Genomic DNA, 52,664 nt, shown 5'->3' with positions numbered 1-52,664 from the left:
AGAAGGATGGGAAGAAGTGTCTGCTTCGTCGGTTCACTTCATACTCAGTATCTCGATATTCCACCAAGATGTCAAAGCTCAGGGCTTCGTATAAGTAGGTCTCCGTACTCTCCCTGTTCCATTCCAGTTGTTTACTGAAACCATAGCTTTTGCTCAGGTAGGATGCCCGGGAGCTTCGCCGGCCCAGGGCGTCGTAGGTGTAGCGGACTCCGCTGTCGGCTTCCAGTTGTCCGGGCAGGAAGCCTTCGAAGTGTGTTTCGATTTGGGCTATGCGGTTTTCCGGCGTATAAGTATAGTCAGCGCTTAGGGGGCCGTCTTCTTCGCCCAGGTACTCTTTTATCAGGTTGCCGTTTTTGTCATGCAGGTAGTTTCTGTTTCCTGTCTGCTTTAGCCGGTGGGCTTCATCGTAGCTGTAGTCCACCCTCCCCCAGCCGTTGGCGCTTGTAGAAAGATTGTTTCGTGTATCGTAGCCGAAAGTCTCGGTCCATTGATACTGATGGTCGTTGAAACGGCGGCTGTAAGGGTTGATCTCCCGATAGGCGTCCTGGAGTTGGTTCTTTGTTTCAGGATCAAGGTTCAGTCTGGTCGCGAAGGGCGTCGCTCCCTCACCCGGGGTCACATGCCAGCGGGGATGTTCATGCGACGATAATCCCCGGTACTTTTTGTAGACCCCCATCCTGGGGACGGAACGTTCCTTAAGCCGTTCTTTAAGCTCGTGGTCATTGTCTACCTGCGGCAGCGCAAAGCTCATTCCTTCGTCACCATCCCCATGCCGCTTGTTTCCTCTGGACGTACTCGTTTTCTCCTCAGGATAGAGGCCGAAGTTCAGCCGCTGTTCAAAGTCGGTCTCGGGCTTCCCGCTTTCAAAGGGGTAGCGCACTTCGGCTATGCGTCCCGCTTCGTCGTAGGCAAAGCTCATGACCTCGCCCTTTTCGTCTATCCGGAATGTCTGCTCTCCCGCTTCGTTGTAGAGGTAAGCAAAGGAGTAGAGGACCGTGTTGTGTCCCCGCTTCTTTTCGTAGGACTTTATGGCGCTTATCCTTCCTGCAGGGTCGTAGACTGTTTCTGTTACCACGTCGTTCGGGGTCGTTCTATACGTTTCGCGTCCAAGGGCGTCGTAACGGTAGCCGGTGGTTTTGCCGTCCGGGTCGGTAACCGAGAGCAGCTCGTTCGCTTTTCCATAGGTGTAGGTTGTTATGCGATTGGCCTTCTTCCTTTCGGCGCGGATGCGGTTCCCGGCAGGGTCGTAGGCGTAGCGGGTTGTTTCGTTCAGCAGGCCGTCGCTTGCTTCTGTCAGACGATTTACCGGATCATAGGCGAAGCTCAAGGCTTTTTCGCCGTTTTCCGCGCCTACAAGGTTGCCTGCCGGGTCATATTCAAAACGTTTGGTCTCTCCGTTCGCAAAACGGGTTTCGATTCTGCGGTTCAGTTTGTCATAGAAGTATTCTGACTGATCACCGTTAAAATCTTTCTTACTCAGGATGTTCCCTTCCGCGTCGTAGGTGTAACTCTGGGTGTTTCCGAGCCGGTCTATCTCCTGTATAATGCGGTTCAGTTTGTCGTATTCATAGCTGTGGGCTTTCGCTTCGCCGTCGATTTCCGCCCTCAGGTTGCCGTTCTCGTCGTAGGTGTAGCTGTAGTTTTCTCCCAGGGCATTGGTAGTACTTTTCAGTCGATTGAGTTGATCGTAGGTATAGCCGGTTTCCCGCTCCATTTCATCCTGGTACGAAATAAGGTTGCCGGCAGGGTCGTACGTATACTGTTTCGTTCCACCTAAGGGGTCAGTTACTTTTACCAGGCGGCCTGCAGGGTCATGGTCGAAAGTTCGGGTGTTGCCCAGGGGGTCGGTTATGGCGGCGACAAGGCCGAGGTAATTGTAGCTGCGCCTGGTTTCGTGGCCGTAGGGGTCGCGGGTTATAATCAGACGGTTTAAGGGGTCGTACTCGAAGGTTGTAGTGTTACCGTTCCGGTCTTTCCGGGTACAGGGCTGAGATGTCTCATTGTAGGTGGTTTCGATTGTCTTGCCTGCAGGGTCGGTGGCGGTTACGATTGTGCCGAGGGAGTTGTAGGTAAACAGAACGGTTCCGCCGTTCCGGTCGGTCCGCTTGCCCACCAGGCCTCTGGGCTCATACTCATACCTGATTGTTGTGTTCAGGGGATCGGTCTGTTTGATAAGCCGGTTCAGGGCGTCGTATTCGAAAACCGTAGTGTTGCCGTTCTTGTCGATGACCGCGGTACGGTTGCCGGTTAGGTCGATACCGCGGATTCGCACGGATTTTTTTTCGGATTTGCGCGGTTCTGTCTGGCGGCATCCCTGCACCTACTTTTCAACATTGAAAAGTAGGTGCAGGACCGGGCTTTCCGGGGCTCCGCTATCGCTCCGGCCTCCTCGGACCTTTCAGTCCCTGCGGGGTCCGCCTTCGGCGCCCCTCCAATCCCTTGCCGGCAATCTCCAACGCGGTGGGTTCTGTCTTCATGTACTTTCAACTTCCATACCATTATTTGCATCCACATTCTTTATCCGCGCCAATCGCGTTGTATGCGAATACGCGGAAATAAGGAAGAAAGAAACGTCAGAAGTAAACGTATTCTTTTCGCCTACCCCGACGGTTCTTTCTCCAGATTTTCTTCCTTTCTCTTACCTGTCAATGATCACAAGTTTTTAGCAACTTTTTCACCTTTATGCCGGTGCTTGTTGAACAGCATTAAAATTATTCCTCGCACACTAAATAAAGTCGTTATAAAACTGACTATTCCGTGTCTATTACTAAAATAGTCAGTAAGAATATTTTCATCGTTTCGGTTACCGCGAAGTGACATGAGGATTTAATATATCCCTCAAATAAATAATTGTTCCAAATTTATCAAGAAGTGCATCACGACCTTTGTACTCTATGACTGCATAGCCATCATGAAAAACATCAGCGTCATCAAATATCGGATTGATTAATGTTTCCCCATTTTTTTTTAAATATCCGTATAGCATTTTTTCTCGCGTGTTGTCAAAAACGCCAATTATTGCATAATTTTCAATAAAATCAGAAAACACTACAACATCTTCAGATAAATCCTTTACTATATCACCACTTTTATTAATAAGTCGCCAGAATGGATAGAACGGTTGTTTTCTTTCGAACGTACGATATTGAACTGCAGCAATTCCTTGATTAAAAGCGAAACCATAATTATATTTAGGTGGAATAACGAATCTTCCACTTAAATCGATGTACCCCACTTTGTCATTAAATGACGCTTCACACAACCCATCTGAAAACTCACCCAGAATAGTAAACTTTGGTGGAAGTATAATCTCTCCACTATTATTTATTAACCCCTTTTGTATGCCCTCATTTGTTTTGACCCAAAAAACAGCATACCCATTAGAAAAATTTCCTCCTCCTGATATAACCAAATCTGGAAAAACATCTTCGCCATGTTTGTTTATATAATATGCTTTTTGTGTTGTTCTTACTATTGCATAATCCTCACTAAACGATTTTGCATGCAAATATCCCTCTAGTTTTACTTTACCAGTGTAGTCATAAAAACCATATACTCCATCCATTTTAAATAGGATCATTCCATTATTTGGTTTTTCAACGTAATCCGCCTCTGTACGAAAAACAATTTCACCTTTTTCATTTATTACATGATAGCCTTTCTCATCTTTTACTACTGCTATACCATCGACGAAATCTGTCCCGGAATCAAACTGTGCTGGTATAACAACCCCTAAATCTGAATTCAAATATCCAGTTGAGCTTTCAAATTCAAATCTTATTCTTCTCAGATCATTTTGAGGGAAAACACTACAGCTACAGGATAATATAACTAAAATTATGTATGCACTCTTCCATATTTTCATAAGTCTACTCCAAAGGAAGATAATGAAAATCTTCATATACAAAAGCGTCTTCAAAATCATTTTGATTGTCATATTCGAATTGTTCGACTTCTCCACCACTATAATGAGCTCCCGAAATAGAACCATCCTCTTCAACATCTACAATACCCATATGCTCTGCTGGGTGACCGGTTTCCATCATCACTGCGTTTGCACCAGTATTTGGTACATCTTGTGTCTGACTACTATAATGATCAATATAATTAGGTATATCTTCAGGGTTTTCACCAACTTTATAATCATCAGGATCAGGCCAATCATTGGGAGTCAAGCCTGCATCATCCATAACTTCGGTACAAAATTCATCACACTTGCTACCAGGTTCATCGAAGTCTAAATTATCAATAATTGCTCGTTCCAACGGATCATCAACCTGACCAGTCCCTCCCACCTCCGGCAGCAACCCCCACAAATCAACCCAATTCACCGGATCATTCTCCACATAGGCGTACCAGTTCTTCCCCGCGCGTATTGGGTCTATGGTGGTCCACCTGTTAATGGCAGGCTTATAATCCCTGAAACCATAATCATACAGTCCGACCTTCGGATCAAACTTCTTCCCGTTGAAGCCGAATAACGTGGCCGGCAACGCATTCCAGCCAGCATCGGTATGAGTGCTGTTTGTCTGGTTGGGTCGATCATAGTGGTTGCCCCATACATCAAAGCTGTAGGCCTCCGTCTGGTTCCCCCGTTCATCGGTAATCCCGACTACCGATCCCAACACATCCTGCAGATAATAGTCTGTGTCGGTATGACGGGGGTAGCGATTGCCGAAGCGTTCGTTTGTGGCAAAGGCGGTTTTACTGATCAGCCTGCTCCCATTGCCGTAGAGGTATTCACTAACAGGTTGCCACTGGTAACGTGAGGTGCGGCGATGAGTTCTTCCGTGAGTGTCCACCCTAAACTGGGTGTCTTTTAATTCTGCTAATACATTGAAAGACAGACCGTCATAGAGGTAACTCTGGTTCGATTCCTTGTTCCACTCAATCTCGTTGTGCCAGCCATGATTACTCTTGGTTGTATAGGCCGTCCGAGAGCTTCGCCGTCCCAGGGAATCATAGGTATAGCGTACCCCGGTTTCACCATCGCAGTGGTGACTCATGAAGGCTTCAATTTCGGTTTCTATCTGTTCGATACGGTTCTCCGGGGTGTAGCTGTAGTCGGCGCTTACCTCATTTAAGGCTTCCCGGGTAAGGTTGCCGTTGGCATCATGAGTGTAGGTTCTCTCTCCGGCTTGTGTTAACTCATTGGCAGCGTTGTAGCTGAAGGGTACGGCTCCCCAGCCGTTGGCTTTGCTGGTGAGGTTGTTTCTGCTGTCGTAGGTAAAGTTTTCAGTCCATACCCACGGGTCTGCGTCGAAGTGCCTGCGGCTGCCGGTCAGGTCCTGATAGGCTGTTCGGAGTTGTTCCCGCGAAGTTTGATCCAGAGACAGCCGCGCGGCAAACCGGGTTGCACCGTCACCGGGCTGAATGCGCCATCGCGGGTGGTAATCCTTTTTCTTTTTCCGGTAGTACCGGAAGACCTCTTCCTGGGGTTCGGCAATATCTTTGAGCTTGTTGATAAAGTCGTTGTCCGGGGTTCGGGGCAGGTTGAAGGTGTAACGCTCGTCGTTGTGGTGTCCATGTCCGTGGTTATGAGAGCTACTACTCCCCTCTTCAGGATAGAGGCCGAAACGCAGGCGCTGATCAAAGTCTTCGGCAGGTTTTCCGCTGTTGAACGGATACTGAGCTTCGGCAATGCGTCCCACTGCATCGTACTGGTAAGTTTCGATGTTCCCCTCTTCATCTATCTGATGCCTACGTTCCCCGGCAGCGTTGTAGAGGTAGGCAAACGAGCTTAAGAGGGTATCCCGCCAGTGTTTGTCTTCGAAGTTCTTTATGCTGGTTATCCTTCCTGCAGGGTCGTAGACTGTTTCTGTTACCACGTCGTTCGGACGTTTGCATTCGGTTTCCCGCAGCAGGGCATCGTAGGTAAAAGCGGTGGTGGTGCCGTCGGGATCGGTTACGGTTAACAGTTCGTTGGCTTTACCGTAGCTGCGGTTTATGGTGCGGTTGCCCTCGTTCCAGTGAGTGGAGAGGCGATTGCCTTCGGCATCATAGGTGTAGCGTACGGTGTCGTCGACGCTGGAGTCATAGACTTCACTCAGGCGGTTTACCGGGTCATAGCTGAAGGCCAGCTGCTTTTCTGGGTTCTCGGCTGAGGTAAGGTTGCCCTCAGCATCATAGCTGTAGATTTTGGTACTGCCGTCTGCAAAGCTTGTGTTTATTAGGCGGTCTACCGGGTCGTAGGTATAGGCGGTGAGATCTCCGTTGAAGTCTGTTTTGCTCAGCAGGTTCCCGACCGGGTCCCGGGTGTAGGTTTGTGCTGCGCCCAGGCGGTTTATCTCTTTTTTCAGACGGTTCAGTTTGTCATATTCATACTGGTAGGCGCTGCCTTCCGGGTCGGTTTCCCTTATGAGGTTGCCGTTAACATCGTAGGTGTAGCTGTAATTTTCTCCCAGGGCATTGGTGCTGCTTTTCAGTCGATTGAGTTGATCGTAGGTATAGCCGGTTTCCCGCTTCATTTCATCCTGGTACGAAATAAGGTTGCCGGCAGGGTCGTACGTATACTGTTTCGTTCCACCTAAGGGGTCAGTTGTCTTTACCAGGCGGCCTGCAGGGTCATGGTCGAAAGTACGGGTGTTGCCCAGGGGGTCGGTTATGGCGGCGACAAGGCCGAGGTAATTGTAGCTGCGCCTGGTTTCGTGGCCGTAGGGGTCGCGGGTTATAATCAGACGGTTTAAGGAGTCATATTCGAAAGCTGTAATGTTACCGTTCCGGTCTTTCCGGGTACGGGGCTGGGAGGTCTCGTTGTAGGTGGTTTCGATTGTGTTGCCTGCAGGGTCGGTGGCGGTTACGATTGTGCCGAGGGAGTTGTAGGCAAACAGAACGGTTCCGCCGTTCCGGTCGGTCCGCTTGCTCACCAAGCCTCTGGGCTCATACTCATACCTGATTGTGTTGTTCAAGGGATCGGTCTGTTTGATAAGCCGGTTCAGGGCGTCGTATTCGAAAACCGTAGTGTTGCCGTTCTTGTCGATTACCGCGGTGCGGTTGCCGGTTAGGTCATATGTATACTGTTCCCGTTTGTTGTCGGGGTCGATTAACTCGGTCAGGCGGTTACGGACATCATAGCGGTATTCTGTTGTGTTTCCGGCAAAGTCGGTCTGGTAGGTACGGTTTTGTTCAGCGTCGTAGGTAAAACTTCGGATGTTACCCAGGGCGTTTTCCTCTCTGGCGATATCGCCGAGCAGGGTGTAGTCGTACCAGGTTGCGTTTCCGTTAGGGTCGGTTACTTTGGTAAGGCGCTGGGCTGCGTCATATTCGTAACGGACGGTGCTGTTGGTTTCCAGCTGCGTTACGGAGGCCAGGTTGCCGCGGGAATCATAAGTGTAGCTGGTGGTGCTTTTTTTATCGATGAGTTTTTGTATCATCCTGCCGTCGGCCCGATAGCTGTACTCTGCGGTTTCCCCCAGGGGGTTGGTTGCCTTGATCAATAGATGCCGTCCATCGTAAGTAAACTCTGTACGATTGCCGCGTTTGTCGGTTTTGGCTACAAGGTCTTTACGCTTGTTGTACTCGTAGGTTTCAGTGTTGCCTTCCGGATCGGTCAGGCAAACCAGCTTTTTGTCTTTGCGGTAGGTATAGGTGGTTGTATATCCTGCCTGATCGGTGACTTCCAGGATATTCCCGGTTAGGTCGTTCTTAAAACGGCGAACTGTACCGTCGGGGCTTGTTTCCGATGCCGGGTAGCCATGGGAATCATACCTGAACAGGGTTGAATTGCCGCGGGGGTCGGTGGTTTTGGTACGTTGTCCTCGATCATTATATTCGTAATGTATTTCAGCGCCGTCGGGGAGTTCTTGCACGATAAGATTGCCTTTCGAATCGTAGGTATAGCCGGTAGTCCGTCCCAGGCGATCAGTATAGGAGCTTACCTTGTCTATGTCGTTATAGGTCCATTTTTGGGCATGACCCTGTGGGTCAATCGACTCAATCAGGTTACGTCGCCCGTCATAGGTAAAATGATAGGTTTCACCGACCTCGTTGGTACGCTTGATCAGGTTGTTGTTCTCATCATACTCCATGGAGATGGTCCCGCCGTCACCGTATTCGACCTTTGTTTCCAGCTTGCGCTCGTTGTAGTAGTGTCGTTCAACAATACCGGAAGCGTTTTCATATTCGCTGTAGCCGGAAGCAGGGTAATAGCGGAAATATTCGCTCATGCCCTCTTCATCGATTGCCTGGCTAACAACCATGGTCCCGGACAGGGATTCATAGATATATCGCCGTCGTTTGCCATCCGGTTTGACAATAGCGGTAAGAAGCGAACCGTCGTATTCGTAGGATATAGTATCGCCCTCAGGGTCGGTAACGGATGCAAGCATTCCGTCGAGGTTATAGCTAAAACTGATGGAATACCCTTCGGGTGATATTATTGCAGAGATCTTTTTTCCGCTCCGTGTTATCCTGATCGTTCTCCCAAAATCATCATTTATCACGGACAGCAAACCCTTGCTGTACGTACATGCAAGCTGATTATTGTTGGCGTCACTGATCGAGCTGAGCAACCCGAGAAACGAAAACTCAAAATGATGCAGGTCCTTGCGCACAAGGGTCCATGTTCCGTGTGAGTTCAGATGCAACACGTCATCGATAGGCAGCTGGGGGATGCCGAGGGCGCCCTGGGGAAAGTAATTTCTGCTGCCATCCGTATACTGTACATCACTACTGTAGTCCGGAGCCTTGTCAAGAGTGTAATAATGGGGAACTCCACTTTGATCCACCCAGGTGCAGGTACCGTTGCCGGTATTGAGAAAGGAAGGCGGTTCGTTTCCGTCGGTTACGTAGAGGTTTCGTTCCGCAGCTGCACTTGCATAGTCGTTTCTGTCGTTAGCATCCGATGCAAGATTCTCCAGCTCCACGCATAGCGTATCCAGCTCTTCCAGAGTCGCGTCTGAATCGGCAAGCTCGGTCAAAACAGCATCGACCCTGGTTTCAACCTCAGCCGCCTGGCCGGTCAAGCCACCGGAACCGGAAATCTGATTCACCAGCGCCTGGGCCTGTGCAATAAGCGATGAGCTGTGGGATGCTCGAGCCTTGGCCAGGGCGGTCTGGGCTGACTGCAGTGCAGCCGCAATCGTAGCCTGGGCGGCATCGACCTTTGTTTTGGCCGTGTTCATGGAGCTTGTTGCGCCAGCAAGACCGGTTTGCCTCTGATAGTAGTCGCTGCGCTGAGTTTCGGCGAATCCTGTCAGTAGTTCCGCAGTTTCAGCAGCATCAGGGTCCACACCAAGGATGATGCGGGTATCGTAAGAGAAGTTCCAGCCGGTACCGAAAGATTTACCGTAGGTTTTATCGCTTTCATACTGACGCTGCAAGGTAATGTTTGAACCGAGATACGGTATTGACAGGTCAGTTACTTCCGTATGGAACACCCCTGTGGCTATACGTACCGGATCGCCGGTAACGGTACTGTTAGCCTGGTTCTGGGTCTGAGCCAATTTTGCCCGAAACTGTGCGGCGGCTTCCTTGGCTTCCCGTTGCTTTGCCTCTGCTTCGCTTACCCGTTCAGCGGCTTCTTCCCGGGAAGCCTCAGCTGCCCGGATTTCATCCCGCGCTGCCTGCACAGCCCTTTCATCACCGGCGGCGATCGCCTCGTCATAAGCCGCCTGTGCGTCTTCAATTTTCTCTTCCGCAGCGGCTATGGCTTCTTGAGCTTCGGCTATTTCTTCTGAATAGTCGGAAGAACAATCATCACAACTGTCATTGCAACTGTCATCATCCCCATCACACGTACATCCTCCGCTCCCATAGGTAATACAATCTCCTCCGCAGTAGTCAGCGCAGCCTCTATCATCTGCATATAACGTATCTTTTGTTGAAATAAACGATGCAATGCCAACAGAGGAACCGAGTATCGTCTTTAGACTAATGGATAGAAACTCTCGTCTGTCAATATTCTGATCGATATCCTGACTTTTATCCGATGATTCCTTTTCATTTTTCATAAATACACTCCTTTAAATTTACTGGCATCGTATGAGATACCGTGCCAAATACCTTACGGCACTCTATGCACGAAAACCTTTTTTGCATCATCAAATACTGTTCCAGTCGTGCTACAATAAGCTTGCGTTTTAACGTGTCGACTTCAGATTTAGTGATGTGCACAAAACCTTCATCTGTTAGGCGTGGGCAAACAGCACGTTCACCATTGATAAACACTTCCAGGTCAGCCTGTTCCAGGAAGACACATTTTGCCGGAACCAGTTCGTTCAGATACCAGCATTGAAAATCGATAGTTGATAGCCAATCCTTTTTTTTCAAGATATTCTCTATACATTTCTGTTTATCGCTGTGGTCCCGGCAGACCTTCTCCGATTCAATTATCAGAGATTTGATGGGTTTGTGCTCGAAAGTATCAAGAACGGTGACGACCGCTTCAGCAGAAGAGATGTCTCCTTTATATACAATTGAAATAACATTATTCGAGAATAATAGATCATTCCTGGATATCTCTGCGACGTCATCCATGCCGAAGCAGTTGATCACACTTTCGTCGAATCCAGAAAGCTGTTCATTGGAAACAGCAGATAAATGTCCTGCCGGGATCTCTAAAATCTTTCTAAAAAAATGACCGGATATTGTTCCCAAGCCTGTTAAATCTGCCGGGTGCGCTACGGATATCATTAGAATATGTTTGCAAACAGGTTTTTTGTTATTCCCGATCCTGGTAACCATTGTCTTTATGTTTTCCCTATCCAAGGTCCGAAAGTCTATTTTCTGAATAACCATCAAATCACTCTTCCCTTAATTAACCATTCTTTTTTTATATTCTTCATCTTCCAGCAGAGAAGTCATATACTTCTCAACATGTACAGCAAAGGATTTCTGCATACGGTACATCACATAATCACACTCATACTCGATTTCAGCGCTGCTGGTGCTGTGTGCATTCTCGGCCGGACATACAGATGCACAATTCCATTGTATTTCACAGTCACTGCACTTCTCTATCCCTATTCGTTTGTTTGGTCGTATAAACTGGGCGTTGTTATATGCAGCATAGATTCCGTTGAATTTCGCGATATCGATTGTTCCATCAAGAAAATTGCCAAACTGTAAACGCGTGTTCTCATATACCCGATGACAGGCAAATGCATCGCCGTTGGGAGCTATTGAAAACAGATTATTGGAAAAGCCGCAGAAGGTACGCCGCGATGGTGTAGTTTTGTTTTTTTTCCGGTAAAGATTAGTAAATGCTCTTTTTGTATTTGTTTCGTGTAAGATCCTTTTTTTCTCTACATATTCATTAGTAATACAGGAAACAATTTTATCAACCTGTTCATCTAAACGAGAGAAATTATCTTCGCTCCACTTTCCAGTAAGAAAATCAGGTGAAAAAGTTATATTGGATGTAATTTTGTCGGATTCATCATAGACGGACACAAAATACCTGAAATTCTCCCATAAATCTTCAACTTGTTCCGGGGATAGGGTTGCTCGAATAGAAAACCTGATCGAGTTATCCAGCAGAAAATCAAATGTTTTTCTTAACGAGTCTTCATAGATTTGTCGTTTATCATCTCCGACCCTTAGCGTAAGATTTTCCGGAGCAGCATCAATCGAAAGCTGTATACTTAAAGCAGACTTCTGACTGTACTCAATCATGCAATCTCCGACTGCGGTTATATTTGTCCCGTTGGTTATTAAATGAAACTGAACCTTCCCTTCAAGCCGTCCATAGGCATAGTCCATCAATTCCTTCAACAATTCCGGATATAAGGTCGGTTCTCCGCCGAATAAAACAATCCGCAAGGGCATATCTTCAGAGATATCAGAATAGAACAGGATATTCTCAATAATTTGTTTGAAGTTCGATAATGTAATCGTGTTTGCACGACTCAATACTTTATTGGGATTAAAACAATATTTACATCTGAGATTACACGCTTCCGTAATGTATATCCAGGGATTGCGCAACATTCATCCATTCTCCGTTTTCGTATTGACTTCTTCCTGATTATCTTTTTTTCTCTTTTTTACGGTTTCTTCATCAATCTCCAGATTTTCCGCTATGGACACTACCTCGTTTCGCAAAGCGAACATCTCTTTACGGATTCTGTCTCCTGTAGCAATAAACTCTCCCGCTTTCTTCATGAATTTTGGAAAGTCCTTGGGGGATACCAGAAAAACCACCAGCAAGGCGAGTAATAATTCACCAAATCCAATACCAAACATTCTAATCATCCATTCGAAAGACCTTTCCAAGCACAATGCACACCCCGTACAATAGTGTCATTGGAAGGGCCAGTAAAATCTGGGATACTATATCCGGCGGAGTAACAGCTGCGGAGACCAAAAAGATTATGCCGATAAAGTATTTAAAATTCCTGAGCAGAAAAGAAGTATCAATAATTCTAAATTTAAGAAGCATAATTATTACAATGGGAAATTGAAAGAACAGACCAAAACCTATTATAAACTGAAAAAAGAACTGCAGATAAAGCGTATAAGAAAGCAGTCTGCTGACATCGCCTGGGTAAAACACCTCTGAACGCAAAAATCTAAGGCTTATCGGCAGAACAGCCTTAAGTGCAAAAAGGAGACCCGCAGACATCAGAATAAAAGACGAGACCAACACGGCGACAAGATAAAAACGTTCGGAGCCGGAAAGAGCAGGAGCTGCAAACAACGAGATCTGAATACCAAGGAGAGGAATGGAACAATAAATTCCAAAAAGCAGACTTGTTTTCAGCCGAGTCAGGAATCCTTCAGTTATTGAGGTAACGTATAATTCTTCCCGCAAAATAGACTGAATCAGAACAACGGCATCAGGGTAGAAAACGTAACTTACAACCGAGAAAAGAGCAGAGCATGTAATAACCAGAACAATTCGGTTACGTAGTTCATAAACATGGTCCCAAAAAGGCATGACCTTGCGAACAGGACGCACCGAAGAATAACACTGGGACATATATAAAACGATTGTTAATTATTCTTCGTCTTATCGCCCAGGGAAGGATCATCGAGATCGATATCCTTCGCTTCCCGGATAGATTTCTTTAACTCCGTAATGCCTTCTCCAACGGATCGAGCGACTTTCGGAATTTGGGAGGCCCCAAAGATAAGAATAAACACCCCGCCAAGAATGACGGCTTCACCGGCTCCGATCATATCAATCTCCTTAAATAAACTTTCTGGACATAATAGTAGCACTGGTTTTGTGATATCACAAGATTTTTTTACTTTTTATAATTACCCAAATCTTTCCTTTTTTCACATTTTACGATTTGACTTCCATCAATCTTTCTGGCACTATACCTGATAACGTCAATCCTTAAATTGTTGATATGAATTGGAAATACCGAATAGTAAGTATAATTATTGTTTTTTCTTTCATCCCTGGGTTCTCTCAGGATCTGGATACAACTGGCGCAGCCCCCCTCACGCTCGACCGCCTCTCCTTCCGCAACCAGCCGATCACCGATATCCTCATGGTGCTGGCAGACATCGGGGAGGTTTCCATTATCCCCGACGAGACGGTCTCCGGCAGCGCCAGCTACCATTTCAGCACCATGAATTTCGATACCGCCCTGCGGGTCTTCCTGGATACCTATAAGCTCTACGGCATCAGGCGGGACGGGCTTATCTACGTCTCCCGCATCGATGCCCGCTGGAACGAAGAGGCAGGAACAGTCAGCCTTCACGGAGAGGATGTTGAACTCCGGCTGCTGCTGCGGGCTCTCTCCCGGGCCATGGGCAAAACGGTGCTGTTTGACGCTCTGCCTAATGAACGGCTTACAATCCACATCGACGACCTGTCTCCGGCCGCCGCACTGGAGGTCCTTACTGCCCGGCTTTCGGAGCATGAACTGGAAACAGAAGATGACTATTTCTATATCCGGCGTACAGCTTCAGGAGAACCTGCCTCCCGCCGCGGTCAGCTCCTTTCCCGCAATAACGAGGGGCTGTACAGCCTTGATCTGGAACGGGTGCGTTTTCGGGACCTTTTAAAGGATCTTTTCAGCGCCGAAGGAGAGGAGTACAGCCTGCTGATGCGGGGAGACGCTGTGCTGGAGGAACTCCGTTTCGAGGACAAGGAGTTCAGCGAGCTGCTCCGTCTGGTACTGGAACAGGCCAACGGTGATTATCAGGTTTCCGGCGGCATCTATTATATCTTCGAGATTCAACGGCGGGACGTCCTGAAAAAACTCAAAACCACCATCTCCCTCCCCCTGGAACACCTTCCGGCCCAGTCGGTCTCCGCCCTCCTGCCCCCGGATCTGGCGGCGGCAAACCTTATGCGGGCGGACACCGAGTCCAATACCATAATTCTACGGGGCAGCCCGGAGGAGATCGGCCCCCTGGAGAGCTTTATCCGTTCCCTGGACAGGCCCCTGCAGCACGTAAGCTACCGCCGATTCGACCTGGGCTACGCGGATGTTACGGACGCCCTGAATCTGCTGCCTCCGCGACTTTCCGCCTTGGGACCTAAGGTTCTGCCCGGAACGAACTCGTTTATCGTGCCGGTGAGCGATGCCCAGGCGGAGGATTTCTCCGCCTACCTCGCCGCCCTGGATACACCCCCGGGGCACTTTCCGGTGCAGCTTAAGTATATTACCGCGGAGACTCTTATCAAGTCCCTTCCTCCGGCGGCGGCGAAGGAAGAGATCGTCGCCACCGTGGATCCGACCCTGGTCTTTTACACGGGCCCGGAGAGCAGAAAAGAGGAGTTCCTCCGGCAGCTGGCCCTTGTCGACCGTCCGGTTCCCCAGATCCGTTACGACCTGCTGGTGGTCCAGTACCAGGAGGGACAGGGCCTAAACTGGAACACCAATTACGAGAACAAGGTTGCCAATGACGGCGACGAGACCACCTTTCTCGGTTCCATCGGTTCCCTGCTGAATCTGAACTTCGATATCGTCTCCAACTTCGGCTATCTTTTCGCTGTGGACCTGAGCCTCTCCCTGAGCGAAACCAGGGCCAGCATTATGGCGGACACAACCCTGAACGGGATATCCGGAGAGACCTTGAAATTTCAGAATACCAATACATACCGCTACCGGGATTACGAAATCGATTCCGACACCGGGGAGCTCAAATCCACGGGGGTTACCCGGGAGCTGACCTCCGGTCTTATTATCAACCTGAACGGCTGGGTCTCCGGGGACGGAATGATCACCATGGAGATCTCCGCCACCGTCAGCCGCCAGGGTTCGGAGTCGTCAACCACCAATCCTCCGACAACCACGGAAAAGGTCGTCTCCACCCACGTGCGCAGTCCTTCCGGCAAGCCCGTGGTCATCGGAGGCCTGATTCAGCAAGACCAGGACATATCCATCAGTAAAACCCCTATCCTGGGGGACATTCCCCTTCTGGGGCGCCTGTTTCAGAGCCGCAGCGAAAGCACCGATACCACGGAGATGGTCATCTACGTGGTGCCCCATGTGGAATATCCGGAGAAAAAGAAGCTCAGCCGCATGGCCGAGGCCCGGCGCCTGTACGCGAAGTATTTCTCCTCCCCTGAAGAGGACTCTCAATGAATGGTACGGTCTCACTCCTTGCCTACGCCCCTCTTCCCCGGGGTAAAGAGCAGTACGGCCGGGAATTTATTCGCGCCAACAGGGTCCTTAAACTGCAGGAAGACGAGAGCCGCGTAACAGTCGGCGCCGTTGACGGGGACACCTGCGAACTGCAGCGTATCCTGCGCGATTTTCACCGGAAGCCGATTACAGTAAAAACGCTGGATTCCGCCGAGTTTTCCGCCTGGCTCGGGCGCCTTATGGGCTCCGGCGACGATGAGTCCGCCGGCCCGGTCAATTCAGGATACAAGGATAAACTCGACCTGGAGGCCCTGGCTTCCGACGCGCCGGTCATCAACCTGGTAAACAGCATCTGCATCGAAGCCATCCGGCGGCGGGCCTCGGACATACACCTTGAGGCCTTCGCCGATACAACCATTGTCCGCTACCGCATAGACGGCGTGCTCCGGGTGCATCAGACCCTGCCGGCGGAGCGTTTTTCCGGGCTCGCCTCCCGCATCAAGGTCATGGCGGGGCTCAACCTCATGGAACGCCGACGTCCCCAGGACGGTCGCCTTACGGTAAACATGGCGGGGAGCAATGTGGACATCCGGGTTTCCTGTGTTCCCACCGCCGCCGGAGCCGGGGCGGAATCCATTGTCCTGAGGATCTTCAATGCCGATGATTCGGCCTTCAGCCTGACGGATCTGGGATTGCCGGAGGATTGTCTTGCCGGCATCGCTGAGCTCTTAAAAAACCCCCACGGCATGGTTCTGGTGACAGGCCCCACGGGAAGCGGCAAAACCACAAGTCTGAACGCCATGCTGCGCAGTATCAACAGCGAAGGAATAAAGATCGTCACCATCGAGGACCCGGTGGAATATCTGATTGACGGGGTGGACCAGATCCAGACGGATGAGCGCATCGGCCTCGGTTTCAGTACCCTGCTGCGCCGGGTGCTCAGGCAGGACCCTGATGTAATCCTGGTGGGAGAAATCCGGGATTCCGAGACGGCGGAGCTCGCGGTCCGGGCGGCCCTTACCGGACACCTGGTCCTTTCGAGCCTGCATACCAACGACGCGGTTTCTGCGGTCAGCAGGCTCATCAACCTGGGAGTCGAAGCCTACCTGATCGCTGCGGTGTTGCGGGGGGTAATTGCCCAGCGTCTTACCCGCAGGCTCTGCCCCGCCTGCCGCAGCTCCCGTCCCATGGGCGATTTTTACACGGAGCTTTACCACAGGGCGGGACTCACCAGCCCTGAAGAGGAGTTTTACGCTTCCGGCTGCCCGGACTGCGACAATCAGGGATACCGCGGGCGGATCGCTGCGGCAGAGTTCTTTATGGTAGACCGGAAAGCCGCCGGAATAATAGCTTCCGCCGGCACATCCGCAGCCCTCGACCATCACCTGCGGGAACAGGGAATGATCGGCCTTAAGCAGCGGGGACTTACCCTGGCTGCGGAAGGGCTGTCATCCTTCGAAGAACTGCAGCGGGCGGGGGTACTCTGATTATGCCGGTCTATCGCCTGCGTTACGCAGAGGGCTCAGGAGCCCGGCGGGTCAAAATTGTCAATGCGGATTCCCGCTATGATGCCGCGGCCTTGATTCCCCGGAACGGCTGTGTGCTCCTTACGGTGGAAGAGCTCGATGCCGCAGCAGGCGAACACGGAACAGGCAGAATATCATCCCCTCCCGCGGGCTTTGTACTGGAACTTACCCAGACCCTGGCGCTGCTCTACCGCTCGGGCCTGGATATTAAAGAGGGGCTTGAGATTGCCCGTACCATCTATACAAAGGGAAAAGCGGGCAGGACTGTGGAAGAGCTTGCCGCCGGACTTGAACGGGGAGACTCCTTTTCCGGGACTGCGGAATCCTTGAGCTTCCCCCGGATCTATTCCGGTCTCATCAAGGTTGGAGAAAAGGTCGGTTCCCTGGCCCAGGTGCTCCCGGGCCTGGCGGATTATCTGCGAACCCGTAAAGAACTCAAGGACAAGTTCGTTAACGCCCTGCTCTATCCGTCGGTGGTGCTGGCGGCAGTAATAATCGGAAGCCTTTCGCTCCTGATTTTCGTCGCCCCGAAGATGGGAGAAATCCTGGCCGGTCTCGGCCAGAGTCCTGAGCAGATGCTTCTGATCACCGGGCGCATGAGCTTATTCTCAGTTCTGTCGGGGACAATCGTCGGCGGGGGGCTTTCAGCAGGACTGACCGTACTGCTCCTTCGGAGGTTTTCCGGATCCTTCCGCCTTGCCTCGGACCGCGCTCTGCTGCGTCTGCCCCTGGCCGGCCGGCTCGCGTCTCTGGGAGACACGGTCAACTTGGTCTTTGCCCTGGAGGTACTCAGCTCCTCCGGGGTCAGTCTGGAGGATGCCCTGTATCAGGCGGCGGATGTAACGGAGAATCGGGCATTTTCTGCCGGACTCCGTCAGGCACGGGAAAACATTCTCCGGGGAGAGCGTCCTTCAGCGGCCTTTGAATCCTCCGGGGTGTTCCCTCCGCGCCTGGTTCGCTGGCTCGCCCTGGGAGAACGCACGGGACGGGTGGAGGAGGTCTTTACCGGACTCAAAACCTGGTACCAGGGAGAGTACGAAACCTTTCTTACCCGGGTCAGCAGTCTCGCCGAACCGCTCCTTATTATCCTGACCGGCGCCCTGCTGTTTACCGGGGTTGTTGTTTTTGTGCTTCCCCTGCTTTCGGGCTTCGGGGAATTATTCTGATTTTACTTTCAGCAGATTTGAGGGACCAGAGATGATACGACGTTTACCGAAATCCGGCAAAGAAAATGCTGATGCAGGCAGAACGAACACAGCAGGGAGAAAAGGGGATGAGGGCTGGACCTTTATCGAGACCATCATCGTACTGGCAATTGTATTAACCCTCTCCACCACTGTAGGCTTTATGGGATTCAGGTACATCGCCACGGCGAAGAAGGCGGCCGCCGGAAACCAGATCGAAGCCCTTAACCTGGCCCTGAATGCCTACCTTTTTGACTGCGGCCGCTATCCTTCCCAGGACCAGGGGCTCAAGGCCCTTTTTACAAAACCTGCCTCCTCGCCGATACCGGACTCCTGGAACGGTCCCTACCTGGAAAAACCCCTTGAAAAAGACCCCTGGGGGAATCCCTACCAGTACAAGGTACCGGGACCTGATGGACTCCCCTACGGCATTGTCAGCTACGGGGCCGACGGCGCAGAGGGAGGAGAAGGAGAGGACGCGGATATCGCGAGCTGGAGCCATTGACAATGAAGCACAAGCACGAGGAAGGATACGCCCTGCTGGACGCTCTTCTCGCTCTGGCCCTGATTACCCTTCTCGCTCTTCCCCTGGGTACACTCCTTGCCGCAACCCTGCGGGATTCCGCCTCAAGTAAGGAGGGACTGTATACCCTTGTGTCCAGGCGTAACGAAATCTCCTGCCCTTCCTCCCGGGAGGCTTCCCGATGAGGAGTTCATCCCGGCGCGGAGACGAAGGCTTCAGCTACATGGAAACCATCGCCGCCCTTTTTATCGCTGCAATCAGCGCTTCAGCCCTGGCGGTGCTGGTTCTCGGCCTTTTCAGAGCTCCTTTTACTATCCGCTCAGGCAGCAGGGAGAGTGCCTCCGTGGCGCTGCTGGACCGTGAACTCAGGCTCATGGCTGCCCGGATTCAGGGGCCCTGGTGGACGGAAGGTCCGGATATGGCTCTGTTCCCTGAGTCCCTCACAGTTAACTGGCTCGACGGAGTCAGGGAAAATACCTTGCATCTTGAAATCGGATCGGGAGAACTTCGTGTCAATTGCGGCGGCGAGCTCTCCCGTCTCAGCTTTCCCGTAACCTGGACTCCCCGATTTGAGGGAGCAAACCAGGAAGCAGAAGGCGGCTTTCGCCTGCTGCTGGATACCGAAGGGAGACTCCCGGAAATCTGCGTTGTCTTCGGCACACACTCCCTTATGGAGGATTCCCGGTGAGAAGCAGGCAACACGCCGACGAGGGCAGCATTACAGCAGTCGCCCTCGTGCTACTGATTATCTCCACCGGACTCACCCTCTCCGCGGCTTCCATGGCCTGGACACAACGGCGGCAGCTTGCCTCTTTCAGAGATTCCACCAAAAAGTCCGCCGAGATGATAAAAATTGCCGACTCCGTCCAGGAATTCCTTGAGGAACTGGATCCGTCTGAACCGGACTGGTCCGGAAGTGCGGTCTTTACCGATATAGCTCTCCTGGAGAGCGAGGAGAGCTGCACTGTTACGCTGGAGGATATCTCCAGCCGCTTTTCCATAAACTCCATGAACACAAAGATGATAAGCGAAACAGAGGTCCGTTCCTTCCTGTTGCCGGGAATGGGAGCCGACGCCTTTCAGCAGGACCGGGAGGACGATGGTTTTGCCGTGGATATCCTGGCTCGCTTCGGTAACGTCTTCAAGGAGGAGTTCCTTGCAAACTACGCGACTTCCCGGGGATACTGGAACATCAACACCGCCGACGAGTTCAGCCTGAAAAAAGTCTTCGCCGAGATAACCGGGAACGAAGCTGCGGCGGAAGAGTTTCACCACAAACTGCGGGAACGCCGCAGGACAGTCACCCTGGTCAAGCCCGAAGAGCTTGAAGAGTTTGTCGGGGTACACTGGTTCGACCGGGTTTTTCCCTGCATCAATGCCTTTCCTTCCGTCAACATACATTTTACTCCGGACTGGGTATTGAAACAGATTATTTCCTACCCTGCCTTCCGGGTGACAGCCCCGGAAGCCGTTGCCCGGGAGATCAGCTCCCTGCGGGGTTCCCGGGCCATACTGCAGGAGGAACTCCCTGACATGATTCCGGTACAGGAGAAAGATGAGGGAGGAAACATCATCCTCCCGAAAGAGCAGAATCGGCTTTTCGCGTATATGGGGACTGTCACCTGGTTCTGGCAAATCAGCGTGGAAAAAGATGCGTCCCGCCTGATCCGGGTAGTCGCCCGTATTCCCGATAAGCGGGGTCCTGAGGGAGAGCTGCACAGGGAGTACCGTACTGTTTATGAGGTACTGCCATGGTAAGCTCACGTCTGCCGAAACGTGCAGTCCTGCTCCCCCGAGACAGCTATCGTCTGGTGCTGTCGGTTTTTCCCGGTCTCAAGAAATCAGAACGCCTCAGGGCCGTGGAGTTCCGGCTGCCCGAACTCTACCCCGGCTCCATGGAGGACATTCTCTGGGAAAGCAGGCTGCTGCCGGGAACCTCGGGAGCTGTTCTGAGTGTGCTTGTCTCCCGGCGGGAGATCGAAGAAATCCGCGGCGCTCAGCCGGAGGCAATCGTGTACGTCCCCCTGCTTCACTGTATCGACCGTGGGTACCCCCGCCGGGGGCAAAGCCTGGAGCTGGAATACAGCGGATCTCTGAAAGACAGCCTGATCCGGGATACGGACGACAACTACCGCCTCTCCTCCCTGCCGGCGGAGACTGCAGACAGTGTCTACCCCGAGGCTGACAGGAACAGCTGGAAGATCTGTTCTCCCCTCACCGCCGCTACAAGGATTCAAAAGAGTATAAAGGGGTATCGCGGCGCCTTCAGCGTAAAGCAGAATACCCGAATGTCCCTGGGTATCAGAGCCCTTCTTACCGGTGTTGCCATCCTCTCGGGGCTTGGGATCTACGGGGAGCGCCTCCTGATCGACCGGGAAGCCGAGTTCACCGTGCTGTCCCGCCTTACCCGGGACGAGAACGAGCGCATCGAGACGGCTGCCGCACTCAAAGCAGAGATCGAAGCGCTGGAAAACCGGCTGCAGGAGGCTGAAACAGCAGCGCATATTGACCCGTGGCTTTTTCTGAACCGCCTTGTCCCCCTGATGCCCCGAGGGACTCGAATCCGAAACCTGACTACCCGGGGAGACGCTTTTACCCTGGAACTCAGCAGCGACGATTCCCGGGAAAGCGCCCTGGGACTGGGAGATGCCCTTTCCCGGGAGTCCGGCTTCACCGATATCGTTTTCCAGGAGGTGCGCATCCTTCAGGAATCTCCTGAGGGTCCATATCGTTCCCGCTATCGGCTTAGCGGCTGTTTTACTCCGGCTGGTCGGTTCACAACGGAACGGGAGGACGAATGAATAAAAACGGTAAACCCTCCCTGACCAGACGGGAGAGGCTCTTCATAAAGATCCTTCTTTTCACCGCCCTGATCGCTCTTGCTGCCGCAGGCTTTATCCGTTTTTACCTGCGCTATACCGAAGTCAGCGGCAGCATCGCAGCGCAACGGGAGCTTATTCAAACGACGGCGCGCAGCACAGATACAGCCTCACCCGTAGTCCTGCGTCGGAAACGCGACGCCCTTGCCGCCCGCCTCAAATCTGTCAGCGCCGAGTCCTCCCCCGACGCGTACTCCCTGGGCGAGTCGGTACTGAAACTTTTGCAGGTGCATTCCGTAAGGGTCCGCCGTTACCGTCCCCTGACAGGACAGAGAGGAGAAAGTCGGAAGGATGTCCCGGGTTTCTCCTTTGCCGGGAACGCCGCCGCCGAAGATCTTCTCCGCTTTTTACAGGAACTTTCACAGGAGCATTCCTGCTGGAATGTTACGAGTCTCATGATCAGCGCCAGCAGCACCCCGGGACAGCTGGATATTGCCTTCGATATTGTGCAGGGCCCAAAATCTCCGGAGGCAAAAGAATGAAATTTCAACAAGCTGCTATCCGGCTGATTATCGCGGCAGGCTTTATTACAGCGGGCTTCCTGCTGCCCCTGCCGGATTCCAAGCCCCCTGTTATTCCGCCACAGATGCATGGAAAAAAAACACCGGTACAGGTTCCGTCATCACAAATCTGGCAGCACTCTACGCCGGATGATCTTTCACATCTCTTTGAAGTCCGGCCCATTCCGGCCCGTCCCAGGGATCCGAAGCCACCTGAAGAGCAGACCCGCGAAGCGTCATCACCGGAACCCGCTTCACCGCTTCCCCCTCTCCCTCCCCTTCGCTACGTGGGAGAAGCGGTAATCCAGGGCCGTCCTGTTTACTACCTTATGGCAGGCCGTCCTGAAAAACTCGTAGGTCTCACGGAGGAATCAGAGGGTGAATACAGGCTGATCAGCGCCACAAAAAATGAGCTGATACTGGAATACCGGGGAGCAAAGTACCGGCTTCGCCGGCCCTGAACAAAATTGTGCGGAGCCGGAGGCAGCATGCCGATGGCGACCGTAAATAAGGAGTCTTTATGTGCCGAAAAAATAGCTCACTTCTCCTGCTGCTGATCCTGCTGTTTACCGCTTCCTGTTCTACCGCACCGTCGTCCCCGGGTGACAGGGCGCCCCTCACAGGAATGGTTTACGATACCCACGGGCGGCCCGTTCAGGGTGCCCGGGTCCTTATCGACGGCACGCTGGAGACTTCCACCGACCTGAACGGACGATTTGTTACGCCTTCCCTGGCGAAGGGTGCCCATCTGCTGCTGATCGGCAGGGAGGGTTACGAGGAACAGCGAACCCGGGTGGATTTTTCCAGTACCCTGGAGGTTCTCTATGTCAGTATCGCCTCCTTCGAGAGCCTCATAAAAGAGGCGGAGGAACAGCTTGACCTGGGAAACCATGATGGGGCTCTCAGCCGTATTGAAAGAGCAGAGACAGTCTATCCCGACGATCCGTCCCTGATGGTCCTCCGCTGTGCAGTTTACCATCGTTCGGGACAGATAGATAAAGCCGCAGAGTGCTCCCTGGAGCTCAAAGGTATCGACCTGAACTGATAAAAATACCAAGGCAGCCTGTGTAATCCTACTGGTCAGACCAACCTGAAAGGAATATACTCCGTCCATGAAACACACTGAGTTTACTCCAAAACTCTTCCATGTCCTTAAAGAAGGTGTTCCCCGGCAGCAGTTGGTCCGGGACATAAGTGCGGGTCTTATCGTCGGAATTGTGGCCCTGCCCCTGGCAATCGCCTTCGCCATAGCATCCGGAGTGTCTCCTGATCGTGGGATACTGACGGCCATCCTGGCTGGTCTTCTGATTTCCATATTCGGCGGCAGCAGGGTCCAGATCGGGGGACCCACCGGAGCTTTCGTTGTAATTGTGTACGGGATAATCCGGCAGCACGGTTACGAGGGACTCCTCATTGCCACCCTGATGGCGGGAATTATCCTGGTTCTTATGGGCTTGCTGCGTCTCGGTTCCCTGATAAAATACATCCCCCAGACTCTTATAACCGGTTTCACCTCCGGGATCGCGGTGCTTATCTTCAGCAGCCAGATCAAGGACCTTCTGGGACTGAATCTTGAGGAAGTTCCCGCAGAGTTTATTCCCAGGTGGGGAACCTACCTCGGCGGACTGAGCACGCTTAATCCCTGGGCCCTCGTTATCGGACTATTCAGTATTGCCGCGGTAGTCCTGGTTCCCCGGCTCCTGCCGAAGGTCCCCGGAGCCTTCGTCGCGATCATAGTATCAACCGTCCTGGTGAGTCTTTTCGAGCTTCCCGTGGAAACCATCGCCGGACGCTTCGGCCCTTTGAGCCCGGTCTTTCCCCCTCCCGTATTCCCCGCCTTTGATCCTCAAATCTGGAGCGGACTTCTGCTGGCGGCCTTCTCCATAGCCCTGCTGGGAGCCCTGGAATCCCTGCTCTCGGCTGTTGTGGCCGACGGCGTCATCGGTGGCCGCCATCGTTCCAATATCGAACTGATCGCCCAGGGTCTTGCGAATATCGTTTCTCCCCTCTTCGGAGGAATACCAGCCACGGGGGCAATAGCCCGCACCATGACCAGCATAAAACTCGGGGCCCGCACTCCCATAGCGGGGATCGTCCACGCCCTGACGCTGCTTGTTATCTTCCTTGTCGCCATGCCCCTGGTTTCCGCCATTCCCATGGCCTGCCTGGCGGGCATCCTTGTCGTCGTTGCATGGAATATGAGCGAGTACCGCTACTTCATACTCTCCTGCAGAATAAACATCTATGAGACAGCAGTGCTGCTGACCACCTTCTTTCTGACGGTGTTTACGGATCTGACCATAGCCATACCCGCAGGCTTCGTGCTCGCCCTGGTTCTTTTCATGAAACGGATGTCCGAAGCGGTGGATATCAATCCCCTGGTGGCATCCAAGAGCGGGGAATCCCTCTTCAGTACCGACGGAGAGGAGATACCGGAGGAGGTCCAGGTCTTCGAGATTAACGGACCCCTCTTCTTCGGTTCCGCCGGCCAGTTTCTGAATGTCCATGCCTATGTACAAAGCCACCACAGCCTGGTGCTGTTCCGCATGCGTTATGTCCCGATTATGGACAGTTCCGGGCTTCGCCGTTTTACGGAGATAGTACATGCCCTGAAGAAACAAGGAATTCGCGTTCTGGTCTCCGGAGCAAACAGCAGAATCACAGAAAAACTGATAAAACACGGCGTTCTTGGACGGGACGCTATATTTGCAGATTTTTCCGCGGCTGTGAAAAAAGCGAAAACACTCATTGAATAAGGGCGCCTTAAAAAACGCGTTTTTCGAGATAGCAATTAGTAAGATACAACTTATACACATATATACAGAATTCAGTCTTATATGATATAGTTCTGTATACAACCTGTGGATACTCCCCAGGGATGATAACGAGCATGGATCATAAGGAGTTTGGAGATTATGTCGATCAATCTGGACCTGAAAAACCTGGAGGCGGCCTTTCCCGAGGACTTTACAGAAGACCAGAAAGCCCAGGCAAAGACCCTCTTTTTAAAAAACCTCTCGGAAAAAGCCCATCGCTTCTACGGCGGTAAGATGCAGACCGTTCCCAGGTGCGGGCTCTACGGTTTCAACTGGTTTAATGTCTGGTATACCCCGGGGGTATCCAAAATATCGACCAGCATCCGGGACGACAGCGACAGCTCCTTTGCCCTCTCCAGCAGGGGTAATACCGTTGCGGTGATCAGTGATTCGACCCGTGTCCTGGGAGACGGAGACTGCACTCCCCCCGGCGGACTGGGAGTTATGGAAGGCAAAGCCCTACTGATGAAGTACCTCGGGGGGGTGGACGGCGTCCCGCTCTGTGTCGATTCCAGGGGAAAGGACGGAAAAAACGATCCCGACAAGATCATCGAGTTTGTAAAGATGGCGCAGCACTCCTTCGGTGCGGTCAACCTCGAGGACATCAGCCAGCCCAACTGCTTCCGCGTTCTGGATGAACTCAGGGACAGCTGCGATATTCCCGTCTGGCACGATGACGCCCAGGGTACCGCCTGTGTGACCCTCGCCGGCCTCATCAACGCCCTCAAGCTGACGGACAGGAAGATCGGCGACGCAAAGATCGTTCTTCTCGGTGCCGGAGCATCCAACACGACCATTGCCCGTCTCATACTCGCTGACGGAGGAGATCCTGCTAAGATGTGCGTCTTCGACTCCCGGGGAGGACTCCACTCGGGACGGGAGGATATACAGAAAGATCCACGGCACTACCGCAAATGGGAGATCTGCGAAAGGACCAACCCCGGAAAAATCAACACCATCGAAGAAGCAATGAAAGGGGCCGATGTACTGATTGCTCTCTCCACCCCGGGTCCTGACACGGTAAAGCGGGAGTGGATACGCTCCATGGCGCCCAAATCCATCGTCTTTGCCTGCGCTAATCCCGTACCGGAGATCTGGCCCTATGCCGCGAAAGAGGAAGGGGCTTATATTGTAGCCACCGGACGGGGAGATTTCCCGAACCAGGTAAACAACTCAGTCTGCTTTCCGGGAATCCTGAAGGGAGCCCTGCTGGTCCGGGCAAAGAAGATTACCGACGGCATGGCCATCCGCTGTTCCCATTCCATCGCGGACTTCTCCGAGAAGCGGGGCATCACTCCCGACAATATCATAGCGACCATGGAAGAGACGGAGGTCTTCGCCCGGGAGGCAGCCGATGTGGCCATGCAGGCCATCGAGGAGGGGGTTGCCCGGCGGGAACTCAGCTGGGACGAGGTATATACCCGCACCAAAACAGACATAGAAGCGGCCCGCCGACTCTACCGGGACATGGAAGACCGCGGACATATCGCCGAACCGCCCCAGAAGCTTCTTGATGAGGCCATGGCGGCGGCTATTGCCGCGGTGCGCACGTAATCTACTTACACTTCCGGGCCGGGATTCACATCCCGGCCTTCCATATAGGCCCTGGTACCCCACCACATGTATCCCGCATAGATCAGGTAAAAGATCAGTCCCCGACCGGGAAAATAGACCGGAACAAACATCAGCAGCACCTCAAAGCTCATGGCAGGGACCATGGCATAGACCGCCACATTCAGAATTCCCTCGAAGGGAGCCCTTTGGCCCCGGAGCCTTAGAGTTATTCTGGTCAGGGCGATGTAGACCATCATCTGGGCCACCCGGAACAGATAGATTCCCCCCAGGGTGACGATGAACGCCAGAGGGTACAACAGAGGCAGAATACTGTCCGTCCAGTTCTTTATTGACAGGGGATCGATGAGGAGATAATCGGTATCGGAAAAATATAGACGGCGGATCCGGGTTCTCTGCTGGTCCTCGTATACCGCGAGTCCCTGGGGACCCATAAAGGCAAGGGCCCCCGATTCTTCCAGGCTGTTTATCTGACCAGTGGTATCAAGAACGAACATAAGCTGATCATCGAGACGGATTTCGTAGGGCTGTTTCACCGAGGAGGTGACCCTTCCGCTGATAACCTCCATGACCGGCAGCCGATATACCAGCGGATCCACCACCTCCCGCTTGATGGTATTGACCAGTATCAGAAGATTGATATAACCGGGAATAAAAAGAAGAGCCGTTACCGCCAGCAGCACCAGAAAAGGCCGTCCGGGCTTTTCCGGCCGCCGCCGGTATGGAGCAGGGGAATGAAAACTCTCTTTAAGGGAGAGAAAAAAATCTTTGGTTGCAAAGTCTGGTTTCATTACCCCTGAGTCTACTCCGACGGGCCGTTCAACGGCAACCAGGCTGGAGGTTTTCTGTTCAGGACTCCTTTAGCCAGTAACTTTTTCCCCCGGGACTCCTGTCGAGAAAACCGTATTCCACGAGATAACGCCGAAGGGTTACATAGTCGTCGAAGAATCCGGCTATATGCCGATTAATCTCTCCTTCGCTGTACTTCCGCTCCGCATTCAAGCCCTGTGCCAGCCTTTGCAGGATAACCAGCTTTTCCTTCTCTTTTCTGGGAAATCGGATTAGGCGGGCATCGGGCATGTACTTCCGCAGGATATCCGATTTCTCCTTTTCGGTTACAACCAGCCGCATATCATCGGCCCGGATATGCAGGGGATATTCCACAAGCTGTTCTTCCCCGGGCGGTTCCTGCAGAAGTTCGGTCATGGCCATCAGCACCTTGGCCTCCCGATAGCGTTCACGCAGCTGGTACCGGTGATTTCTTACGGTGGATTTCGCCTTGTTACCCAGGAGCTTCGCTATTTCCGCGTCCTTCTCCCCCCGGTACATTCCCATCATTACCTTCATCTGTACTTCAGACAATCCGCCGGATCCCCATCTTCCTGATGCCAGGGCCATAAAGGGGCCCCCATGGGCGGATACGATGTGATCTTCCATTGCCTTCCGGGCAGTCAGTAAGCGCTCTCCCTCGGAGTATACCATCCCGCGTTCAAGGATATGAGAACACTGCAGACACAACAGTCTTTCACCGGTCTTTCTGTACCCCCTTTTCAGCTCCGTTAGGGAGGGATTATCGGGGGGTTTTATATCATCCATACGTCCTCCTTCATCATTATTATCAACATACACCTTTTTTGTCTATATATTTTTAGACAATTTATGAATAAGTCTATCTTCATTTGATAAAAGCTGACCGCAGTTTTTTTCTGTCTAAGCCTGCCGATTTATGGTACATTTCTTAAGCAGAAACAATGAGGATAGACCTGTGAAAAATAAATTCCTGCCGGCTCTTTTTGTCATCCTTCTCCTTGCCCCCCTCGCCCTGACAGGGGAAGAACGGGATGACGGAACCTTCAATCTTCTGGTACCCATAGCCTTTTATACCAGCGATACCGGTTTTGCGGGGGGCGGACTCTTTCAGCGCCTCTATCCTTCGGGACTGAACTTCAGCATCGCCGGATTCTACACGCAGAAAAACCAGATAAATATCTTTTACAACCTGGATTACTTTACACCCGAGTTCCCCTGGTGGATCCAGTACGACGGCAGCGGCAGGTATTATCCCGAATCCTTTTACGGCCTGGGAGAGGCTACGGACCTTGACGACGAGGAGGGCTTTACTACCCTCGGACTCGATCAGAGCCTGAGTGCCTACCGCAGGGTTTTTGACGGTCTTTATATAGGGCCGGCTTTCCGCTACAAAATCAACGAGTTTGTGGATCCCGACGAAGGGGGACTCATCGACAGAAATCTCGTAGCCGGCAGCGAGGGCTACCAGATACTCTACTCAGGAATCGGTCTGGGAACTGGAAGAGAGCTTATTCCCCTGACTCCCGCCCTGGGAATCTTCTACGAGGCGATCGGAAGCTACGCCACAACAATCCGGGGAGATCGGGCTGAAGATTTTTACCTTAAAAGCGATTTCCGCCTCTTTTACGACCTTGCCGGTTCCCCCCTCGGGCTCAGGGGACACCAGTTCGCCCTTCAGCACCTGAGCCTCGTTTCCGGCGGGGAACTGCCATTCCTTGAGCTGCCTTCCGTCGGCGGGGGAAACCTGCTCAGGGGTTACGCTGCAGACCGTTTCCGGGACGCAGTTGCCATGGCGCTTCAGGCGGACTACCGGTTTCCCATCTACGGTAAACTGAAGGGGGCCCTTTTCGGCGCCCTCGGAAATGTTGCCCCGGATATCAGTTCCCTCGGAGAGGGGGGACTCAAGGCGGCCTGGGGAGGAGGCCTGCGATTCCAGACCGGTCCTACTCCTGATACATCCTTTCGACTCGACGTCGGGTGGACCGGTGAAGACTTCGGCGTCTATTTCCTCTTCGGAGAGGCATACTGAAAACTAGGCAAGGAGCCGGATATTACCGGGGAGATCCCTGGCATCGACGTCTTCGGTAATATCAAAAACCGGTCCCTCTGTATCCTGAAAACGGGCAGGAGCATTTTCCATTAACCCGCGAAGGTCCCGGGGGCTCATTCCCCCTTTCAGCAGGGCCTCTCCCAGTTCATGTTCCGCCGGATCCCGATCGAGCCATACCTGGAACTCCCGTAAACCCTCTATAGGACCGGCGGAGGCGTGTATTCCGTTAAAGGCCGTCCTCGGCTGTTCCTCCAGATCCAGGTTCTTGTATCTGTCACGAAGCAGCCTCCGAAGAGAGCCCGGGGCAGCCTTTTCGGGGTTGGTCGCCCCGATTACCAGACGGCGAAAATCCTTCCAGCTCAGGTCGTCGGGATCAAAACCGGCGTCATAGAGTCTGACCTTCAAACCGGGGGCGACAAAGAGCTCCTTCATGGAGGGGTAAAATCCGTTGATTACAAAGAGATCGCTCTTCTCCATGCGGCTTACATAGAGTCCCGGACCAAGCTTTACTTCGATGCCGTTCCGCCACAGGGTGTTCAGGGTCTGGGCCGACGGATTGCCCAGGATCTCAAAGGCTTCGGTACAGTTCAGGAGCTCCCCGGCGGCGAGGACCTGGTCAATACTGCGGTGGAAGATCCTGAAAAACTCTTCCCGGCCTTTCTCGGGTATGCGCAGATCCCGGGGAGACAGATCCATGGCAGCCCGGGAGATGGAAGCGTAGTGCCGATCAATTATTCTCTTCTCTTTTAAAACCGCCGCCTCTATCTCACCGGCTTCGGAAAAACTGACACCCGCCTTCCCCAGTTGCTCCTCCACAAAGGCTATCGCCCTGGCGGTGATCGCCTGGGGTTTGATGAACACAAGGGCATTATTGGTCATACTGTTCTCCGTTTTTATCGCCCAGTTTATCCCTCCTGACCATTCATGACAATGGGTAAAAAAAGTACAGAAACCGCCAGAAATAAAGATTGGCCTGTTGACAGTAAACGATTCAATCGATATATTTTTATCGTTACTAAAATAACGATTTGTAAGAACGGTATACTTACGATACTATATAAGAACGGAGGTATACCATGGAGGATGCATCGATTCAGTCCGTTCCGTACCCGACGATAAAACGCTACCCCGCGTATCTTCAGGTACTGAAGGAACTGAAATCTACGGGAATAACTACGGTATCAGCGAGGGATATAGCAGAACGCCTTGGGCTCAATCAGGTTCAGGTACGAAAGGATCTGGGATATTCAGCCATAATCGGCCGTCCGAAGGTAGGCTACGATATAGAGCAGCTTACATCAGCTCTTCATCAGCTGCTTGGCTGGCAGGACCCGAAGGAGGCATTCCTTATCGGAGCCGGCGCCCTTGGGTCAGCCCTGCTCGGATACCGGGGTTTCCAGGAATACGGGCTGGATATTGTTGCGGCCTTTGACCTGGACCCGTCGAAGCACAACACCGCCATTCACGGGAAGAAGGTCTTTCCCATGGAGCGGGTTCCGGAACTCGCAAAACGCATGGGCGTTTTGATTGCCGTTCTTACCGTTCCGGAATCTGCTGCACAGGAGTGCGCTGACCTGCTGATCCAAGCGGGCATACGGGGCATCTGGAGTTTTTCGCCCTGTAAGATCGAGGTACCCGATAACGTGGTTGTGCAAAGGGAAGAGCTCTCAGCCGGACTTGCAGTACTGTCGGTCCGTTTATCGGAGATGCTCAAACACGAAAACAACGGACCAAGCGCACCGGTATAGGCCGCCGTAATACGCCTGCCGGTGCCGAGACTCTCCATCCCGGGGATGGATTTGCACCGGAGGCTTTAATGAAAACAAAACCCGTCATAGAGATCTGTATGGGGAGCTCCTGCTTTTCCAGGGGCAATGCCCTTAGCCTGGAAAGGGTGGAAAGCTATCTGCAGAAAACAGGTCTTCTGGAAGAGGTGGAATTAAAAGGGCGCCTCTGCACCGGAAACTGCGCCTCCGGCCCCTGCATGAGCATCAACAATACCAGCTACAGCCAGGTTCACCCCGACGCCCTAGAAGATCTTCTGCGTTACCATCTTGATGCCCGGAATCCGGAGGCCTCATGATCCCCGCCATCTACACGGAAAAGACCCAGTGCCGGGACTGCTATAAATGCGTCCGCCACTGTCCGGTCAAGGCCATCAGGGTTGAGGAATCCAGCGCCACGGTGGACCATGATCTCTGTATCTTCTGCGGACGCTGTGTGGATGTCTGTCCCGCCGGGGCCAAAAAGGTCCGTAACGATATCCCCCGGGCAAAACAGCTTTTATCCATCAGAGAGAAGGTCTACGTTTCCCTGGCACCCTCCTACGCAGCTGTCTTTACCGATGGAGAGCAGGTTTTAATCGACAAGCTGAAGAGTCTGGGTTTCACCGGGGTTTCTGAAACCGCCATCGGTGCCGAGATCGTCAGCCTGGAACAGAAAAGACAGCTGCACAACGGCAGCGGGGCTTGTATCTCCTCCGCCTGCCCCTCCGTGCGTCTGCTGGCCCAAAGGTATTTTCCCGACGCCGCGAAAAAGATCAGCGGTATTACCTCCCCCATGATTGCCCACGGACGATACCTGCGACGTCTCTACGGCGAAGATATCGGAGTAGTCTTTATCGGTCCCTGTATCGCGAAGAAGACGGAGGCCGATCAGTACCCCGATACGGTGGATGTTGCCCTGACCTTCAAGGAGGCGGCTGCCTGGATCGGGGAATGCGACGGGACGATCAAAGCTGACAGAATCTCTGCGGAAAAAACAGGCTTTGTTCCTTTTAAGGCCGGCAAGGCTTCCCTCTACCCGGTGGACGGAGGCATGATCCGCTCCATGGGAAATTCCGCCCCGGAAAACTACCGGTACTTTCATCAGTCCGGAACCGCCCAGCTCATGGATACTCTCAGGCATTTTTCCGAGATCGATGAAGAGAACTACTTCCTGGAACTCATGACCTGCGAAGGAGGCTGCATCAACGGACCGGTCAGCCACACCGATGAGGCCTCCATTACACGCCGGGCCAGGCTCTTCGATACCTGGGAACAGCGTGAAAGCTGCAGCTCCCTGGACTTCCTTCCGGCGGACCTGATTGATTCCTGCTGGAACATCCCCGTAACACCGGGGGGCGCTTACACCCATGAAGAGATCGAAGACGCTTTGAATGCCCTGGGTAAAATCAGCCGGGAGGATCGAAAGAACTGCGGAGGCTGCGGTTACCCGACCTGCGAAGAGTTCGCCCGGGCCTTTCTGGACGGAAAAGCTGAAAAGGAGATGTGCGTCACCGAAATGCGCAAGATTGCCCAGAACAAGGTAACAGCTCTGCTCCATACCATTCCCATGGGGGTCGTGATCGCGGATGAAAAGATGCACATTGTGGAATGCAACCGTAATTTTCTGGATCTCTTTGCACAGATTCCTTTTGAACCTGATCTCGAGGTACTCAAGCGGGTGGAAGGTAAAAGCCTCTCCTCCTTTCTGCCGAAGACCGACGCCTTCCGGACTCTTCTGGAACGATCCGAGACAATGGAAAAGATTATCCAGATAGACGGCAAGGTCATGCGGGGCAACTTCTTTCAGATACAGAAGGGGCGCCTTGTGGGAGCGGTTTTTCAGGATATTACGGCCCCGGCGGTAAAACGGGAGATGGTGGTAAAAAAAGCGGAGGAGGTCATCCGCAAAAACCTCGAGAGCGTACAGCAGATCGCAGGACTTCTGGGAGAAAACGCCGCGGAGACGGAGATAATCCTCAACTCCCTTATAGACTCCTTTGAGCCCGGTGAATTCAGACGGAGCTGATGAGCGTGGAACACGGTTTTATTGAGGTCGATTACTGCCAGTTTTACAAACACCGCAACAAGATAGGCGGGGATGTCTTTCTCCTGTCCCGGCGAGAGGAGGACGGAAGGATTATCTGTGTCCTCTCCGACGGCCTCGGCAGCGGTGTAAAGGCAAATGTACTGGCAAACCTGACCGCGACCATGGCGGAGAAATACGTGGCGGAAAAACTCGATGTCCGAAGGGCCGCGGAGATAATCATGAGGACCCTTCCGGTCTGCCGGGAAAGAAAAATCAGTTACGCGACCTTTTCCATTATAGACGTCCAGGCGGACGGAAAAACGGAGATCGTGGAATACGACAATCCGCGCTTTCTCTTTTACCGGGGCACCGGAGAAATCAGACCGGACAGGCGGGTAATGGAACTGCCCAGGCGTTTTGAGCACAAAGAGGAGCACCTGTATTATACCAGTCTTGACCTCCAGGTACAGGACAGGCTGGTCTTCTTTTCCGACGGGGTAAGTCAGAGCGGCATGGGATCCCGGGCTTATCCCCTGGGTCTCAGACTCGATGGAGTCCGACAGTTTACCCGGGGGAGAATTACCGCAGACCCCTCGGTCTCAGCCAGGGACCTGGCCAGAAAGATCGCCGTAAACTCCCAGCTCCTTGACGGATACGCCCCCAAGGACGATATAACCTGCGGGGTTATCTATTTCAGGACTCCCAGGCAGGCGATGGTCGCCACGGGACCGCCCATGGACCCCGGACGGGATACCCTGTTGGCGAAGCGCCTTTCCCTTTTCCCCGGAAAAAAGATTATCTGCGGCGGTACAACAGCCAAGCTCGCAGCCCGGGAGCTGGGAAGAGAGGTCCTGGTTGATCTGAAGAGCCGGGACCGGAGGATTCCCCCCTCCGCAGAGATGGATGGGATCGACCTGGTGACCGAGGGAATGCTCACCCTTACCGAAACGGCCCGTCAGCTGGAAACCGGCGAGTTTGCGGATACCTGCACGGACAACGCTGCGGTACGCCTGTGCCGGCTTCTGGTGGACAGCGACAAGGTCTGTTTCCTGGTGGGGACAAAGATCAATGAAGCCCATCAGGATCCTGACATGCCGGTGGAGATCGGTATTCGCCGTACCCTGGTAAAGAGAATTTGCGAGATCCTGGAAAAAAACTACCTGAAAACAACAAGCCTTGAATTTATATAGGAGAGAACTATGAAGGATTCCGTGGTCGTGAAAATCTGTACCGGAACTGCCTGTTATGTACAGGGAGGCTCGTTTCTTCTCGATCTTGAGAACAAACTGAACAGCGAGGAACTCGCCGCCGTCCGGATCCAGGGTGTCGGGTGCCTCGGCTGCTGCGGGGATTCGTCGGGACCCAGACCTCCCTTTGCCATGGTTGACGACACCCTCTTCGGCGGTATCGACATTGATGAATTGACGGAGATCGTTCGCGGGAAACTGCAGGATAAAGGGAACACAAGGCAGAACCATGAATAACAATACTGTTTTTCTGCGCATACAACTGGCGAAGCGATTCCTTCAGGGAATTATCAACAGAAACCTGGCCGATATTATCGACAAAATACCTGTTGATCTGTTTCCTAAAAAAGGCGGCTCCTACAGGTGCTGTATTTACAAGGATCGGGCTATAACCAGGTACCGGCTAATGGCCCTCCTCGGTTTTTCCATTGAGGAGGAGACGGATGAAACACGGCCCCTGAAGGAATACGCCGAAAAAGCCGGGAGCAGACAGGGCGCTCCGGATGGACCGGTCCTTACACTCATCGACGCTGCCTGTCATTCCTGTCCCTCGGGCAGGCATACAGTATCAAACCTTTGCCGGGGGTGCCTGGCAAGAAACTGTGCCTCCGTATGTCCCCGGGACGCTGTAAGCTTTGTGAACGGCAAGGCTGTAATAGATCACGAGAAGTGCGTCAACTGCGGAAAATGCCGTGAAGCCTGTCCGTACAACGCGGTGGTTTACACCCCGGTCCCCTGCGAAGCAGCCTGTCCCGTCGGAGCAATACGGAAGAACGAGGACGGCTCCGCGCTTATCGACCACGAAAAATGCATCTCCTGCGGACAGTGCAGCATCAGCTGTCCTTTCGGTGCGGTAATGGAACGCAGCCACCTGTACAGCATCGCCCGGGACCTCCTGGGTCCCGAGTCGGAGCGTCCCGTCGCCCTGGTTGCCCCCGCTGCGGCGGGCCAGTTTCCTGGAGGTTTCGGTCAGCTCACAACGGCTCTCAGGCAGGCGGGCTTCGCAGCTGTCGTTGAAGTCGCCTGGGGTGCCGCCGAGACGGTCCGAAAGGAAGCAGAAGAGCTCGCGGAGCACCTCAAAAAAGGCAAGCCCCTGGCGAGCTCCTGCTGTCCCGCCTACACCGAGGCGGTTCGCCTTCACTGTCCGGACTTCGCCCCCCATGTCTCCACCGCACCTACGCCCATGGCCGCAAGCGCGGCTTGGGCCAAAGAAGGATGGCCGGATCGAAGGACCGTTTTTATCGGCCCCTGTATCGCCAAAAGGGTGGAGGCCAGACACGATAAATCCGCCGACCTGGTCATGACCTTCGAAGAACTGGCCTCCCTGTTTCTGGCCATGGATATCGACGTGGCGGAATGCTCCGAATCGGGTACGGACAACCCGCGGGTGGACAGGTTCGAACGCCTCTTTGCCCGGGCCGGCGGCGTCAGCCAGGCTGTATTGACCTATGCAGGGGAAACCCTGGGACGGGAGCCGGAGGTACTCCGGATTGACGGACTGGATAAAAAGGCCCTGGCGAAACTGCGACTTATCGCCTCCGGAAAACTGTCGGCGGACTTCACCGAGGTCATGAGCTGCCCCGGCGGCTGTATCTGCGGACCCGGCACCGTCGCTGATCCGCGGGTAAGCAGCAGACGCCTGGATGAATATGCGGAGGAGAAGAATCTTGCCTTGTCTGCAGCGGGGCAAAAGTCCGCCGGATAAGAAGAAGCGGCTGGAATCAGCCGGTTCCGATCTCCTTGGTGTGTCCCGGCCGGGCATTCTCTTCGATAAACTGAATGATATCTTTGGCAATGTTCCGGCGGGATACCTGTTCTATTCCTTCCAGCCCGGGCGACGAGTTCACCTCGATAACCGCGGGCCCTCTGCTGCTCCGCAGAAGGTCCACCCCGGCAACGTTGAGGCCTACAATTCTCACGGCTTTGACGGCGGCCTCCCGTTCCTCATCGCTGATCTCGATCTTGACTGCCGAACCTCCACGGTGCAGGTTGGAACGAAAATCCCCTTCGCTTCCCCGGCGCATCATGCTGGCCACCACACGGTCGCCGATAACCAGACAGCGGATATCGCTTCCTTCGGATTCTGCGATGTACTCCTGCACCAGGATATTCGCCTTGACCCCCCGGAAGGCCTCTACCACGCTCTTGGCGGCTTTTCTGGTCTCCGCCAGCACTACCCCGATTCCCTGGGTACCCTCCAGGATCTTCACCACCAGGGGTGCGCCTCCGACCATATCGATAAGATCATCCGTATAGCGGGTAGAATGCGCAAAGGCGGTTACCGGCATTCCGATACCCCCCTTTGAAAGGAGCTGCAGGCAGCGCAGTTTGTCCCTGGATCGCGAAATGGGTACCGACTCGTTCAGGCAGTAAACCCCCATCATCTCGAACTGACGTACCACCGCCGTACCGTAAAAGGTTATGGAAGCACCGATACGGGGGATGACCGCATCGAAACCGGTCAGGTTCTCACCACGATAATGGATTTCCGGTTTTCCGGAGGCGATATTCATGTAGCACTCCAGAGGATTGATTATTCTGACCTTGTGTCCCCTGGATGTCGCGGCCTCCACGAGACGCTTGGTTGTATACAGGTAGCTCCTTTGGGATAACAGGGCAAATTTCACTGGGTCTTTCCTTTTCGTCTTTTCATGAGATAGCTCCTGCCGGGATCAACCAGAAAACGGTCTCCCAGGGTTGCACGCCCCAGAAGCATGGGATACCGCATTCTCGTCCGGTCGGTCAAGCTTATTTCTGCAGTCCAGGCTTCACTGCCCAGTACCAGCAGGGTGGAAATGATGTACCGGACCTGTACGGCACCCCCGGAGTTGGTCACCTCCCGCCGGTCAACCAGGGGTGCGGTGCAGCGGGTGCCGCTCCCTGAAAGACCCCGGTGGGGAAAAACGGTGAAGGCGACCCGGGGTCCGCCGGGGGAATCGTATACCAGAATGTCCGACGCATGCAGTGCGGCTGAGCGAGCACCGGTATCCAGTTTGGCAACTATACGGTGAAGCCCAAGTTCCGGAAGAGAGACATACTCCTTCCAGCCCGCACGCTTCGCTTCGTTCATGCCTGTTCCTGAGGGAGGGTTATCATGAATTCCGATCCCATCCCCGGACTGCTCTCCACGGAAACACCTCCCCCGTGCACCAGGGCAATGTGCTTTACAATGGCAAGCCCGAGTCCTGTCCCGCCGGTCTCCCTGCTGCGGGCCTTGTCGACGCGATAGAAGCGTTCAAAAACCCGGGGAAGGTCTTCCGGAGGGATTCCCACACCCTGGTCCCTGACAAAAACCTCCGCCACGGCTCCTTTTCTCCGAACGCCCACAACGATCTCCCCTCCTGAGCCGCTGTATTTTACAGCATTATCCAGCAGGTTAAAAACCGCCTGTTCCAGGAGTCCCTGGTTGCCCCGGACCATACAAGCCTCGTCGGTTCTCAGCTCGAGCCTGATATCCCGGCTCCTGGCGATCTCCCTGACACGTTCCAGGGCATTCCTCAGCACCGTTTCCACATTCACCGGGGACTCTTCAAGGCCCAGAGATTGTTCATCAAGCCTGGAAAGCTGCAGCAGATCCTCGATAATGGCATGCATGTTGTCCGCCTGCCTGGCGATTATACCGAGAAAGCGCTCCAGGATCTCCCGGTCTTCGGCGGCACCGTCAATCAGGGTCTCCACAAAACCTTTTATGGAGGTTATCGGCGTCTTGAGTTCGTGGGATACATTGGAAACGAAGTCCTTCCGCACCTGTTCGCTGCGCTTGATGCCGGTTATATCGGTAAAAACCAGCACCGCCCTGGCGTGTCCGCTCTCTCCTCTGGGTATGAGGGCTCCGTGAACCTGAAGATAGAGGTCCCTCTCCCCTCCGGTCGTGAAGCTCAGGGGAAATTCCGCACTCATGGTACCTGGACCGGCAAGAAGCCCTTCGGCGAATTCCTGCAGGTGCAGATTACGCACAGCGTTCAGCAGGGGCCGGGAAAGCATCTCCTTTCTTGATCTGAGGAAAATTCTCTCCGCCGCGGGATTCGACTCCACGACCTGCAGTTTCTCATCAAGAACAATAACGGCCTCGCTCATACCCGAGAGTACCGACTGGTATTCATCCCGCTGACGCCGAACCGTTTCCATTCTCCCGGCGAGGCTCTTCGCCATGGCGTTCATGGTATGCCCCAGAACCCGGAACTCTTCGGGATACGCAACCTCGGACCGCGCATCCAGATCACCCGTTTCAAGACGGGAGGCAACATCCACGAGGCGTCTTAAGGGGCGGCGTATCCATTGTCCTGTTCTTACGGCAGCCACCAGGGCAAGAACCAGAAAGAGCAGACTGATGAACATTACAGTTCTGTTGGCTCCTGCAATTACCTGATCGACAGCGTTTACCGGACGGGAGATGCGGAGGACAAGATTCCCCGTGCCGACCTCGACCGGCAAAGCAAGGTACATAAGCCTGTAACCGACAGATGCGGAATGACGGACGGAGAATCCTTCCCCCCCACGAAGGGATTGAATAAACTCCGGTCTGTCCCCATGGTTATTCATGGATGATATTTCGGCATGGGAGTCTCCAAGAACCCTGCCGTCCTCATTAATTATGGTAATGCGGGTATGACCGTTTTTACCGGCTTCCTTGCAGAAGGCATCATAATCGGGGCTTCCCTGCTTTTCTGAATACACCAGGAGCCCTTTCAGCATAAGGGCTGAATCCCGCAGCTCATATTCCACCTGTCCGAATATGCTGGCCGAAAAGAAGCGGACGATCCCGAAAACGAACACTGCGACAATAAGGATAAGAATCAGCAGATAGAAGAGAAAACCACGGATCAGGTTGCTCCGCTGAAATATCATGGACCTCCCCCGTAACACATCGGGATAGGTGGGATACTACGTTTTTTACCCGGGAATTCCAAGGTCCCCGGGCACTCTTCCAGGCTGCGGGGATATTGTTTATTCCCGTGTTATTGGGTAAATTCCAGCATAGTAATTACGGGCACCTCTAAAAACGTGGTATTTTTACCATAGTCAAGGAGGAAAGATTTTGTAGCGCCCGCAAACTCTTGTGGTAGCAAGAGTTGAGGACCGCGGGAAATCTTGACGACGCAGGATATGGTGAAAAGAGTAGTTTTTAGAGGTGCCCTTATGTAGCTCAAGGGAGGCAAAGTATCAAAAAGATCAGACTTGCCCTGCTGGCAGTCGTCATACTGTTCTTAAGCGGGTGCTTCACCAACAACTGGCTGGTTACAGTCAACAGAGACGGGTCGGGAACGATTTCGGTCGATTTCTCGATGGACAAATCAATGATGGAGATGATGCAGAGTTTTTCCGAAGACGGGGACGATGCGCCGCCCTCGAGCAGCGAAGACCTGATTGATCCGGAAGGCATGCGCGAGCTCGCATCAGCCATGGGCGAAGGTGTACGCTTCGTATCCGCGACACCCGTATCCGACAGCTCCGGCAGCATGGGCTATACGGCGCTCTTTGAATACGACGATATATCCAGGGTGAGGATCAACCCGATGCTGGGTGCACCGACGGATGAAGAGGAGTCCGCAGACGGCGATGCTGTTACCTTCGGTTTTGACCGCGCCGGCCGGCCGCGTCTGACCATCAGTATTCAGCAGTCCGGGGAAGACGAAGATGAAAGCGATGAATACGATGAACAGAGTCCGGAGGAAGCGGCCATGATGGCCTCGATGATGAAGCCCTTTCTCGGAGGAATGGCCTTCAGCGTGGCAGTAAAGATTGACAGCGGAATCCACTCCACCGATGCCAGCTACGTCGACGGCGATACCGTCACCATAATGGACTTTCAGATGGATAAAATTCTGGACAACGAAAAGCTTTTTTCCAAGGTTGTAGCCAGCAGCTCCGTCAGCGAAAAGGATATCCAGAAAGATCTTGCCGCTGCAGGGGTATGCATCGAGGCAAAAGAGACTGTAACTGTCGATTTTCGCTAGACAGAAAGAGACAAAGGCTCCCCGGTGCCGCCTGCCCCGGGGTTGCTTACGTTTTTATGCCCGTGGCCGGCGAGCTCTCCCAGCTGGCCGCAGGCTGCTCTGATGGAGTCGCCCCTGGTATCCCGCACCCTGCAGTACTGCCCACCCGCAACCAGGGCTTTGAAGAATTTTTCCACCTGATCCCGGCCCGGTCGCGGAAAACCGCCGCTGGAAACGGGATTACAGGGAATAATATTAACACAGCTTGGAATGCCCTCAAGATAGTCAATTAATCCCCGTACCGCTTCCGGATGATCATTGAAACCGGGAATAAGGGTGTACTCGATGAAAATACGATCCCGCTTCCTGGACAGGGGAAATTCCAGCAGGGCCGAACGCAGCTCCTCCAGGGGCCAGACCCGGTTTATCGGCATTATTGCGCTCCTCTGTCGGTTATCGACGCTGTGAAGACTTACTGCAAGGGAGAGCCTGCGGATTCCCCGTTCCGGTTCCTCCCGAATCAGCCGGGCAAGGCGGCGGATTCCGGGAACATGACCGGCGGTGGAAATAGTCATACCCGAAGCCGTTATGTTACTGCCACGCTGATCCTTCAGAACATCTATCGATATGAGGAGCTGGTCATAATTATCGAAGGGCTCCCCCATTCCCATAAAAACAATATTGCTTACCCGTATCCCCAGGTAGAATTGAACAAGCATCTGCTGGGCGACGATCTCTCCCGCCGTCAGGTTCCGCTTGAAACCAAGGCGTCCTGTCTCGCAGAAGCTGCAGCCCCGGGCGCAGCCAACCTGGGTTGAAACACACAGGGAAGCATACGTGCTCATGAAGAGCACCACCGTTTCGATGCGGGCCCCGTCAGGATACTGCAGGAGAAGCTTGATGCTCGTCTCATCCCTGAGAACAGTCTTTATTTCCGGCAGACGCAGGGTAAAATCATTCCTGATCTGCCTGGCAAGCTCCGGCCTGGAGAAAAACTGAGGAAGCCCGCTTAGACCGGTAGAGCCTCTCTGATACAGAGAACGAAAAAAGGGATCCGCATAGTACTCCCCTTTTCCATAGCGCCTCCGGAACTCATCTGTGAGTCCGGAAAAGGAAAACGAAAGGGGGTCCAGGGTCATCTTTCGGAGGATTTCAAGGCTTCCGCCGCGGTCCACGCCTTCCTGGCCTCTTCGGGCATCGAGGCGGGACGGCCGCTTCCGTTGACGGTGGCAAAATCGACACGGGCCTCGGCAATCAGCTCATCCCCCCGCAGGATCATCTGTCGGACACTTCCCTTGACCCTTCCCATGCCGGTCAACTCTGAAACAATAACCAGCTGGTCTTCCAGAAAGGCGGGTTTGATATAGCGGATATCCACACGGGCTACATACAGGCCGAAGCCTTCCCTGCGCAGATTTTCATAGGGAAATCCCGTGTCGTTCAGAAACTGGTGCCGGGCATACTCAAGATAGTTCAGGTATACGGCATTATTCACATGTCCGTAGTTGTCAAGCTCGTAGGATCGCACGCTCAGGGTACATCTGTGTTCCATGCCGATATCCTACCAATATGGCGGGACAAGCTCAATACAAGCCCTCAGACCGGGACGCCTCTTCAGGATTCCCCCAGGTCTCATCCTCGGAGAGACTGAAGAGCTGTCGGATCTCTGTTCGCAGTTCCGACTTGAGTTTTTCAGAGAAGGGAACGGACTCCTCCATGCTGCGGATCATCCGGCGGTTCTCCCTGTTGATGGCCGGAATGTTCTCTCTGAAGATTTCTGAAAGCAGGGGGTCAAAAAATCGATGGCAGCTGACCACGGGATGGGGCATAAATCCCCGGTGAAGCTTATGAGGCGAACCTGCGCCGGGATCGAAGTAACGCATACCCCGCTCAATCATCCACTGCATGGGGGCATAATAGCAGGTATTGAAATGCAGGTTCTTGGTGCCCGGATCCCCGCCCCAGTAACGTCCGAAGAGCCAGTCCCCCTTGTACACACAGAGGGACATGCCAAGGGCCTCTTCCGGTTTGGCATTGCGGGGATGGGCTGAGAAGATTACCACCCGGTGGTCAACGAACTCGGGCAGGCGCAGAAAGAACTCCCGGTTCAGATACTTTGCAGCCCAGGGACCAAAGCGCGCGTTGGTCCGGAGATAGAAACGGTACATCCGTTCCATGATCCCTTCGCTTAAATCAGCGCCGCTTACAGCTGTGATTTCTAGTCCTTGATCTGAGAGACTGTTCCATTCACGGCGTATGTTCCTTCTGTGATTTTTTGACAGTTCCGACAGAAAGTCCTGGAAATCCGAGTAATCCCGATTTATCCACAGGTAACTCTGGTTCTCCCATTGATGAAATTCCTTCAATCCCCGGGCAAAAACCGGGTCACAGAAGAGAAAATTGAGTCCCCGTATCTGATTATCCCTGCTTATATCCTCCAGGGTGGAGAGCCCCCGGGACAGGAGCGTATCCAGCTCGCCGGGGTCGGAACAGAAAAGACGGTAATAGCCGGAAGGAGTCGCAGGGGCTGTTCCCACCAGTTTCGGATAATAGGGAATATTCAGCTGTCCGGCCAGATCCGCCCAGCCGTAGTCGAACACGAACTCACCGTGGCTGTGGGATTTCAGGTACAGGGGCATAATACCCACCGGAATCCCATTGCGGTTGAAACTTATATGCAGAGGCTGCCAGCCGGAGGAGCTGTCTATGGAGCCGGATTGTTCGAGCAGTGCCAGCCATTCCCACTCATAAAAAGGTGTCCGTGATCCCAGGGCAAGGCTGTTCCAGCTGTCCCGCTCAATTTCTCCGATTCCCACATATATTGTCAACTCCACAGGTTCCATGCATGTAAAGGTACGAAAAAAGGGGTCCCGTTTCCAGGACCCCGTATTTGAATCAAAGGAATCAATTCTACTTTTTCTTGCGTTTTCCGCCCCGTTTTTTACGTTCCACCGTGGGAATAGCGGTCTGGGGAGTTTGAGCCTTCTGCTCCGGTGAGGCTTCCTTGGGAAGGGCTTCTTTCCTGGTACTTCCATACTTTGCTTCGTCCCTGCTCTGACGACGTTTATTGGCCACGGAGGACCAGGTCAGAAGTACGGGAGAGGCGATAAAGATGGATGAATAGGTACCCACCAGGATTCCGATAATCAGGTTCAGTGCGAAGAGCTTGATTGAACCGGTAGCAAAGATGTAGATGGCCAGGACCGCCAGCAGGGTTGTAATGGAGGTAATCAGCGTCCGGCTGAGGGACTGGGTAATACTGGTATTGATAACCTCGGGCAGACGGGAGTCCTTCATCAGGTCCCGGTTTTCACGGATACGATCGAAGATAACGATGGTATCGTTCAGGGAGTATCCTATGATGGTAAGCACTGCCGCAATTGTCGCGGTGGAGACTTCCAGCTGAAAGGTACCGATAATACCCAGCATAAAGGCCACGTCATGGATCAGGGCCACAATTGCTGAAACCGCATAGGCCAGCTGGAACCTGAACCAGATGTACACAAGGATAAGGGTCAGGGCGATCAGAGTCAGGGTAAAGGACTGCCGGCCAAGGTCCTGGGAGAACCTGGGACCCACGTAGTCGGTCTGCTTGACTATGACCTGTTCCGCTCCGTATTCGGACGACAGACGGCTGCGGATTTCCGAGGCCATTGTTTCGCTGAAGTTATCTGTATTGCCGGGATCCTTGACCCGGATCAGGTACTCCTGGTCCTGAGGACTACCAACGATCTGAATCATGGTAGAACCGATTCCGTCCAGAAGGGACCGGATTTCCTCGATACTCGACTCATCCCCGGCGGGAAGCATGTTGACAACGGCGCTTTCCTGGGAAAGATCGATGGCGAAGTTGAGACTCAAGAGGTCGCTGGAAGATATCTGGCCGGAAACCATCAGCTCCGCCTGGACACCCTCTACGCCGTTCAGCGCCGCCGCGACCGCCCTCAGTACAGGATAATCACCATAGGAGATCTCCGTCCGATCGAGGCCATCGGCATCACGAATCTCAAGGATGAGTCCCGAGGAGGTAACATTGAACAGAACCGAATCCTCTCCACTGTAGCTGACCTTCATGGCCACGGGGGCAATCTGCACGCGCTGGTTCAAGCCGGCGTTGAAGTCGATACCCAGGTTGAATCCTCCCTGGACAACAGTACCTGCAATACCGGCGATAATGATCAGCAGAGAAAGGATCATAAGATATCGGAATTTTGTGAATTGTATTACGCGCTTCATTATTTCCTCCACCCGATGCTCAGCTTTTTCATACCCAGGGTCTCAAGTCCGAAATCGAAGACAAGACGGGAAACAAAGAGAGCTGTAAACATGGACGATACAATACCAACCGCAAGGGTGTAGGCAAAACCCTGAATAGGACCGGACCCGAGCTGGGACAGGAAGATTGCCGCGATAAAGGTTGTGATATTCGCATCCATTACCGTCCAGAAAGCTTTCCGGAAGCCGGCTTTCACCGCAGCATCGGCACTCTTACCAATGCGGTATTCCTCTTTTATTCTTTCAAAGATGATAACGTTCGCGTCCACCGCCATACCCACGGTAAGGATCAGACCGGCAATACTGGTCAGGGTAAGGGTAAGATTGAAAGCCGAAAGAATGGCTACGATGAAAATGAGGTTCAGAACAAGGGCGAGGTCAGAGACAAGTCCGGCACCCTTGTAATAGACCAGCATAAAGACGATAACCGCAATGAAACCGATGGTTATGGCCATCAGTCCCTCGGCGATGGAGTCTTCTCCCAGGGCGGCGCCGATGGCCTGCTGGTTCTCAACAATCAGATCCACCGGCATGGCAGCGGTCCGCAGTACCAGGGCGAGATCATTGGCTTCCTGCCGGTCGAAACCGGTCATCTGCACGCTCTCGCGGATGGGCTCGGAAATACGGGCCATGGCCTTTACCTTGTCGTCCAGAACGATAGCCAGGGTTTCTCCTTCGTTTTCAGAGGTAAGTTTGAAGAAGATGTCGCCCCCCTCGCGATCAAGGCGGAAGTTGATAACCGGCTTGCCGGTAATGGGGTGGGATCCGACGGTGGCTTCCTGTATACGGCCGCCGTCGAGCCCGGCATCCTGGCGGATGACAACGTAACGCTGCAGCTGGTCGATACCGTAGCTGTCCTTTACGTAATACCCCCGGATAATATAACCGGCGGGAACGATATCGGTACCCCGGATCTTTCCTTCACTGGTTACCATGGCCTGGGGATTATCGTTCAGGAAGTTCTGAACCTCCTGGCTGATTTCCTGATCGACAATATGGAAGTTCAGGCTTCCCTTGCCCATTAGAAAGGATCGCACCCTGTCGGGGTCGGCGGCTCCGGGAATCTCTATGATTATCTGGGAGTCTCCCTGCTTGCGGATCGATGGTTCGGTTACGCCGAACTTGTCGATACGGTTGGTAAGGATCTCCATGGCGCGGTCAACGGCCTCGTTCATGTCCGTGGTACTCGGTTCCCGCTCCAGCCGTTCGGCAAGGCTCTCCCGGTCCGCGCTGAGCTGAACCCGCATACCTCCGGACAGATCAAGTCCGAGCTGCATGATTGAATTGCCCTGTTCCTTTACAGCGAGAAGATCGCTGCGGTAATAGTCCTCAACAGCGGCAAAGAACTCACCTTCACCGGTAAAACCGGCAAAAACCGCCTCTACGGTCCAGACCTTGGGCAGTTCTTTTTTGGCAAGCTTATAGTTCTCCTTTGCCTTGGTGATCAAAAAGTCGTACTCCGCGGGGATTTCCTTGTCGGGGCTCTGGGCAACCATGGCCCTGAGCTCGGCGGAAACCTCCGCAGCTTTGGTTTTGGCGTACATCTGGACCTGCTCGCGGGAACCGGAGGCGAGGTCGATCTTCTGATCGGGTATCAGGAAGTACCACTCAAAGGTGGGGTACAGAAAGGCTCCCGATATCGCCAGCACCAGGAGCACGATGAAGAATCGGAATCGTTTACTCATGTTCTACTCCGGATGGAATAATTTATTTGCTTGGAAAAGAAAAATTAAAAGCGGGAATCCGCGTACGGATTGCTTCCCTAGTCCTCGACCTTTTCCTCCCTGGGGGCCAACACGGAAGCTATCGCGTTCTTGGAAAACTCAAGCTTGGTCGCGTCATCTACCTTAACAATCACGGTGTCCTCTTTAACGGACTGCACAACCCCGCGAACTCCGCCGATACTGGCGACACGATCACCCTTCTTCAGGGCATCGAGCATCTTTTTCGCCTCTTTCTGGCGTTTGTTCTGGGGCCGGATAATGAGAAAATAAAAGATCAGGATGACGAGACCGAAGGTTACGAAGGTCGTCATCAACTGACCGGAACCGCCCGCCTGGGCGATCGGTAATAATGCAGAAAGCGTAGTCATTATAATCACTTACCTCTATCCATGGGATTGCAAAAACGTAACACATATAGGTAAACGCGGTCAAGCTTAAAGATTCGGGGGCCTTCCGCGCAGGTCAGGCTCTCTCAGGAAAGAACTTTCACTTTTTCCAGGTTTTCCGGGGCGGGATCGAGACCGAAGACCCGCATAATCTGCTCATACCCCTCAAAATCAGTGCCTGCCGTGTTGTTGTAGGCGTCGCGCACCCTGTTCAGGGCCTCGGTATCTCCGGCGAAAAAGGCCGCCGCCAGAGCCGGTTTGAAAAGTCCCCGGTCGACAAGTTCATCAATCCCCATTTTTCCGTACTTCTTCATTGCCGCGCCGTCGACAATTGCGGTGTTACCGGAAAAACCGATGGTGAACATGTACTCCTGCTGTTTCATTGCAGAACCTCCGTCCCGCTCAGTGTAAATAAAAAAGGCGGTCCCCGCCAAGAGGACCGCCGAAGATAGACAGCAAAAGAGAGCCGGGGGCTTACATCATGCCGCCCATGCCTCCCATTCCACCCATACCGCCCATTCCGGGAGCGCCGGCGGGAGCCGCAGATTCGGGTTCGGGGATATCGGTAACAGTGGCTTCGGTGGTCAGCAGCAGGGACGCAATGGAAGCAGCGTTCTGCAGGGCCGAGCGGGTCACCTTGGCGGGATCGATGATTCCGGCCTTGATCATGTCTGTCCATTCCATGGAAGCGGCGTCAAAACCGATGCCCTTCTTCTCGTGTTTGGCCTTTTCGGCAATGATGGAACCGTCGAGCCCGCAGTTTTCTGCGATCTGGCGGATCGGTTCTTCCAGGGCCCGGGTAACGATCCTGAATCCCACCTTTTCTTCTTCGGGATAGACGGACAGGTCCGCCTTTTCCAGTACGGCTACAGCCTGAATAAGGGTAAGCCCGCCGCCGGGAATAACCCCTTCTTCGATGGCAGCCCTGGTCGCGGAAAGGGCGTCTTCCACGCGGTGCTTCTTCTCTTTCAGTTCGACCTCGGTGGCGGCCCCTACGTTGATGACAGCGACACCGCCGGCCAGCTTGGCCAGCCGTTCCTGCAGTTTCTCCCGGTCGTAATCGGAGGTGGTATCCTCGATCTGAGCCTTGATCTGGGCGATCCGGTCCTTGATGTCCGAGGCCTTGCCTTCGCCGTTGATGATGGTGGTGTTCTCTTTCTCGACCTTGATGCTCTTGGCCCGTCCGAGCTGCTCCAGCTCCACACCTTCGAGTTTGAGTCCCAGCTCCTCGGAGATAACCTGTCCGCCGGTAAGAATGGCGATATCCTCGAGCATGGCCTTGCGGCGGTCCCCGAAACCGGGAGCCTTGACGGCAACGGCGTTCAGGGTTCCCCGGATTGTGTTCACAACCAGGGTCGCAAGGGCCTCTCCTTCAACGTCTTCGGCAATAATAAGGATCGGCTTGCTTGCCTGGGCGACCTTCTCGAGAACAGGCAGCAGGTCCTTCATGCTGGAGATCTTCTTGTCGTGGATCAGAATATAGGGGTCATCGAGAATCGCGGTCATATTGTCGCGATTGGTGGCAAAATAGGGAGAAAGATATCCTCGGTCGAACTGCATACCCTCTACAAAATCGGTACTGGATTCAATGGTCTTGGATTCCTCAACGGTAATAACACCGTCCTTGCCGACCTTCTCCATGGCATTGGCGATCTCGTCACCGATTTCCCGGTCGTTGTTGGCGGAAATAGCCGCAACCTGGGAGATCTCTTCCTTGTCCTTGATGTCCTTCGCAGCCTTGCGGATCTCTTCTACGGCGACCTCGACGGCCTTGTCGATTCCCCGCTTGATGCCCATGGGATTGATACCGGCGGCGACGCTCTTTAAGCCCTCTTTACAGATGGAGTAGGCAAGCACCGTAGCGGTTGTAGTGCCGTCTCCTGCAACATCGTTGGTTTTGGTGGCAACTTCCTTCAACAGCTGGGCACCCATGTTTTCAAAGGGGTCCTCCAGCTCGATCTCTTTTGCAACGGAAACACCGTCTTTCGTTACCGTAGGAGCACCAAATTTCTTATCCAGAAGAACGTTTCGTCCCTTCGGGCCCAGGGTAACCTTGACAGCGGCGGCAAGCTTCTCGACGCCCTTCAGGAGGCCCCTGCGCGCCTCTTCGTTGAACTGCAATTGTTTAGCCATTTTTAATACACCTCTCCTAACAGTGGTAATTTTAATAGTGCAGTGGAATTGAATAGAAGATACAAATTCTAAGTGCTTTCATCAACCAATAGCTGGAGATTTTGAACCATTTTTTCCCCATCCCTTGACTTATTTTGCCCTTTCGGGCCGAATAAAGGGGTGAAAAATAGGTTTCCCTTTACCTGCGGGATCTGTATCCGTCCATCCCATTCCTGTCAGAACGCCGACAGGGAGGTAATTGAGTATCTGCAGAAAAGACTCGCCCGGGAGGGTTTTCTGTTTTTCTGGAGCCTTCCGCGAAACATTCATGTTCCCGGCTCAGAAGAGAGAAACCTGATTTCCCAGGGAAAATACGCCCTGCCCCATGCTCTGTTACGGAGGGATGAAATCGAAGAGGAGCTTCTGCTGCCCCGGAGCAGGCAGAACGATGCTCTTCTTGAGTACCTTTTTCCCCCCTGTCCCGCTCCTTTTCGCAAAGACCTGAGAAGCATTTACCTGAAACGGGGACGGCTTTTCCTTGAAGACCGGAACAGGCTGCTTTATTTCGATTCCCGGCGGACGATTCGGTTTCCCCTGCTGCATATGGTCGGCACTGAGGAGTATCCCTCTCTGAAACGGCGCATGAAACAGGTCAAACGCCTGGTACAGACGGAGAGGATCCCGGCCATCATAGTACTCGACGCCGGCTCAACGAAAGATGCGGAGGCGGCGGTCTCTCTGCTGGTACGGCTGCGCAGAAAATTCCGCTGTGATGTACTGGAGCTGGAGGATCTCCTTGACATGGCCGGCAGTACCCGGGAGTCAGCGGCAGCCCCTGAGGAAATCCTCCTTTCCAAATCGCCAAATCCGCCCCTGCCGGCTGATCCCCTCAGCCGCAGCCGTCGGGAGATAGCCTGGGACAAACCGAAGGAGACCCGGTTTCTCCTGCTGTCAAGAGCCTTTGAGACAGATAACGACGAAGAGAAGCGGGAGTGCGGATCCCTCCCGGTTCCCGAACGAGGACTGATTGCCCACATGCCGGGAGAGGTCGAGATGGATGAAGAGGATGTTGCCGCTTCTTTCAGTCAGGGAGAACTGGCGGGATTCTCCAGGGGTGGAACAGCCGGGCTTATTCATGCTCCTTCAGCCTCATGGATTGAGACCTCCGGAAATCTTGTACGCTCCCGAAGAATCGGCTCCTTCTCGTTTCAGAACAGCAGCATCCGGGGTCTTCGGGACAGCTCCGTTTTTGAATCCGAGGAATTCCTTGAACCGGGGCGGCTTGTGCGGGATTATTTCTTCGCCGCCGGAGATCCCCGGCTCTGTATCTCCTTTTTCCTGTTCTTTCCCCGATGCAGGCCGGGGGTAGAGATCCGCTCCTACGGAGTATGCGAAATACCCTTCCGGTCTGCCCGGGGATATCCCGTGGTGGAGGTCCGTTATCCCGACGAGGGAGCATCTCCGGTACCTCTGGATTCGGTATCGGCGGGACTGCTTCACGGTACGACCTTCTCCTTCAAAGATGAGACCACAGCCTTGAGTCTCGTATTCGCGGATCATCAGGCAAAGGTAAGGGAGCTTCCCTTCAAGGTCAGCGACGGGGAGCTCTGCATTAATCCCGGGGGAAGTTATCTGGGTTTTCCAGGTGAAAAGGTTGAAGGACTGGGGGAACGCTTCAGCATCGTACTGAGCCTCGACCCCCTCTCTCCGGAAAACCCGCCGTTACACTCCCTGGCTCCCCTGTTGCCCCACCTGGAGAGCCATCAGATCTGCAGGGAAACGCGGCAGGAGGAAGTGCACTCAGGATAGGTCCTGGAAATCGATCTCTCCGGTAATAAGGGTAACACGGCGGCCGTCACCGTCCAGAAGGATGAGACCGCCATCCGGGGCCGCACCCAGAATCCGGGCGCGATAGCTCTCTCCGCTCCCGGCAGCTCCGGGATAGACGGTAACCTGAGAACCAGCCCCGAAGAGCCTGCGGTTAATCTGTTCCTGCCAGTCCCGGGCAGACAGTGCCTCCTTCAGCGCAGGAAGAAGCGCGGAAAGCACAACAGAAGGCTCTTCTTCCCTGCCGGTCTCGTCCGTAACTGATGCCGCCCTGCGCCGCAGCTTTGAAGCAGACGTCGGGGAAACGAGGTTCAGACCTATCCCCGTGAAGAACCAGTCTCCCCGTCCCTGGCAGAGGATTCCCGCGATCTTTCCGCCCCTTATGAGCAGATCGTTGGGCCACTTGATCCACGGCTCCAGGCCCCAGCGTTTTTCCAGCAGGAGGGCCAATCCCAGCCCGCAGCGCAGGGACAAGGCCGTCGGACCAAAGGGGATATCATTGAGTCTCAGGGCCAGGGTAAAAAGCAGGTCCCTGCCCCGGGAGGATTCCCAGCGCCGGTCGGCGATTCGCCCGCGTCCTGAGATCTGATGATCCGCCGTTACAACGAAGCCCGAAGCCTTCCCCTCCGCGGCCAGGCGTGCCGCATCCTCCATGGTCGAACCGGTTTCCTCTAAATGGTAGACTGGGGCGGAAAAAAAGGGATTCTCCAGGTCCAGCTCAGTCAATAATACCCCCTCCAAGAACCAGCTCATCCAGGTAAAAGACCGCTGACTGTCCGGGGGTCACCGCTTCCGACCGGGACAGACTCACCCGTGCCCGGGAATCATCCTCCAGACGGACCCGGCAGGGAACGGCAGATGAATTGTAGCGAATTTTCACCCTGGCCTCGAAGCTTCCGGGGTTTCTTCGGAAAAACCAGTTACATCCGCTTATACTGAATTCCCGGGTCCCCAGCTCTTCCCTGCGGCCGACAACAACCCGGTTGGCCCGGGGATCGACTCTCACAACAAACCAGGGACCGTTTCCAAGCCCCAGCCCCTGTCGCTGACCGATGGTATAGTTGATATAGCCCCGGTGGGTCCCCAGGGCCGTTCCCGCGGTATCCACGATGTCCCCCGGCTCATTTCCTTTCATGCTTCCGGTAAACTCGGCAATGAAGTCTCCGTAACGGCCGTGGACAAAGCAGGCGTCCTGGCTCTCCCGGGCCGCCGCTGCCGGCAGTCCATGCTCCTTTGCCAGAGCCACGACCTCGGTCTTCTTCATCTCTCCCAGGGGGAACACGAAATTGGGGAGGAGGTCCCTGGGAATCTGGTAGAGCATGTAACTCTGGTCCTTCCTTCTGTCCAGTCCCCGGCGGAGAAAGAGCCCCTCGTCGGTCTCCTCCACACGAACATAGTGACCGGTGGCCATCTTCAGGCTCTCTCCCTCCGTCAGGAATCCCGTTTCATGAAGCTTCGTTTCCAGGCGTCGGTAGAAGGTGGAAAAACGGATGCGCTGGTTGCAGCGCACACAGGGGTTTGGAGTTTTGCCGTCGAGATAGGCATCCACAAAGTCCTGCACCACAGCCCCGGTGAACTCCTCCTGGAGATCCTCAACCATATAGGGTATTCCCAGATGTGTGCAGGCATCCCGGGCCCGGGCAAGCAGCTCCGCGGAGCAGCAGTCACCTTCCGGCCAGATATAGTGACTTACCCCCATGAGCCGGGAGCTCTGCTTCTGCAGGAGGAAAGCCGCGGCCGAGGAGTCTACGCCACCGGACATTCCTACGGCTACAGGGGTATTCGAATTAATGTTAATAGCTGACATGATTACTCATACTACACCAGAAATCAAAAAATGAGAATAGCATAGAAAATCCTCTGAAAGTGCATTTTGTTCGCCCTCGTCAGGGAAAAAGATTGTGCAGCCACAAAAAACACCTGCGGCAGCAGGGGCCGAGGCCGGCGCGGAACTCCTGACGGCGCAGGATATGGGAAAAAGAGTAGACAATATGAAGTGACCCCCAGTTTGCGAATC

46 protein-coding genes are annotated in these 52,664 nt (G+C 53.7%); 22 read left to right on the top strand and 24 right to left on the bottom strand.

Features of this window, described 5'->3' with window-relative positions:
- From B4O97_RS17145 to B4O97_RS17110, 8 genes are all read right to left on the bottom strand, one after another.
- On the bottom strand, window positions 1-2,272 hold a 2,272-nt coding region (locus B4O97_RS17145), incomplete at its 3' end, for an RHS repeat domain-containing protein (RefSeq protein WP_158084374.1).
- Between the two features lie 531 nt (window positions 2,273-2,803).
- Window positions 2,804-3,865: a WG repeat-containing protein gene (locus B4O97_RS17140; RefSeq protein ID WP_158084373.1), complete on the bottom strand. Its 1,062-nt coding sequence runs from the start codon at window positions 3,863-3,865 to the stop codon at window positions 2,804-2,806.
- A 4-nt stretch (window positions 3,866-3,869) separates the two neighbouring features.
- Entirely contained in the window at window positions 3,870-9,950 is a 6,081-nt protein-coding gene (locus B4O97_RS17135) for an RHS repeat-associated core domain-containing protein (protein ID WP_083052735.1), read from the bottom strand.
- A complete protein-coding gene (locus B4O97_RS17130) occupies window positions 9,940-10,683 on the bottom strand; it encodes a hypothetical protein (RefSeq protein WP_143305794.1) in 744 nt (247 codons plus the stop codon). The genes B4O97_RS17135 and B4O97_RS17130 overlap by 11 nt, the downstream gene beginning before the upstream one ends.
- Before the next feature lie 69 nt (window positions 10,684-10,752).
- Window positions 10,753-11,928, bottom strand: a complete 1,176-nt coding sequence (locus B4O97_RS17125) for a radical SAM/SPASM domain-containing protein (protein ID WP_083052733.1) — start codon at window positions 11,926-11,928, stop codon at window positions 10,753-10,755.
- Window positions 11,929-12,183, bottom strand: a complete 255-nt coding sequence (locus B4O97_RS17120; protein WP_083052732.1) for a hypothetical protein — start codon at window positions 12,181-12,183, stop codon at window positions 11,929-11,931. It lies immediately after the preceding gene.
- Between the two features lies 1 nt (window position 12,184).
- Complete coding sequence (gene tatC, locus B4O97_RS17115; RefSeq protein WP_158084372.1) at window positions 12,185-12,898, bottom strand: twin-arginine translocase subunit TatC; 714 nt, start codon at window positions 12,896-12,898, stop codon at window positions 12,185-12,187.
- Window positions 12,899-12,933: 35 nt separating this feature from the next.
- Window positions 12,934-13,119 (bottom strand): twin-arginine translocase TatA/TatE family subunit, encoded by a 186-nt coding sequence (locus tag B4O97_RS17110; protein ID WP_083052730.1) that lies wholly within the window; start codon window positions 13,117-13,119, stop codon window positions 12,934-12,936.
- Window positions 13,120-13,439: 320 nt separating this feature from the next.
- Between B4O97_RS17110 and B4O97_RS17105 the strand changes: the two genes are divergently transcribed.
- The 13 genes from B4O97_RS17105 to B4O97_RS17045 all read left to right on the top strand — a co-directional run bounded on the left by B4O97_RS17105 (window position 13,440) and on the right by B4O97_RS17045 (window position 26,470).
- Window positions 13,440-15,488, top strand: coding sequence for a hypothetical protein (locus B4O97_RS17105; RefSeq protein ID WP_158084371.1), 2,049 nt, complete (start codon window positions 13,440-13,442; stop codon window positions 15,486-15,488).
- Window positions 15,485-16,975, top strand: a complete 1,491-nt coding sequence (locus tag B4O97_RS17100; protein ID WP_083052728.1) for a GspE/PulE family protein — start codon at window positions 15,485-15,487, stop codon at window positions 16,973-16,975. Before B4O97_RS17105 ends, B4O97_RS17100 begins: the two co-directional genes overlap by 4 nt.
- 2 nt (window positions 16,976-16,977) lie before the next feature.
- Entirely contained in the window at window positions 16,978-18,180 is a 1,203-nt protein-coding gene (locus tag B4O97_RS17095; RefSeq protein ID WP_083052727.1) for a type II secretion system F family protein, read from the top strand.
- A gap of 31 nt (window positions 18,181-18,211) precedes the next feature.
- A complete protein-coding gene (gene gspG, locus B4O97_RS17090; RefSeq protein ID WP_083052726.1) occupies window positions 18,212-18,703 on the top strand; it encodes a type II secretion system major pseudopilin GspG in 492 nt (163 codons plus the stop codon).
- Window positions 18,704-18,705: 2 nt separating this feature from the next.
- Complete coding sequence (locus B4O97_RS17085) at window positions 18,706-18,906, top strand: hypothetical protein (protein WP_083052725.1); 201 nt, start codon at window positions 18,706-18,708, stop codon at window positions 18,904-18,906.
- The gene (locus tag B4O97_RS17080) at window positions 18,903-19,409 is read left to right on the top strand and encodes a hypothetical protein (protein ID WP_083052724.1); all 507 of its coding nucleotides are present in this window, start codon (window positions 18,903-18,905) and stop codon (window positions 19,407-19,409) included. The genes B4O97_RS17085 and B4O97_RS17080 overlap by 4 nt, the downstream gene beginning before the upstream one ends.
- Window positions 19,406-20,479, top strand: coding sequence for a hypothetical protein (locus B4O97_RS17075; protein ID WP_083052723.1), 1,074 nt, complete (start codon window positions 19,406-19,408; stop codon window positions 20,477-20,479). The genes B4O97_RS17080 and B4O97_RS17075 overlap by 4 nt, the downstream gene beginning before the upstream one ends.
- Window positions 20,473-21,522, top strand: coding sequence for a hypothetical protein (locus B4O97_RS17070; protein ID WP_083052722.1), 1,050 nt, complete (start codon window positions 20,473-20,475; stop codon window positions 21,520-21,522). The genes B4O97_RS17075 and B4O97_RS17070 overlap by 7 nt, the downstream gene beginning before the upstream one ends.
- A complete protein-coding gene (locus B4O97_RS17065) occupies window positions 21,519-22,082 on the top strand; it encodes a hypothetical protein (protein ID WP_083052721.1) in 564 nt (187 codons plus the stop codon). The genes B4O97_RS17070 and B4O97_RS17065 overlap by 4 nt, the downstream gene beginning before the upstream one ends.
- On the top strand, window positions 22,079-22,561 hold the full coding sequence (locus B4O97_RS17060) for a hypothetical protein (RefSeq protein ID WP_083052720.1): 483 nt from the start codon (window positions 22,079-22,081) through the stop codon (window positions 22,559-22,561). Before B4O97_RS17065 ends, B4O97_RS17060 begins: the two co-directional genes overlap by 4 nt.
- Before the next feature lie 59 nt (window positions 22,562-22,620).
- Window positions 22,621-23,145, top strand: coding sequence for a carboxypeptidase-like regulatory domain-containing protein (locus tag B4O97_RS17055; RefSeq protein ID WP_083052719.1), 525 nt, complete (start codon window positions 22,621-22,623; stop codon window positions 23,143-23,145).
- Between the two features lie 67 nt (window positions 23,146-23,212).
- Window positions 23,213-24,856 (top strand): SulP family inorganic anion transporter, encoded by a 1,644-nt coding sequence (locus B4O97_RS17050; RefSeq protein WP_083052718.1) that lies wholly within the window; start codon window positions 23,213-23,215, stop codon window positions 24,854-24,856.
- Window positions 24,857-25,012: 156 nt separating this feature from the next.
- On the top strand, window positions 25,013-26,470 hold the full coding sequence (locus B4O97_RS17045) for an NAD(P)-dependent malic enzyme (protein WP_083052738.1): 1,458 nt from the start codon (window positions 25,013-25,015) through the stop codon (window positions 26,468-26,470).
- 5 nt (window positions 26,471-26,475) lie between these two features.
- Here B4O97_RS17045 and B4O97_RS17040 read toward each other — a convergent pair whose 3' ends face one another.
- Both B4O97_RS17040 and B4O97_RS17035 read right to left on the bottom strand, forming a co-directional pair.
- The gene (locus B4O97_RS17040; RefSeq protein WP_083052717.1) at window positions 26,476-27,279 is read right to left on the bottom strand and encodes a DUF1189 family protein; all 804 of its coding nucleotides are present in this window, start codon (window positions 27,277-27,279) and stop codon (window positions 26,476-26,478) included.
- A gap of 58 nt (window positions 27,280-27,337) precedes the next feature.
- Window positions 27,338-28,084: a DUF2087 domain-containing protein gene (locus tag B4O97_RS17035; RefSeq protein WP_083052716.1), complete on the bottom strand. Its 747-nt coding sequence runs from the start codon at window positions 28,082-28,084 to the stop codon at window positions 27,338-27,340.
- A 169-nt stretch (window positions 28,085-28,253) separates the two neighbouring features.
- Between B4O97_RS17035 and B4O97_RS17030 the strand changes: the two genes are divergently transcribed.
- Window positions 28,254-29,327: a BamA/TamA family outer membrane protein gene (locus tag B4O97_RS17030; RefSeq protein ID WP_083052715.1), complete on the top strand. Its 1,074-nt coding sequence runs from the start codon at window positions 28,254-28,256 to the stop codon at window positions 29,325-29,327.
- Between the two features lie 3 nt (window positions 29,328-29,330).
- Here the strand turns inward: B4O97_RS17030 and B4O97_RS17025 are convergent, their stop codons facing one another.
- Window positions 29,331-30,227 carry a hypothetical protein gene (locus B4O97_RS17025; RefSeq protein ID WP_083052714.1) on the bottom strand — a complete coding sequence of 299 codons (897 nt, stop codon included), beginning with the start codon at window positions 30,225-30,227 and terminating at the stop codon, window positions 29,331-29,333.
- Window positions 30,228-30,424: 197 nt separating this feature from the next.
- Here B4O97_RS17025 and B4O97_RS17020 point away from each other — a divergent pair, with 197 nt between their 5' ends.
- The 6 genes from B4O97_RS17020 to B4O97_RS16995 all read left to right on the top strand — a co-directional run bounded on the left by B4O97_RS17020 (window position 30,425) and on the right by B4O97_RS16995 (window position 36,092).
- Window positions 30,425-31,096 carry a redox-sensing transcriptional repressor Rex gene (locus B4O97_RS17020; protein WP_083052713.1) on the top strand — a complete coding sequence of 224 codons (672 nt, stop codon included), beginning with the start codon at window positions 30,425-30,427 and terminating at the stop codon, window positions 31,094-31,096.
- Between the two features lie 68 nt (window positions 31,097-31,164).
- A complete protein-coding gene (locus tag B4O97_RS17015; protein ID WP_083052711.1) occupies window positions 31,165-31,431 on the top strand; it encodes a (2Fe-2S) ferredoxin domain-containing protein in 267 nt (88 codons plus the stop codon).
- Entirely contained in the window at window positions 31,428-33,140 is a 1,713-nt protein-coding gene (locus B4O97_RS17010) for a [Fe-Fe] hydrogenase large subunit C-terminal domain-containing protein (protein WP_083052710.1), read from the top strand. Before B4O97_RS17015 ends, B4O97_RS17010 begins: the two co-directional genes overlap by 4 nt.
- Window positions 33,140-34,330 carry a SpoIIE family protein phosphatase gene (locus tag B4O97_RS17005; RefSeq protein ID WP_083052708.1) on the top strand — a complete coding sequence of 397 codons (1,191 nt, stop codon included), beginning with the start codon at window positions 33,140-33,142 and terminating at the stop codon, window positions 34,328-34,330. The genes B4O97_RS17010 and B4O97_RS17005 overlap by 1 nt, the downstream gene beginning before the upstream one ends.
- Window positions 34,331-34,339: 9 nt before the next feature.
- Window positions 34,340-34,624: an NAD(P)H-dependent oxidoreductase subunit E gene (locus tag B4O97_RS17000; RefSeq protein ID WP_083052707.1), complete on the top strand. Its 285-nt coding sequence runs from the start codon at window positions 34,340-34,342 to the stop codon at window positions 34,622-34,624.
- Window positions 34,617-36,092 (top strand): monomeric [FeFe] hydrogenase, encoded by a 1,476-nt coding sequence (locus B4O97_RS16995; RefSeq protein ID WP_083052705.1) that lies wholly within the window; start codon window positions 34,617-34,619, stop codon window positions 36,090-36,092. The genes B4O97_RS17000 and B4O97_RS16995 overlap by 8 nt, the downstream gene beginning before the upstream one ends.
- A gap of 16 nt (window positions 36,093-36,108) precedes the next feature.
- On the opposite strand, the gene rimK is transcribed toward B4O97_RS16995, so the two are convergent.
- From rimK to B4O97_RS16980, 3 genes are read right to left on the bottom strand one after another with little or no spacing between them, the layout of a single operon-like run.
- Entirely contained in the window at window positions 36,109-37,014 is a 906-nt protein-coding gene (gene rimK / locus B4O97_RS16990) for a 30S ribosomal protein S6--L-glutamate ligase (protein ID WP_083052704.1), read from the bottom strand.
- Window positions 37,011-37,457, bottom strand: a complete 447-nt coding sequence (locus tag B4O97_RS16985; RefSeq protein ID WP_083052702.1) for an ATP-dependent zinc protease family protein — start codon at window positions 37,455-37,457, stop codon at window positions 37,011-37,013. The genes rimK and B4O97_RS16985 overlap by 4 nt, the downstream gene beginning before the upstream one ends.
- Complete coding sequence (locus B4O97_RS16980) at window positions 37,454-39,235, bottom strand: ATP-binding protein (protein WP_083052701.1); 1,782 nt, start codon at window positions 39,233-39,235, stop codon at window positions 37,454-37,456. Before B4O97_RS16980 ends, B4O97_RS16985 begins: the two co-directional genes overlap by 4 nt.
- A 437-nt stretch (window positions 39,236-39,672) precedes the next feature.
- Here B4O97_RS16980 and B4O97_RS16975 point away from each other — a divergent pair, with 437 nt between their 5' ends.
- On the top strand, window positions 39,673-40,344 hold the full coding sequence (locus tag B4O97_RS16975; RefSeq protein WP_083052699.1) for a hypothetical protein: 672 nt from the start codon (window positions 39,673-39,675) through the stop codon (window positions 40,342-40,344).
- Here the strand turns inward: B4O97_RS16975 and rlmN are convergent.
- The 8 genes from rlmN to groL all read right to left on the bottom strand — a co-directional run bounded on the left by rlmN (window position 40,341) and on the right by groL (window position 48,841).
- The gene (gene rlmN, locus B4O97_RS16970) at window positions 40,341-41,498 is read right to left on the bottom strand and encodes a 23S rRNA (adenine(2503)-C(2))-methyltransferase RlmN (RefSeq protein ID WP_143305792.1); all 1,158 of its coding nucleotides are present in this window, start codon (window positions 41,496-41,498) and stop codon (window positions 40,341-40,343) included. The two genes, B4O97_RS16975 and rlmN, sit on opposite strands and share 4 nt — an antisense overlap.
- The gene (locus B4O97_RS16965) at window positions 41,459-41,875 is read right to left on the bottom strand and encodes an acyl-CoA thioesterase (RefSeq protein WP_083052696.1); all 417 of its coding nucleotides are present in this window, start codon (window positions 41,873-41,875) and stop codon (window positions 41,459-41,461) included. The genes rlmN and B4O97_RS16965 overlap by 40 nt, the downstream gene beginning before the upstream one ends.
- Window positions 41,876-41,906: 31 nt before the next feature.
- The gene (locus B4O97_RS16960) at window positions 41,907-43,139 is read right to left on the bottom strand and encodes a GNAT family N-acetyltransferase (protein WP_158084370.1); all 1,233 of its coding nucleotides are present in this window, start codon (window positions 43,137-43,139) and stop codon (window positions 41,907-41,909) included.
- A gap of 94 nt (window positions 43,140-43,233) precedes the next feature.
- On the bottom strand, window positions 43,234-44,559 hold the full coding sequence (gene secF / locus B4O97_RS16955) for a protein translocase subunit SecF (protein ID WP_083052693.1): 1,326 nt from the start codon (window positions 44,557-44,559) through the stop codon (window positions 43,234-43,236).
- On the bottom strand, window positions 44,559-46,283 hold the full coding sequence (secD, locus tag B4O97_RS16950) for a protein translocase subunit SecD (protein ID WP_083052692.1): 1,725 nt from the start codon (window positions 46,281-46,283) through the stop codon (window positions 44,559-44,561). The genes secF and secD overlap by 1 nt, the downstream gene beginning before the upstream one ends.
- Before the next feature lie 77 nt (window positions 46,284-46,360).
- Window positions 46,361-46,690: a preprotein translocase subunit YajC gene (gene yajC / locus B4O97_RS16945; RefSeq protein ID WP_083052737.1), complete on the bottom strand. Its 330-nt coding sequence runs from the start codon at window positions 46,688-46,690 to the stop codon at window positions 46,361-46,363.
- A gap of 104 nt (window positions 46,691-46,794) precedes the next feature.
- Complete coding sequence (locus tag B4O97_RS16940) at window positions 46,795-47,091, bottom strand: hypothetical protein (RefSeq protein ID WP_083052690.1); 297 nt, start codon at window positions 47,089-47,091, stop codon at window positions 46,795-46,797.
- 91 nt (window positions 47,092-47,182) lie between these two features.
- Window positions 47,183-48,841, bottom strand: coding sequence for a chaperonin GroEL (groL, locus tag B4O97_RS16935; protein ID WP_083052689.1), 1,659 nt, complete (start codon window positions 48,839-48,841; stop codon window positions 47,183-47,185).
- Window positions 48,842-49,000: 159 nt separating this feature from the next.
- Between groL and B4O97_RS16930 the strand changes: the two genes are divergently transcribed.
- The gene (locus B4O97_RS16930; protein WP_083052687.1) at window positions 49,001-50,629 is read left to right on the top strand and encodes a hypothetical protein; all 1,629 of its coding nucleotides are present in this window, start codon (window positions 49,001-49,003) and stop codon (window positions 50,627-50,629) included.
- Here the strand turns inward: B4O97_RS16930 and B4O97_RS16925 are convergent.
- Both B4O97_RS16925 and mnmA read right to left on the bottom strand, forming a co-directional pair.
- Window positions 50,621-51,373: a biotin--[acetyl-CoA-carboxylase] ligase gene (locus B4O97_RS16925; protein WP_158084369.1), complete on the bottom strand. Its 753-nt coding sequence runs from the start codon at window positions 51,371-51,373 to the stop codon at window positions 50,621-50,623. The genes B4O97_RS16930 and B4O97_RS16925 overlap by 9 nt on opposite strands.
- Window positions 51,366-52,454, bottom strand: a complete 1,089-nt coding sequence (gene mnmA, locus B4O97_RS16920) for a tRNA 2-thiouridine(34) synthase MnmA (RefSeq protein ID WP_083052683.1) — start codon at window positions 52,452-52,454, stop codon at window positions 51,366-51,368. The genes B4O97_RS16925 and mnmA overlap by 8 nt, the downstream gene beginning before the upstream one ends.
- Between the last annotated feature and the right edge of the window lie 210 nt (window positions 52,455-52,664).

This window comes from Marispirochaeta aestuarii (genome assembly GCF_002087085.1).
In the GTDB taxonomy this organism is placed as follows: domain Bacteria; phylum Spirochaetota; class Spirochaetia; order JC444; family Marispirochaetaceae; genus Marispirochaeta; species Marispirochaeta aestuarii.
The sequence above is the reverse complement of the archived record's forward strand: the minus strand, read 5'-3'. Positions and strand labels throughout refer to the sequence as shown.

Bases quoted from the DNA above. Each gene is read 5' to 3' on its own strand.
- secF (WP_083052693.1), bottom strand. From the start codon at position 44,559: ATGAAGCGCGTAATACAATTCACAAAATTCCGATATCTTATGATCCTT.
- B4O97_RS17035 (WP_083052716.1), bottom strand. From the start codon at position 28,084: ATGGATGATATAAAACCCCCCGATAATCCCTCCCTAACGGAGCTGAAA.
- B4O97_RS17070 (WP_083052722.1), top strand. From the start codon at position 20,473: ATGGTAAGCTCACGTCTGCCGAAACGTGCAGTCCTGCTCCCCCGAGAC.
- B4O97_RS16995 (WP_083052705.1), top strand. From the start codon at position 34,617: ATGAATAACAATACTGTTTTTCTGCGCATACAACTGGCGAAGCGATTC.
- secD (WP_083052692.1), bottom strand. From the start codon at position 46,283: ATGAGTAAACGATTCCGATTCTTCATCGTGCTCCTGGTGCTGGCGATA.
- B4O97_RS17050 (WP_083052718.1), top strand. From the start codon at position 23,213: ATGAAACACACTGAGTTTACTCCAAAACTCTTCCATGTCCTTAAAGAA.
- B4O97_RS16985 (WP_083052702.1), bottom strand. From the start codon at position 37,457: ATGAACGAAGCGAAGCGTGCGGGCTGGAAGGAGTATGTCTCTCTTCCG.
- B4O97_RS17100 (WP_083052728.1), top strand. From the start codon at position 15,485: ATGAATGGTACGGTCTCACTCCTTGCCTACGCCCCTCTTCCCCGGGGT.
- B4O97_RS17085 (WP_083052725.1), top strand. From the start codon at position 18,706: ATGAAGCACAAGCACGAGGAAGGATACGCCCTGCTGGACGCTCTTCTC.
- B4O97_RS17065 (WP_083052721.1), top strand. From the start codon at position 21,519: ATGAATAAAAACGGTAAACCCTCCCTGACCAGACGGGAGAGGCTCTTC.
- groL (WP_083052689.1), bottom strand. From the start codon at position 48,841: ATGGCTAAACAATTGCAGTTCAACGAAGAGGCGCGCAGGGGCCTCCTG.
- B4O97_RS17125 (WP_083052733.1), bottom strand. From the start codon at position 11,928: ATGTTGCGCAATCCCTGGATATACATTACGGAAGCGTGTAATCTCAGA.
- B4O97_RS17005 (WP_083052708.1), top strand. From the start codon at position 33,140: ATGAGCGTGGAACACGGTTTTATTGAGGTCGATTACTGCCAGTTTTAC.
- B4O97_RS16975 (WP_083052699.1), top strand. From the start codon at position 39,673: ATGGACAAATCAATGATGGAGATGATGCAGAGTTTTTCCGAAGACGGG.
- B4O97_RS17140 (WP_158084373.1), bottom strand. From the start codon at position 3,865: ATGAAAATATGGAAGAGTGCATACATAATTTTAGTTATATTATCCTGT.
- B4O97_RS17000 (WP_083052707.1), top strand. From the start codon at position 34,340: ATGAAGGATTCCGTGGTCGTGAAAATCTGTACCGGAACTGCCTGTTAT.
- B4O97_RS17095 (WP_083052727.1), top strand. From the start codon at position 16,978: ATGCCGGTCTATCGCCTGCGTTACGCAGAGGGCTCAGGAGCCCGGCGG.
- gspG (WP_083052726.1), top strand. From the start codon at position 18,212: ATGATACGACGTTTACCGAAATCCGGCAAAGAAAATGCTGATGCAGGC.
- B4O97_RS17055 (WP_083052719.1), top strand. From the start codon at position 22,621: ATGTGCCGAAAAAATAGCTCACTTCTCCTGCTGCTGATCCTGCTGTTT.
- B4O97_RS17130 (WP_143305794.1), bottom strand. From the start codon at position 10,683: ATGGTTACCAGGATCGGGAATAACAAAAAACCTGTTTGCAAACATATT.
- B4O97_RS17120 (WP_083052732.1), bottom strand. From the start codon at position 12,183: ATGTTTGGTATTGGATTTGGTGAATTATTACTCGCCTTGCTGGTGGTT.
- B4O97_RS17080 (WP_083052724.1), top strand. From the start codon at position 18,903: ATGAGGAGTTCATCCCGGCGCGGAGACGAAGGCTTCAGCTACATGGAA.
- yajC (WP_083052737.1), bottom strand. From the start codon at position 46,690: ATGACTACGCTTTCTGCATTATTACCGATCGCCCAGGCGGGCGGTTCC.
- B4O97_RS16965 (WP_083052696.1), bottom strand. From the start codon at position 41,875: ATGGAACACAGATGTACCCTGAGCGTGCGATCCTACGAGCTTGACAAC.
- B4O97_RS17135 (WP_083052735.1), bottom strand. From the start codon at position 9,950: ATGAAAAATGAAAAGGAATCATCGGATAAAAGTCAGGATATCGATCAG.
- B4O97_RS17020 (WP_083052713.1), top strand. From the start codon at position 30,425: ATGGAGGATGCATCGATTCAGTCCGTTCCGTACCCGACGATAAAACGC.
- B4O97_RS16980 (WP_083052701.1), bottom strand. From the start codon at position 39,235: ATGATATTTCAGCGGAGCAACCTGATCCGTGGTTTTCTCTTCTATCTG.
- B4O97_RS17060 (WP_083052720.1), top strand. From the start codon at position 22,079: ATGAAATTTCAACAAGCTGCTATCCGGCTGATTATCGCGGCAGGCTTT.
- B4O97_RS17010 (WP_083052710.1), top strand. From the start codon at position 31,428: ATGATCCCCGCCATCTACACGGAAAAGACCCAGTGCCGGGACTGCTAT.
- B4O97_RS17110 (WP_083052730.1), bottom strand. From the start codon at position 13,119: ATGATCGGAGCCGGTGAAGCCGTCATTCTTGGCGGGGTGTTTATTCTT.
- mnmA (WP_083052683.1), bottom strand. From the start codon at position 52,454: ATGTCAGCTATTAACATTAATTCGAATACCCCTGTAGCCGTAGGAATG.
- B4O97_RS16940 (WP_083052690.1), bottom strand. From the start codon at position 47,091: ATGAAACAGCAGGAGTACATGTTCACCATCGGTTTTTCCGGTAACACC.
- B4O97_RS17040 (WP_083052717.1), bottom strand. From the start codon at position 27,279: ATGAAACCAGACTTTGCAACCAAAGATTTTTTTCTCTCCCTTAAAGAG.
- B4O97_RS17105 (WP_158084371.1), top strand. From the start codon at position 13,440: ATGGTGCTGGCAGACATCGGGGAGGTTTCCATTATCCCCGACGAGACG.
- B4O97_RS17015 (WP_083052711.1), top strand. From the start codon at position 31,165: ATGAAAACAAAACCCGTCATAGAGATCTGTATGGGGAGCTCCTGCTTT.
- B4O97_RS17025 (WP_083052714.1), bottom strand. From the start codon at position 30,227: ATGACCAATAATGCCCTTGTGTTCATCAAACCCCAGGCGATCACCGCC.